The organism is Rufibacter immobilis, from assembly GCF_003721565.1.
GTDB classification, from domain to species: domain Bacteria; phylum Bacteroidota; class Bacteroidia; order Cytophagales; family Hymenobacteraceae; genus Nibribacter; species Nibribacter immobilis.
Map to the genome: position 1 here is coordinate 666307 of NZ_RJJE01000017.1, position 56786 is coordinate 723092.

The 56786-nt window shown below is 50.9% G+C and carries 56 protein-coding genes (2 of these 56 only partly in view); 33 read left to right on the forward strand and 23 right to left on the reverse strand.

Annotated features, from left to right (window positions below; all coding sequences use genetic code 11):
• The 3 genes from treY to EFA69_RS15535 all read left to right on the forward strand — a co-directional run.
• A protein-coding gene (gene treY, locus EFA69_RS15525) for a malto-oligosyltrehalose synthase (RefSeq protein ID WP_123134003.1) crosses the window boundary here: on the forward strand, positions 1-439 show its end. 3794 nt of this gene lie to the left of the window's left edge; the window shows 439 of its 4233 coding nt (coding positions 3795-4233); its start codon lies off the left edge, out of view; it ends in the stop codon at positions 437-439.
• A 133-nt stretch (positions 440-572) separates the two neighbouring features.
• Positions 573-1085, forward strand: a complete 513-nt coding sequence (locus tag EFA69_RS15530; protein ID WP_148041383.1) for a hypothetical protein — start codon at positions 573-575, stop codon at positions 1083-1085.
• A gap of 492 nt (positions 1086-1577) precedes the next feature.
• Entirely contained in the window at positions 1578-2003 is a 426-nt protein-coding gene (locus EFA69_RS15535; RefSeq protein WP_123134005.1) for a hypothetical protein, read from the forward strand.
• A 39-nt stretch (positions 2004-2042) separates the two neighbouring features.
• Here EFA69_RS15535 and EFA69_RS15540 read toward each other — a convergent pair whose 3' ends face one another.
• The 3 genes from EFA69_RS15540 to EFA69_RS15550 are packed head-to-tail and all read right to left on the reverse strand — an operon-like array spanning position 2043 to position 2880.
• Positions 2043-2255 carry a hypothetical protein gene (locus tag EFA69_RS15540; protein ID WP_123134006.1) on the reverse strand — a complete coding sequence of 71 codons (213 nt, stop codon included), beginning with the start codon at positions 2253-2255 and terminating at the stop codon, positions 2043-2045.
• 48 nt (positions 2256-2303) lie between these two features.
• Positions 2304-2657, reverse strand: coding sequence for a type II toxin-antitoxin system PemK/MazF family toxin (locus EFA69_RS15545; protein WP_123134007.1), 354 nt, complete (start codon positions 2655-2657; stop codon positions 2304-2306).
• On the reverse strand, positions 2647-2880 hold the full coding sequence (locus EFA69_RS15550) for a hypothetical protein (RefSeq protein ID WP_123134008.1): 234 nt from the start codon (positions 2878-2880) through the stop codon (positions 2647-2649). Before EFA69_RS15550 ends, EFA69_RS15545 begins: the two co-directional genes overlap by 11 nt.
• A gap of 531 nt (positions 2881-3411) precedes the next feature.
• Here EFA69_RS15550 and EFA69_RS15555 point away from each other — a divergent pair.
• Positions 3412-3951 carry a DUF2911 domain-containing protein gene (locus EFA69_RS15555; protein ID WP_123134009.1) on the forward strand — a complete coding sequence of 180 codons (540 nt, stop codon included), beginning with the start codon at positions 3412-3414 and terminating at the stop codon, positions 3949-3951.
• Positions 3952-4101: 150 nt separating this feature from the next.
• Here the strand turns inward: EFA69_RS15555 and EFA69_RS15560 are convergent, their stop codons facing one another.
• Positions 4102-4335 carry a hypothetical protein gene (locus EFA69_RS15560; protein WP_123134010.1) on the reverse strand — a complete coding sequence of 78 codons (234 nt, stop codon included), beginning with the start codon at positions 4333-4335 and terminating at the stop codon, positions 4102-4104.
• A 196-nt stretch (positions 4336-4531) separates the two neighbouring features.
• Here EFA69_RS15560 and thpR point away from each other — a divergent pair, with 196 nt between their 5' ends.
• The 5 genes from thpR (at position 4532) to EFA69_RS15585 (ending at position 10507) form a co-directional block, all read left to right on the forward strand.
• Positions 4532-5116: an RNA 2',3'-cyclic phosphodiesterase gene (gene thpR / locus EFA69_RS15565; protein ID WP_123134011.1), complete on the forward strand. Its 585-nt coding sequence runs from the start codon at positions 4532-4534 to the stop codon at positions 5114-5116.
• A gap of 827 nt (positions 5117-5943) precedes the next feature.
• A complete protein-coding gene (locus EFA69_RS15570) occupies positions 5944-7428 on the forward strand; it encodes a sensor histidine kinase (protein WP_123134012.1) in 1485 nt (494 codons plus the stop codon).
• Positions 7429-7476: 48 nt separating this feature from the next.
• On the forward strand, positions 7477-8148 hold the full coding sequence (locus EFA69_RS15575; protein ID WP_123134013.1) for a LytR/AlgR family response regulator transcription factor: 672 nt from the start codon (positions 7477-7479) through the stop codon (positions 8146-8148).
• A 581-nt stretch (positions 8149-8729) separates the two neighbouring features.
• The gene (locus tag EFA69_RS15580) at positions 8730-9341 is read left to right on the forward strand and encodes a pseudouridine synthase (RefSeq protein WP_123134014.1); all 612 of its coding nucleotides are present in this window, start codon (positions 8730-8732) and stop codon (positions 9339-9341) included.
• Positions 9342-9655: 314 nt separating this feature from the next.
• The gene (locus EFA69_RS15585; RefSeq protein ID WP_123134015.1) at positions 9656-10507 is read left to right on the forward strand and encodes an MBL fold metallo-hydrolase; all 852 of its coding nucleotides are present in this window, start codon (positions 9656-9658) and stop codon (positions 10505-10507) included.
• Between the two features lie 173 nt (positions 10508-10680).
• Here EFA69_RS15585 and EFA69_RS15590 read toward each other — a convergent pair whose 3' ends face one another.
• A complete protein-coding gene (locus EFA69_RS15590; protein ID WP_148041384.1) occupies positions 10681-11160 on the reverse strand; it encodes a DUF4126 family protein in 480 nt (159 codons plus the stop codon).
• Positions 11161-11436: 276 nt separating this feature from the next.
• Between EFA69_RS15590 and EFA69_RS15595 the strand changes: the two genes are divergently transcribed.
• Positions 11437-13269: a serine hydrolase domain-containing protein gene (locus EFA69_RS15595; RefSeq protein WP_183906814.1), complete on the forward strand. Its 1833-nt coding sequence runs from the start codon at positions 11437-11439 to the stop codon at positions 13267-13269.
• A 217-nt stretch (positions 13270-13486) separates the two neighbouring features.
• Complete coding sequence (gene msrA / locus EFA69_RS15600; protein WP_123134018.1) at positions 13487-14038, forward strand: peptide-methionine (S)-S-oxide reductase MsrA; 552 nt, start codon at positions 13487-13489, stop codon at positions 14036-14038.
• Positions 14039-14131: 93 nt separating this feature from the next.
• Here the strand turns inward: msrA and EFA69_RS15605 are convergent, their stop codons facing one another.
• Positions 14132-15013 (reverse strand): aldo/keto reductase, encoded by an 882-nt coding sequence (locus tag EFA69_RS15605; RefSeq protein WP_123134019.1) that lies wholly within the window; start codon positions 15011-15013, stop codon positions 14132-14134.
• Between the two features lie 364 nt (positions 15014-15377).
• Here EFA69_RS15605 and EFA69_RS15610 point away from each other — a divergent pair, with 364 nt between their 5' ends.
• Entirely contained in the window at positions 15378-16136 is a 759-nt protein-coding gene (locus EFA69_RS15610; protein ID WP_123134020.1) for a Mut7-C RNAse domain-containing protein, read from the forward strand.
• A 37-nt stretch (positions 16137-16173) separates the two neighbouring features.
• Here EFA69_RS15610 and EFA69_RS15615 read toward each other — a convergent pair whose 3' ends face one another.
• A complete protein-coding gene (locus EFA69_RS15615) occupies positions 16174-17190 on the reverse strand; it encodes an SDR family oxidoreductase (RefSeq protein ID WP_123134021.1) in 1017 nt (338 codons plus the stop codon).
• A 398-nt stretch (positions 17191-17588) separates the two neighbouring features.
• Between EFA69_RS15615 and EFA69_RS15620 the strand changes: the two genes are divergently transcribed.
• The 9 genes from EFA69_RS15620 (at position 17589) to EFA69_RS15660 (ending at position 26089) form a co-directional block, all read left to right on the forward strand.
• Positions 17589-18728, forward strand: a complete 1140-nt coding sequence (locus EFA69_RS15620) for a poly(R)-hydroxyalkanoic acid synthase subunit PhaE (protein ID WP_123134022.1) — start codon at positions 17589-17591, stop codon at positions 18726-18728.
• Between the two features lie 3 nt (positions 18729-18731).
• Positions 18732-19787, forward strand: coding sequence for a class III poly(R)-hydroxyalkanoic acid synthase subunit PhaC (gene phaC, locus EFA69_RS15625; RefSeq protein WP_123134023.1), 1056 nt, complete (start codon positions 18732-18734; stop codon positions 19785-19787).
• Between the two features lie 62 nt (positions 19788-19849).
• Positions 19850-20743, forward strand: a complete 894-nt coding sequence (locus tag EFA69_RS15630) for an alpha/beta fold hydrolase (protein ID WP_183906815.1) — start codon at positions 19850-19852, stop codon at positions 20741-20743.
• A 22-nt stretch (positions 20744-20765) separates the two neighbouring features.
• Entirely contained in the window at positions 20766-21512 is a 747-nt protein-coding gene (phbB, locus tag EFA69_RS15635; protein ID WP_123134025.1) for an acetoacetyl-CoA reductase, read from the forward strand.
• Positions 21513-21655: 143 nt separating this feature from the next.
• Complete coding sequence (locus EFA69_RS15640) at positions 21656-22429, forward strand: 3-hydroxybutyrate dehydrogenase (RefSeq protein WP_123134026.1); 774 nt, start codon at positions 21656-21658, stop codon at positions 22427-22429.
• Between the two features lie 126 nt (positions 22430-22555).
• On the forward strand, positions 22556-23218 hold the full coding sequence (locus EFA69_RS15645) for a transmembrane-type terpene cyclase (RefSeq protein WP_123134027.1): 663 nt from the start codon (positions 22556-22558) through the stop codon (positions 23216-23218).
• Positions 23219-23354: 136 nt separating this feature from the next.
• Complete coding sequence (locus EFA69_RS15650; protein ID WP_123134028.1) at positions 23355-24251, forward strand: aldo/keto reductase; 897 nt, start codon at positions 23355-23357, stop codon at positions 24249-24251.
• A 178-nt stretch (positions 24252-24429) separates the two neighbouring features.
• Positions 24430-25416 carry an aldo/keto reductase gene (locus tag EFA69_RS15655; protein ID WP_123134029.1) on the forward strand — a complete coding sequence of 329 codons (987 nt, stop codon included), beginning with the start codon at positions 24430-24432 and terminating at the stop codon, positions 25414-25416.
• A 211-nt stretch (positions 25417-25627) separates the two neighbouring features.
• Complete coding sequence (locus tag EFA69_RS15660; protein ID WP_123134030.1) at positions 25628-26089, forward strand: DUF4268 domain-containing protein; 462 nt, start codon at positions 25628-25630, stop codon at positions 26087-26089.
• Positions 26090-26183: 94 nt separating this feature from the next.
• Here the strand turns inward: EFA69_RS15660 and EFA69_RS15665 are convergent, their stop codons facing one another.
• The 12 genes from EFA69_RS15665 to EFA69_RS15720 all read right to left on the reverse strand — a co-directional run bounded on the left by EFA69_RS15665 (position 26184) and on the right by EFA69_RS15720 (position 35973).
• The gene (locus EFA69_RS15665) at positions 26184-26504 is read right to left on the reverse strand and encodes a hypothetical protein (protein ID WP_123134031.1); all 321 of its coding nucleotides are present in this window, start codon (positions 26502-26504) and stop codon (positions 26184-26186) included.
• A gap of 150 nt (positions 26505-26654) precedes the next feature.
• Positions 26655-27842 carry a molybdopterin molybdotransferase MoeA gene (locus EFA69_RS15670; RefSeq protein WP_123134032.1) on the reverse strand — a complete coding sequence of 396 codons (1188 nt, stop codon included), beginning with the start codon at positions 27840-27842 and terminating at the stop codon, positions 26655-26657.
• A 9-nt stretch (positions 27843-27851) separates the two neighbouring features.
• The gene (locus EFA69_RS15675) at positions 27852-28616 is read right to left on the reverse strand and encodes a sulfite exporter TauE/SafE family protein (protein WP_123134033.1); all 765 of its coding nucleotides are present in this window, start codon (positions 28614-28616) and stop codon (positions 27852-27854) included.
• Positions 28613-29701, reverse strand: a complete 1089-nt coding sequence (locus EFA69_RS15680) for a HesA/MoeB/ThiF family protein (RefSeq protein WP_123134034.1) — start codon at positions 29699-29701, stop codon at positions 28613-28615. Before EFA69_RS15680 ends, EFA69_RS15675 begins: the two co-directional genes overlap by 4 nt.
• Complete coding sequence (locus tag EFA69_RS15685; protein ID WP_123134035.1) at positions 29685-30287, reverse strand: NTP transferase domain-containing protein; 603 nt, start codon at positions 30285-30287, stop codon at positions 29685-29687. The genes EFA69_RS15680 and EFA69_RS15685 overlap by 17 nt, the downstream gene beginning before the upstream one ends.
• Complete coding sequence (gene moaC, locus EFA69_RS15690; protein ID WP_123134036.1) at positions 30274-30753, reverse strand: cyclic pyranopterin monophosphate synthase MoaC; 480 nt, start codon at positions 30751-30753, stop codon at positions 30274-30276. Before moaC ends, EFA69_RS15685 begins: the two co-directional genes overlap by 14 nt.
• A gap of 195 nt (positions 30754-30948) precedes the next feature.
• Positions 30949-31941, reverse strand: coding sequence for a GTP 3',8-cyclase MoaA (moaA, locus tag EFA69_RS15695; protein ID WP_245964600.1), 993 nt, complete (start codon positions 31939-31941; stop codon positions 30949-30951).
• Between the two features lie 6 nt (positions 31942-31947).
• Positions 31948-32358 (reverse strand): molybdenum cofactor biosynthesis protein MoaE, encoded by a 411-nt coding sequence (locus tag EFA69_RS15700; RefSeq protein WP_123134037.1) that lies wholly within the window; start codon positions 32356-32358, stop codon positions 31948-31950.
• 9 nt (positions 32359-32367) lie between these two features.
• Entirely contained in the window at positions 32368-32610 is a 243-nt protein-coding gene (locus tag EFA69_RS15705) for a MoaD/ThiS family protein (RefSeq protein WP_123134038.1), read from the reverse strand.
• A gap of 394 nt (positions 32611-33004) precedes the next feature.
• Positions 33005-33721, reverse strand: a complete 717-nt coding sequence (locus tag EFA69_RS15710) for a hypothetical protein (protein ID WP_123134039.1) — start codon at positions 33719-33721, stop codon at positions 33005-33007.
• 130 nt (positions 33722-33851) lie between these two features.
• Positions 33852-34778: an SDR family NAD(P)-dependent oxidoreductase gene (locus EFA69_RS15715; protein WP_221175757.1), complete on the reverse strand. Its 927-nt coding sequence runs from the start codon at positions 34776-34778 to the stop codon at positions 33852-33854.
• Positions 34779-35157: 379 nt separating this feature from the next.
• A complete protein-coding gene (locus EFA69_RS15720) occupies positions 35158-35973 on the reverse strand; it encodes a membrane or secreted protein (RefSeq protein ID WP_245964601.1) in 816 nt (271 codons plus the stop codon).
• 247 nt (positions 35974-36220) lie between these two features.
• Between EFA69_RS15720 and EFA69_RS15725 the strand changes: the two genes are divergently transcribed.
• The 4 genes from EFA69_RS15725 to EFA69_RS15740 all read left to right on the forward strand — a co-directional run bounded on the left by EFA69_RS15725 (position 36221) and on the right by EFA69_RS15740 (position 41032).
• The gene (locus tag EFA69_RS15725; protein WP_123134042.1) at positions 36221-37669 is read left to right on the forward strand and encodes an alanine/glycine:cation symporter family protein; all 1449 of its coding nucleotides are present in this window, start codon (positions 36221-36223) and stop codon (positions 37667-37669) included.
• Between the two features lie 91 nt (positions 37670-37760).
• Positions 37761-38441: a pseudouridine synthase gene (locus EFA69_RS15730; RefSeq protein WP_123134043.1), complete on the forward strand. Its 681-nt coding sequence runs from the start codon at positions 37761-37763 to the stop codon at positions 38439-38441.
• Between the two features lie 310 nt (positions 38442-38751).
• A complete protein-coding gene (locus EFA69_RS15735; protein WP_262696992.1) occupies positions 38752-40608 on the forward strand; it encodes a PAS domain-containing sensor histidine kinase in 1857 nt (618 codons plus the stop codon).
• A 4-nt stretch (positions 40609-40612) separates the two neighbouring features.
• Positions 40613-41032: a response regulator gene (locus EFA69_RS15740; protein ID WP_123134045.1), complete on the forward strand. Its 420-nt coding sequence runs from the start codon at positions 40613-40615 to the stop codon at positions 41030-41032.
• Between the two features lie 173 nt (positions 41033-41205).
• Here EFA69_RS15740 and EFA69_RS15745 read toward each other — a convergent pair whose 3' ends face one another.
• Positions 41206-42372, reverse strand: a complete 1167-nt coding sequence (locus tag EFA69_RS15745; protein WP_123134871.1) for a glycoside hydrolase family 43 protein — start codon at positions 42370-42372, stop codon at positions 41206-41208.
• A 405-nt stretch (positions 42373-42777) separates the two neighbouring features.
• Between EFA69_RS15745 and EFA69_RS15750 the strand changes: the two genes are divergently transcribed.
• The 4 genes from EFA69_RS15750 (at position 42778) to EFA69_RS15765 (ending at position 47035) form a co-directional block, all read left to right on the forward strand.
• A complete protein-coding gene (locus EFA69_RS15750; protein ID WP_123134046.1) occupies positions 42778-43854 on the forward strand; it encodes a PAS domain-containing sensor histidine kinase in 1077 nt (358 codons plus the stop codon).
• A gap of 197 nt (positions 43855-44051) precedes the next feature.
• Positions 44052-44594: a hypothetical protein gene (locus tag EFA69_RS15755; RefSeq protein WP_123134047.1), complete on the forward strand. Its 543-nt coding sequence runs from the start codon at positions 44052-44054 to the stop codon at positions 44592-44594.
• A gap of 351 nt (positions 44595-44945) precedes the next feature.
• The gene (locus EFA69_RS15760) at positions 44946-45893 is read left to right on the forward strand and encodes a hypothetical protein (RefSeq protein ID WP_123134048.1); all 948 of its coding nucleotides are present in this window, start codon (positions 44946-44948) and stop codon (positions 45891-45893) included.
• A gap of 113 nt (positions 45894-46006) precedes the next feature.
• Positions 46007-47035 (forward strand): alcohol dehydrogenase catalytic domain-containing protein, encoded by a 1029-nt coding sequence (locus tag EFA69_RS15765; protein ID WP_123134049.1) that lies wholly within the window; start codon positions 46007-46009, stop codon positions 47033-47035.
• A gap of 75 nt (positions 47036-47110) precedes the next feature.
• On the opposite strand, the gene EFA69_RS15770 is transcribed toward EFA69_RS15765, so the two are convergent.
• Positions 47111-47854 carry a pseudouridine synthase gene (locus tag EFA69_RS15770; protein ID WP_123134872.1) on the reverse strand — a complete coding sequence of 248 codons (744 nt, stop codon included), beginning with the start codon at positions 47852-47854 and terminating at the stop codon, positions 47111-47113.
• A gap of 391 nt (positions 47855-48245) precedes the next feature.
• Between EFA69_RS15770 and EFA69_RS20155 the strand changes: the two genes are divergently transcribed.
• The 4 genes from EFA69_RS20155 (at position 48246) to EFA69_RS15790 (ending at position 54714) form a co-directional block, all read left to right on the forward strand.
• On the forward strand, positions 48246-48641 hold the full coding sequence (locus EFA69_RS20155; RefSeq protein ID WP_148041385.1) for a hypothetical protein: 396 nt from the start codon (positions 48246-48248) through the stop codon (positions 48639-48641).
• Between the two features lie 120 nt (positions 48642-48761).
• Entirely contained in the window at positions 48762-49928 is a 1167-nt protein-coding gene (locus tag EFA69_RS15780) for an efflux RND transporter periplasmic adaptor subunit (RefSeq protein ID WP_245964603.1), read from the forward strand.
• 165 nt (positions 49929-50093) lie between these two features.
• Positions 50094-53234, forward strand: a complete 3141-nt coding sequence (locus tag EFA69_RS15785; protein ID WP_123134052.1) for an efflux RND transporter permease subunit — start codon at positions 50094-50096, stop codon at positions 53232-53234.
• Positions 53235-53265: 31 nt separating this feature from the next.
• Entirely contained in the window at positions 53266-54714 is a 1449-nt protein-coding gene (locus EFA69_RS15790) for an efflux transporter outer membrane subunit (protein ID WP_123134873.1), read from the forward strand.
• 94 nt (positions 54715-54808) lie between these two features.
• Here EFA69_RS15790 and mnmE read toward each other — a convergent pair whose 3' ends face one another.
• Positions 54809-56188, reverse strand: a complete 1380-nt coding sequence (gene mnmE / locus EFA69_RS15795; protein WP_123134053.1) for a tRNA uridine-5-carboxymethylaminomethyl(34) synthesis GTPase MnmE — start codon at positions 56186-56188, stop codon at positions 54809-54811.
• Between the two features lie 142 nt (positions 56189-56330).
• Positions 56331-56786 carry the 3' portion of a thioredoxin family protein gene (locus EFA69_RS15800; RefSeq protein WP_123134054.1) on the reverse strand. The gene runs 27 nt beyond the window's last position, so the window shows 456 of its 483 coding nt (coding positions 28-483); its start codon lies off the right edge, out of view; it ends in the stop codon at positions 56331-56333.

Consider the following 56786-nt stretch of genomic DNA (forward strand, 5'->3'; position numbering starts at 1 on the left):
CAAGCTGCGCGATGATTTCAACCTGCCGGGTATGAAGATTCTACAGTTTGCGTGGGGCGATGAAATGCCGCAGAACGATTACATGCCGCACAACTACGCCCGCAACTTCATTGCCTACACGGGCACCCACGACAACAACACCACGCTGGGCTGGTACCGCCAGGAAGGCAAACCGCACCACCAGCAAATAGAGCACTACGTGGGCCGCGAACTGAGCGAGCACGACATCTGGTGGGTGATGGCGCGCCTGGCCTACGCCTCGGTGGCCAAAACCGCCATTCTGCCCATGCAAGACGTGCTGGGCATTGACGAACAAGGCCGCATGAACACCCCCGGCCAAGGCCAAGGCAACTGGGGCTGGCGGTTAGTGCCGGGGCAGATTACCAAGGAAACCGAGAACCAGTTGAAGGAGTGGACTTGGTTGTATAATAGAGATTAGAAGCAATAGCAGAGAGGAAAAGAAAAGGCCATAGAATCCTCTATGGCCTTTTTTGTTTATAATTACATTAAATATCAATCTAAGTTTAGTAGAAGTGAAACACCAAATTTCATTTAATCATCTATTAGCCATAATGAATGGTCTTGATGATAATTATTTTGATGAGGATAGAAGGAATACAACCATAATTATAAAAGATAAAATAATAAGAGGTCCAGGTAATAATATATTTCATCAACAATCTTTTGAGAATAGAATTGAGTTTAAAGATTGTGTTTTTGAAGTTGGCTTTATGTTTGGGCCTTCAAAGTTCAAAGGAAGTATATACTTTAGTAATTGTGTTTTTAAAGATGGAATTTGGTGGCAAAATTGCGAGTTTGGTGAGTTTTTTGTATTTTCAAAATGTATGCTATATAAAAGTATTAATATTTCTGCATTTGATTGTTATAGATTTCATTTCGATGATTGTGTAATATATGACATGTTGGTTTTGGCTGAAGGAGTGATTAAACGTTCGGAAAATAGAACTTATGGAAGAATGGGAGGGAGTTTTTCTAATGTCAAAGCTGAACACATAAGATTATTAAATAATGATTTAGGAAGCCTTAGTATTACCTATCATTATATCGGAAAAATTGAGGTCTAATCAGGTGCATATGAAGATGGTTTTGGGATTTATGAGTCAATTGATAAGGATAGATTTCCTGATAATTTAAGTAAAGGGTATATTGGTAAATTTAAAATTGAAGTTGAAAGTAAAGATAATATAGGGAATTTAAGGTTTCAAAAAGGGGATATTAATGAACTTGAGATTTCTGGTATTTTAAATGAAGGAAACATTCTTTTTGAAAATATCAAAGTAGAGATTTTAAATATAAATAGATTCTCAAATAATGATACAGTGAGATTTTTTAATATTTCACCTCTTAATCATGATTCTAAAGTAGTGATTGAGGAATCTAATTTAGGTAAAATGCAGTTCTTTAATATTGATTTCAGTAAGTTTAATTCATTTTATATCAATAATTCTAACGTTACAGAAATTCAAACCGCATATGTAAGTTGGCCTAATAAAATTGTTGCAATCAATAATGATGCAGCTAGGCAAAAATAGAATTATCGTCAACTGAAAATGGCGATGAAAAAGCAAGAAGATACATTTCAGTCTCTCGTTTTTGAACAGGAAGAAATGGAGTCTTATTGGAAATATCTAAAAGAAGGGAGGGGAGATTGGAGCGAGCGATTTATATTATGGACAAGTAAAGTATCCAATTATTATGGAAAGGATTGGGTTCTTCCTGTTATATGGATGATAATTTTTAATTTTTTATTCTTTATTTTAATAGGTGCAGGGCTGGTAACTAATAGAGCTATTACAATTGATGATTATTTAAGTTTGTTTGGAAGAGTTACATATTTATTTAATCCCGCACATCAAGTAAACAATATTCATGATAAAATAAACTTAAGTAATTTCTCATTAGTTTTTGATTTTATTTCTAGAATTTTTACTTCATATTTTATATTTCAAACAATAAAAGCATTTAGAAAATACTCTAAGTAACTCCAGATTTATCTTATATTTTTTATTAGTGAAAAGTGCTTATTTTCTAGGGAGTTTGCTTCTTACCAATTTCACTTCTTTGGTAATATCTTCCAAGCTAGGAGCCGAGGCGGATTTACTTCTTAGGTTCTTCACCACATCGGTGAAAGTGTTTTGCTTTTTCTTCTCAATAGAAATAAGGTTTAGGTCTGCCAAGTTTTGAAGCAGTTGTAAGGCTTTGGGATTTAGTATTTCAACTCTAATAGGTTCCATATATCAAATATACGAATTAAATGAGTTTGAGTAAATTGACTTACTTAGTTAATCCAACACATCAATATCGAGCACAATCCGCACATTCTCCTTTATTTTCTTCCGTAACTCTTCCTCCAACTGCCCAATCTTGTGCAGGAGGCGGGAGTTGTCAATGGCTCTGATTTGGTCTATCATGATGTCGCAGGCTTCTTTCACGTTGGCGGTGCCTTTGGCTAGGTGAACGCGCAGAATCTCGGCTTCGGGTTGCACGTGGGTGGTGATGGGGCAGATGATGGTGGAGGGGTGGGTTTTGTTCAGCAGGTCGGTTTGGAGAATGACCACCGGCCGTACCTTTCCAGTTTCAGTGCCTATTCTAGGGTTGAGGTCGGCAATCCAGACCTCAAACTGCTTAGGCTTCATCGTTTTCCAGCGCCTCAAATTCCTTTAGCACCGAGAGCGAATCATCGGCCACCAACCTTGACTCTTTCGCCAACTGCTTGGCCAGGAGGCGGCGCTTTTGCAGTTTGTTGTAGAATTCCAGCGCCTCATTGATGTAGCGGTTGCGGTTGGTGTGGAGCTTGCCTAAAATGCTTTCGGTCTCCTGAAAGATATTGTCTTCCAATTTTAAAGATAAGTTCTTCATTTCCTTGCTGTTTCTACAAAGGTATATTCTTTTAGTATATACTGAAACAGTAAAGGACAAGTTTCTACTTGTTTCATTTAAGAGTATTGAAGCAAATAATAGGGGAAGAGGCATTAACGAGGAATCACATCAAGAATGACGGCATTGCTGGTCGTCCCCCTTTGAAGGGGGTAGGGGGATGACAAAGGCGTTTGAAGAGGCGTCTACTTTAGCAATAGGAGTGAAAGCTGTTTCTCGGGAATGCGTAAATCAGCACGAGTAATCATCCCCCTACCCCCTTCAAAGGGGGACGGAATGCGTGACTATTTCTACTGAGTGCGCAGGTAATCTGCGGTTAGTTCACAGATAAAAAAATAAACCTTTTAGTAGAAGTGCGTTTTTGGCCTCTTTTTCAGAAAACAGGCCAAAAACAAAAAGCACACCTACCTGTTTCTAGACAACACATCTGCTGCTTCGGCGTTTTGACAGAAACATTTCATTGAACCTGAAAATCCACTACATTTAATCTTACAACATAACTGAATCAAAACGATGACCACACCAAAGAAACACATCTTCCTCCTCACCGTCCTGTTCCTGTTCACCATGACCGCTTCAGTGTTTGCGCAAGACGCACCGAAGCCGAAGGCCAGCCCGGCGCAGACGGCTACCGGAAAAGTAGGGGCTGCCAACATCACCATCGCGTACAGCAGCCCGGCGGTGAAAGGCCGTACCATCTGGGGCGGCTTAGAGGCGTATGGAAAGCCCTGGAGAGCAGGGGCCAATGAAGCCACCACCTTCACCACCGACAAAGACATTAAAGTGGAAGGCAAAACCCTGAAGGCGGGCAAGTACAGCGTATTTATGGTACCCGGTGAAACCGAGTGGCAAGTGATCTTCAACACTGAAACTGGCCAATGGGGCACCAAACGCGGTGGCGGCGCTAATTTTGATCCCGCCAATAATGCACTTACCGTTACTGTAAAGCCAAAAAAATTAGACCAACTGAATGAGCGCCTGGTATATGACATCACCAACAAAGGCTTTTCGCTGAAGTGGGAGTACGTGGAAGTACCAGTGGCGATCAAGTAACCGCTAGAGGTAACACTGCATCTAAACAAGAACTCCGTTTTGGGCACGTTTTTCAGAAAACGTGCCCAAAACGGAGTTCTTGTTTATTGTCTATCGGTAAATGGTAGCAGAACGTACGGTACTCAGAACCTAACCACGCCCAAGCATAGATTAACGGTTCTCTGGCTCATTGGTGCGGCTCTTTAAATCATCCTCGTCCTGGCGCGACAGGAAACCTTCGTGCCCGGTGTTGCCAGATGAACCAGCGTCGTACACAGAGGTGGAGGCACTGTTTCTCAGCTCCTCAGAATCCTGGTCATAGCTCGCGTGTGCATCTGCTTCGCTCTGCTGGCCCTGTGCGGGGTTGGGGTCTTGCTGTGGGTTGTTTTTATGATTGTCTTCCATGGTTTTCTGCGTTTAAGGTTAAAAAATCCGTTCCCGGAGGTTTTATCATGTACGGGGTAGCGGGAGAGGAGTTGAGGGCGGGTGGCTACTCAGGCAGAAAGGCGAGGCGAAGGAGTATATACTCCGTCCTGTTCCTCCCGTATTGGAAGCATACGTACCTATAAAAGGAGCATCAACTTCTATTGCCAGCCGGAACATGAAAGATACCATCCGTTTATTTGTAGCCGCCCGGTTACCCCAGGACCTGACGAATTACCTGGTGCAGGCACGGGAAGCCTATGCGCAGCCGGCCATCAGGGAGGTGCCCGAGCAAAACCTGCACCTCACCCTGTTTTTCATAGGCAACGTGCCCGCTACGGAAGAGGCGAACATCCGGCAAAAGTTAGCCGAGGTGGCGCAGCGGCACCAGCCGTTTACGCTGGCGCTGGAGCAACTGGAACCGGGACCCAAACCAAGGTCGCCGCGCCTGATCTGGGCACGTTTTCGGCAACTGGAAGCCTTTGCGCAACTCAGTCTGGATTTAACGCAGGTCCTTGCGGAGGTGCCGCCCCGGCAGGAAAAGTTCATCCCGCACGTCACCCTCTGCCGCTTCAGAAAAGACCTACCTGCCCCCAAAGACCTACCCGTGGTCGCGCCCGCAGAAGAAATCCTGTACCCAGTACCGGCACTGGCTCTCTGGCAATCCCAACTAGCCTCACCGCACCCCATCTATACCGTGGTAGAGGAATTCCCCTTAGGTTACCGTTCATCTAAATCTACCAAAGCCACCCAACCCGTTTAGGGGCTGTTTTTCCAAAAACGGTCCCTAAACGCGAATTACATCCCCCATGCCCGGCTACCCCCCAAGTGGCTGGACTTCTGTTTTAAGCCAAATTTCAAAAAAGGAGCCGCTAAACGGAAGTCATGAATCCTGAGTCTAGAATCTAGAGTCTAGAAGTTGAATCTGGCTTAGCCTGGGAAGAAGTAGCCAAAGTGGGGAAAAGGCGCAGACGCTCGCAGGTCCTCCGGACGCTGCGAGGTCTCTTGAGTAGACGGTAACGCGGTAGCAGGCGAATTGTACCCACCCCAACCCCTCCGAGGAGGGGAGTATCTGCACGAGTAAGAAAGTAGCTTAGCAAAGTCGATTATTAAATTCGTGCGAACAGAAAGTCTTCGGTCGCCTCTACGCCCAAATAAACAGCAATGCTGTATTACTTCCGCTATGCAGCAAATTCCCCTCCTTGGAGGGGTAGGGGTGGGTTTACATCTGCTGAGCTTTATAATCACCAACACCACTAACGCCTCAACCCGCAACAGCCTTTACTAAACGCACCTATTCCAGTCTTTCCCTAGAGCGCCTCGCTTGTGGCCAGGTAAGAAAGAAACTAAGAGGAAACTGCATTCACCTGGCCGCAAGGGCAGTGCGAGAGGGGAAGACGGGGCCCCGCGGCCGTGAGCGCTTACCGCCAAAGATGAAACAACACAGCCCATAAAACTCTAGACAAACGCCACAACCAAGGCATCAGCCAAGTCACTCACCCCAGTTCCATCCCTTTTTCCAGCCCCTTCATCACATTTATTTACTCTTCATCGGCCTTTGCTGTATCATTGATCCATAATCCATAGCAGATGAAAGAATTAGTCAACAATCCTTCGTTACAGAACAAGGTGGAGTTTTGGGCGGCCACGGCCATTTTCGTGTTCTCGGTGCTCTTTCTGGTCACCGACCAGGACAGGACAGAGTATTTTGGGTATGGCAGCCATTACCGTAACTGGATTTTTCCGCAACTGGTGCAGGCGGTGGTGCTATATGCATCTTTCCTGTTCCTGAATTTTAAGGTAATTCCCCGGCTGGTGGACGGAGAGCAGGTTATCCTGAACGTGTTGCTGCTGCTCCTCACGTTCCTGGCGGTGTGGGTTGTCTTTGGTACCTCCAGCACCTACCTCAAGGTGGAAATGCTGTATTACATGTCTGAGCAGGACGCCTACAACCAGATCTTCCAGAGTAGTTTCCGGCACGTTTTCTGGCTTTTCTTAATGCTGGGGGTGTATTCGGCCATTAAGTACAGCAGTTTCTATCTGTTGAGTAATTCAGAGGCCATCCAGAGCCGGTACAAATTAGTGACCAGAGACGGCCTGCTGGCGTTTGTGCTCTGGATGGTGAGCATGTTCCTGCTACTGCTGGTAGATGCTGAGGGGGGGCTTCTGGTAGGGTGGGGAGTGGTGGCCCCCTGCGGCATTCTGCTGTACTGCTACTCGTTTTACCGGCTCATTCCCAAAGCTCTGGGCAAGAAAAGGCCCTTCCTGTCTTATGCGTTCCAGTGTTTGCTGTGGGTGGTGCTCATTAACTTTCCAGTGGCAATCTTGCTCATGCTGTTCCTGCACCACGAAGAACAGGCCATAGGACTTAGCTTTTTCAATCAGGCATTTCAGATGGTGATTACCGTACCCCTCTGCTGGCTTCTGTTCAAACGGCACCTGCAAGGCAATGAGGAGGTGCAGGTGCTGCAAAAGGAACTGGGCCGCTCCAACGCCAACCTGGATTTTCTGCGTTCCCAGATCAATCCGCACTTTTTGTTCAATGCCCTCAACACCCTGTACGGCACCGCCTTGCAGGAAAACAGCGAACGCACGGCGCAGGGAATCCAGATGCTGGGCGACATGATGCGCTTCATGCTGCACGAAAACCACCAGCAGAAAATACTGCTCTCCCGCGAAATCGAGTACATGCGCAACTACATAGACCTGCAACTGCTCAGAACATCGGCTTCGCCGAACATTACCATTCAGACTAAAATTGAAGACGTGCTGGATGAGAAATTCATTGCGCCCATGCTGCTCATTCCGTTTGTGGAGAATGCGTTTAAGCACGGCATCAGCCTGAAAAATCCGTCCTGGATCAAGATTTCACTCCACTGCGAGCAGAACAAACTGTATTTTGACGTCTACAACAGCAAGCAGCCTAAACAGGAGCGGGACACGGAGAAAGACGCTTCGGGCATAGGCTTGGCCAACGTGAAGCAGCGCCTGAGCCTCCTGTATGCGGGTAGGCATGACCTCATCATCAGAGATACCCCCGAAGAATATTTTGTGCACCTCACGCTCACGTTGTAACTTCAGAAATAAAAATAAAAACAGCTATTCCGGGAGAGATAAGACCCAATGAAAGCAATTGCGATAGACGATGAGCCCATGGCGCTGGAGGTAGTCCGGTCTTTGGCGGCCAAAGTGCCCTTCCTGGAACTGGAGCAATGCTTCACCGATGCCTTTAAGGCGCTGGAGTACCTGCAAACCCACCCCGTAGACCTGCTGTTCCTGGACATCAAGATGCCCGACATCACCGGCCTGGAGTTTGTGACCTGTCTCCAGAAAAAGCCGATGGTCATTTTCACCACCGCCTATTCTGAACACGCCGTCACCAGCTTTGAACTGGATGCTGTTGATTACCTGCTCAAGCCCTTCTCCCTGGCCCGCTTCACCAAAGCCTGCAACAAAGCACAGGACCTTTGGCAGCTACGCGGGAAGGGCGGCCAGGCCAAAGACTACATCTTTCTGAAGACCGGCTATGAACAGGTGAAGGTGCTCTTTGACGAGATTCTGTACCTGGAGGCCGCCGGAAACTACCTCACGTTTGTGCTGGAAGGAAAGAAGCTGCTGTCACGCATGACGCTGGGCGAAGTACTGGACGTACTGCCCCCCGATAGGTTTACCCGGGTGCACCGGTCCTATATTGTGGCCAAAGACAAGATCAGCAGAATAGAGCGGCACCAGGTCTGGGTTAAGGAACTGCCCGTGCCCATTGGCGCTTCTTACTTCCCGCAACTGCAGGTGTAGCGAGGACGACAGAGATTTCTTGCACTAAACGACGGTTTTACGTTTCAAGGCTGTTTTTCCAAAAACGTGCCCGAAACGCCGTTACCCCAAATGCGTGAGACCGGCAGTGTACACATCCCCCTTCGCCCCCTTCAAAGGGGGAGTATCGGCTAAGAAAGCAAAGGCAAGCGTTGACGAGCTTCAAATTCTTTACATCTTCTACAACAAAAACCTGAAGAACCGGTGGCCTCTACTCCCGCACTTATTCCAGTCTTTCGGCTGAGCGCCTAGAGTTCGACCGGCTGCTGAGCGGGAGCGAGGTGGGCGGGGAGAAATCACAGCGCGAGGGCGGAAGACGGGGCCCCGCGGCCGTGAGCGCTTACCAGATAAGATGAAACAATTCCGCCCATAAAGCCATAGAAAGCCGTCAAGCCAATGGCATCAGCCAACTGCGTGCACAAGAGAAAAGCAGCCAATACAAGGCATCAGCCAACCACGTGCACAAGCAATCGCACTTAGATCTTTCGAAAAACTCCAGTAAGACAGATGAATTTCCGTTTAAGGGGTCTTTTTCTGAAATTAGCCGCAAAACGCCATTTCCCTTGTCTGAACCACAATTACCCCACCGCCATTTCATCTTGCACAAACCCTACGGCTACCTGAGCCAGTTCATCGGGAATCCTAAAAACAAAAAGCTGCTGGGGCATCTGTATGATTTCCCGGCGGGCACCATGGCCATCGGGCGGTTAGACCAGGACAGCGAAGGACTCCTCCTGCTCACCACCAACGGCAAAATGAGCGAGTACGTGCGGGGCCGAAAGGTAGAAAAAGAATATTACGCGCAGGTAGACGGCATCATTACCCCAGAGGCCATTGCGCAACTGCAACGGGGCGGCATTGAGATTGCCCACGAGAAACAACTTTACCAGACGCTGCCCTGCCAGGCATACCGGCTAGATCCGGCCCCGCACTTCCCGGAGCGGAGCCGCCGCGTGCGCGATGACCGACACGGCCCCACCAGCTGGGTCTCCATCACCCTCGCCGAAGGCAAGAATCGCCAAGTACGTAAAATGACCGCCGCCGTGGGGTTCCCTACCTTGCGATTAATCCGGGTCCGGATTGGCAACATCCATCTGGGAACTATGCCCTCAGGAGAGGTACTGGAAGTGGCGCAGTTTGATCTGGGAACGCCAGATATTCACTTTGCTCAATGAAGTTAGGTGCAGGATGGGCGCGTGCAGAGGTATTGGTTTGGCCACGGGCCGCAGGAAAAGGCAACCCTTGATTTAGTCTTTGGTTTGCGTTTAGGGGCTGTTTTTCGAAAAACAGCCCCTAAACGCAAGAAATACAATAGATGGTGCCAGCTTGTCTCAAATTGCGGGTAGAGGAGTAGCGCACAACTTCCTGGGTGCAGCATACAGCTTTCTATTGCTTTATAACACCCTTTCTCCAGTACCGGGAGAAGAGCGTAACTCTACTAGGAGGCAGGCCGTTAAGCTTTTATCTAGTTACCAAAGCTTTCATCCTGATGGACTCAAACATGCGCCAGAGCAACGACAATAAATTCATACCCATGACCTCGGTGTCAACGGGCAACATTTGGCAGGTGCGCCCAGATGTGCATTACTACACCAACCAGATCGTGAATTTCGTGATGATCGGGACCTCCTCCCATTGGGTGCTGGTGGATGCGGGCATGCCCAAATCATCTGAAGAGATCATGGGCGTGGCTAAAAGCGTGTTTGGAACCATGGCCCGTCCGGCCGCCATTGTGCTCACGCACGGCCATTTTGACCACGTGGGCGGCCTGGTGGGCTTGCTGGAGGCCTGGCGAGTACCGGTGTATGCGCATCCGCTGGAGTTCCCCTTCCTGACGGGGCAGCAGGCCTACCCAGAACCAGATACCTCTGTGGAAGGCGGCATGCTGGCCAAGATCTCGTCTATCTATCCGCATGAGCCCATCAACATCAGCGGAGCCAACCTAAAGGCTCTGCCCGAAGACGGCACCATTCCTGAACTGCCCGACTGGCATTGGGTGTTCGTGCCGGGGCACTCACCGGGACAGGTAGCCCTCTTCCGCGAGAGCGACCGCACACTCATTTCCGCTGATGCCGTGATTACCGTAAAGCAGGATTCGTTCTACAAAGTGCTCATGCAGGTAGAGGAAGTGCAGGGACCGCCCCGCTACCTCACCACCGACTGGACAGCCGCCTGGGAATCTGTGCGGAAACTGGCGGCGCTGAACCCAAAACTCATCATTCCGGGGCACGGGAAGTTCATGGAGGGTGAGGCGCTCACCGCAGGCCTGCAGAAACTGGTGGACGAGTTTGATACCATTGCTATTCCGTCGCACGGGAAGTTTGTGGACGGCAAAAAGTAAACCGGCCTTTGGTGTCTCTCTTTTAGAAACAGGGTTGGTCCCTGCCTTTCTGTGGTGCCGTGGTCTTTGTGTCTTCAGATCAACCAGTAACTAAACAAAAAGAGCTTCCAGACCAGAAGCTCTTTTTGCATAAATAACTATGGAGTAATCTATTGGTATTGTTGGTGAGATAGTTACTTTAAGATGGCGCTGCCGGCTTTCAGGGCCAAGGCGTCTTCCATTAGGGCGAAGGTGGCGTCGGGCAGGCCGGTGATTTTAACCAGCCGCGTTCTCAGGAAAAAGAAAACGTACGAAGACGCCAACGCGCCCACAACTCCTAACAAGCCACCCGTAATTCGGCTTTCGCCGTTGGCTTCGGCCAGTGTGGCACCCACCAGACCACCAGAAACTACCCGCGGCAGTAACTCAATTGGCTTGATGCGGTCGGGCACGTTGGGTATTTTATCGCCCAGCATTTCCAGCACGGCCAGCAGTTTAGTGCCGGTGGCTACCCCAGATTTCTGCAGATAGCCAAGTTTAGTACCCTCCAGGAAAATGGTGGGCGAATGGTGGAAGTGGTTGGAGAGCAGCGCGGGTGCCGTCATGGCCCGTATGCCCGCAATGGCCCCTAGCGCCAGCGCCTTCTGGTTTGTAGAAGAAGAGAGAATGCTCATGTCTGTTCTGCGTTGGTTTCCCTTGTATACGGCAAGAAGGGCTGCCAAAGTCTTAAATCTCAAAAAGACTTTCCGTTTTAAGCATGTTTTTTGAAAATTGAGGCAGAAAGGGCAAAGGAGGGTAGAAATACCTATAAAACACCTATGAAGGGAATTATTACCGTCTGCCGCCGTTTCTAATTTAGAACCTGAGCACCTTGCCCGGTACTTGGGCCACACTCCGGCTTCTGACGGGCTCAATGTAGATACATGATATATTCCGAATTAAAGTCAAATATGACGCAGTTCTGCCTCCTGGTAGGACTAATGGGAAGTCTTTCTTGCAGCACCTACGGCCAAAAGCCCGCAGAAAAAAGCTCGGTGCAATGGCTGCAACAGCAAAAGGAAGTAAGCCAGACCACAGTATTGCTGAACAACGCCGCGCAGCAACTGCCTTTAAAAAACCTGGAACAGAAAATTGCGAGTGTGTCCATTGGCAGTGCGCCCGTGGCCGCTTTTGACAGCCTCGCCAGTTTTTATGCGGCCGTGGAAGTCTTTCCGGCGGTAAGCGCCAACCAGGCCAATACATTCCAGACCTTGCAGAACGCTTTGGCCCCTTACCAAACCGTATTGGTGCAGGTAGCGGCCACGGCCCTGAAAGACGCTCCCACCATAGCATTTCTGCTGGAGTTGCAGAAACGGAACCAGCTGGTGTTGTCGGTGTTCGGGAAACCTGATTTTCTGAAGCACGCCAACTTTATCTCGGCTCCCATGGTGTGGTCTGAGCAGGAAACCCCGGTGGCGGGGCAATACGCGGCGCAACTGGTATTTGGCGGAATGCCCGCCGTAGGAACGCTGGCTAATACCTACTCAGAGAAGTACACCAAAGGCGCAGGCTTCAAAACCACCGCCACGCGTTTAAGCTATACCGTGCCGGAAGCCGTCGGGATCAACAGCGAAGGTTTGCAGACCTCCATGGATGCCATTGTTCAGGAGGCCATCAGGGAGAAAGCCGCGCCGGGCGCGGTGGTGCTGGTGGCCAAAAGCGGGAAAGTAATCCTGAACAAAGCCTATGGTTCCCATACCTATGACACCACCCGCGCCACCAAAATCACCGATATCTTCGATCTGGCCTCGCTGACCAAAATCTCGGCTACCACCGTGGCGGCCATGCAGCTGTATGACCAGCAGAAGCTATCGCTGGAAGCGCCGCTGGGCACCTACGTTCCCTCGGCCCGGAACACCACCAAAGCTGATCTGACGCTGCGGAACGTTCTGCTGCACCAGGCCGGTTTGCCGGCCGGAGTCGTATTTCCGGTGCAGCCCCAGGACGCCAGCAAAACCAGCTCCCCCCATTTCACCGTCCGTACCGCCGACAGCCTGTTCCTCCGGAAAGACTATTACCGGGAAGTGATGTGGCCCCGCATTCTGAACGCCCGCATGGGGGTGCCCGGCAAATACGTGTACTCAGACCTGACCATGTTCCTGATGCAGGAAGTGGTGGAAGGCCAAACCGGCAAGCGCCTGGACACGCTGGTGCAGGAGCAGTTTTACCAGCCGCTGGGCATGCAGACCGCCGGTTTCCTGCCCCTGAACCGCTTTGAGAAAAGCCGCATTGTGCCCACTGAGTTTGACAGTCACTTCCGGAAGGAATTGTTGCAAGGGTATGTGCATGACGGTGGCGCGGCCCGGGCGGGTGGTGTGGCCGGTCATGCCGGGTTGTTCTCTACCGCCAATGACCTGGCCATTCTGTACCAGATGCTCCTGAACGGCGGCGCCTACGGGGGCAAACGCTATATCCAGCCGGAGACCGTGCAGCTGTTTACCCGCAAGCACTCTGACCTGAGCAGGAGAGGCCTGGGGTTTGACCGCTGGGACCCTGACAGCACCCAGGGGTATCCGGCCAAACTGGCCTCGCCGGAAACCTACGGCCATACCGGCTATACGGGTACCTGCGTGTGGGTTGATCCTAAGAATGAGCTGGTGTTTGTGTTTCTGTCTAACCGGGTGCACCCCAAAGTGAGCAATAAGCTGCTTTCCCTCAGAACCCGCCAACGGGCGCTTGATGCCGTATACCAGGCCATCCAGACCAGCGACAAGACAAAGGTGGCAGCGGTAGCGCAGCCTTAATCCTCAGCTTGCGTTTAGGGGCTCTTTTTCTTAAAATAGCTCCTAAACGCAAGGAGCTATTTTAAGGAGCTTTACGAGGGGGCAACGCGCCAAATGAAAAGATTAATTATCTTGGAAGAGGTGGCCTGAAGGAAACCGCAGCCGAAAGACAGGCTGCAACAAAAGCGTACAGAAATAGGTTACAGTTACATCTATCCCATCAAACAACCCTAAAACCATGGAAGAGACAACCCAACCAGAAAAGAAGACCGAAATCGCCACGTTTGCGGGGGGCTGTTTTTGGTGCATGGTGAAGCCGTTCCACAAGTACGAGGGCGTGCTGGAGGTGGTCTCTGGCTATACCGGCGGCCACGTGCCCAACCCTACCTATGAGCAGGTCTGCTCTGAAACCACCGGCCACTACGAAGCCGTGCAGGTTACCTTTGACCCCGATGTGATTTCGTACCCCGAGATCCTGAACATCTTCTGGCAGTCCATTGACCCCACTGATGCGGGCGGGCAGTTCGGGGACCGGGGTTCCTCGTATAAAACGGCCATATTCTATCACTCAGAGCAGCAGAAAGAACAGGCCCAGCGCTCTAAAGAGGAAATACAGCACAACGGTCCGTTTGAGACACCTATTGTGACGCCCATTCTCCCGGCGGCCACGTTTTATCCCGCCGAAGCTTACCACCAGGACTACTACAAGAAAAACGCCAACCATTATAACCGCTACTTTGTGGGCTCCGGCAGGGCCGGTTTCCTGGAGCGGCATTGGCGCAAAGGCTGAGAAGCAAAGTATAACTTCACAAAAAATGCGTTTAGGGGCTGTTTTTCCAAAAACAGCCCCTAAACGCATGTTAGACCCAGGCGAACGGAAAGACTATTCTTTTGCCGTAAAGGTGTCGGCGCCCAGTTGATTGAGGGTTTCGTAGTCATCTTCAGACAGTTGGATGGCCGCGGCCTGGTAATTGTCTTCCAGGTGCTTCACCTTAGACGTACCCGGTATGAGCAGAATGTTGGGCGAGCGGTGCAGGAGCCAGCTGAGGGCCAGCTGATGGCTGGTAGCCTCGTACTTTTGGGCAATCTGCTCCAGGGTTTCCATCGCTTTCATGTTGCCGCCGCCCAAAGGGTACCAGGGAATAAAGGCCATGGCGTTGTCTTCGCAGTACATGAGCTCGGCTTCCCATTTGCGGTTGTCAAAGCTGTACATGTTCTGCACAGATACAATCTCCACGTACTTCTGCGCCTGCTGAATCTGCTCCACCGTCACCTCAGACAGCCCTATGTGTTTGATGAGCCCCTGTTCCTGGGCATCCTGCAAGAATTCCAGCGTCTGCTCAAACGGAACCTCGGGGTCTACCCGGTGCAGCTGGTACAGGGCAATCTGGTCTAGTTTGAGTCGCTCCAGACTTCCTTGCAGCGCTTCTTTCAGATGATCTGGTTTGGCGTTGATGGGCCACTGGTTGGGGCCGGTGCGCAACAGGCCGCCCTTGGTCCCGATGACCAAATCTTTGGGGTAAGGGTAGAGGGCTTCCGCGATGAGTTCCTCAGAGACGTGAGGTCCGTAAGAATCGGCGGTGTCAATGAAGTTGATGCCCAGTTCAACGGTTCTTTTAAGTACCCTGATGGCCTCCTCCCGGTCCTGGGGCGGACCCCAGATGCCGTCGCCGGTGATGCGCATGGCGCCGTAGCCCATTCGGTTCACGGTTAAATCGGCCCCGATGCTGAAGGTAGGGTGAAAGGTTTTAGGAGTATTTGCCATGGTTTCTATAGGAAATGTTCTACCTTTTTTACCGGTTTGGCGGTAAGAAGTTTAGCCAAGCGCCTTTCATGGGAGAAACCACCCCAAGAAATCAATCATCTTACTTGCCGTTTAGCGCCCGTTTTTCCAGAATGAGGGGCAAAACAGCTATGTGGCTTCCTTTGTCTGTACCGTCCCTGTTTCTGGTTTTACCTCAATTTCAGAAAAAGAGCCGCTAAACGTCTTTGGCAAACGGCGTGGTCAGAGGGAAACTGAAGCCGAAGATTGAGTTGAGACAGCAGCAAGTTAGACCGCCCACTTGCAGAAAACCAAAGGTTCGCGTAGAAGGAGGAACCTTGCGCGTTAACAGCAGTAGGAGAAAGAGATGGAGCATTGGGCTAATTTTCTATTTCATGGGGAGTTAAACGACTTCCTCCCCAAACGGTACCGGCAAGTAGGGCAGCAATACCATTTTAGCGGCTCGCCGGCGCTCAAAGATGCTATAGAAGCACTGGGGGTGCCGCACCCCGAGGTAGGCCATGTGCAACAGAATGGGCAGGAAGTACTGCTGAAAGCACGGCTGGAGCCTTTTGCCGAGGTACAGGTTTTTCCGGTAGTGCCCGAAGCGTCCGCCGTTGAGTTGCCGCCTTTGCAGGTTCCCGTGCCCAAGCCCGCCCGTTTTGTATTGGATGTGCACCTGGGGAAACTGGCGCGCTACCTTCGGCTGCTGGGGTTTGACACGCTGTACCAGAACCATTACTCAGATGCAGACATTGCCGCTTTGGCCGCGCAGGAGCAACGCATAGTGCTTACCCGTGATGTAGGCCTCCTGAAGCAAAAGCAGGTGGTGTGGGGCTATTGGTTGCGGTCGCAGCACTGGGAGGAACAACTGCGGGAAGTAATCAACCAGTTTAACCTCCTGCCGCAAGTACAGCCCTTTTGCCGCTGCCTGGCCTGCAACGGAGAGATTGCGCGAGTTTCCAAAGAAGCAGTACTGCCGCTGTTGCCCCCCAAAACCAGACTGTTTTTCCAGGAGTTTTACCAATGCCCCCATTGCCGAAGGGTGTACTGGAAAGGCTCCCACTATGAGAAAATGGAACGCTTCCTCAGCCATTTACGCAGCTCGGCCAACCTACTACCATAGGGCACAGCTGTACCAGGGCAGGAAAGTAACATCTGTTCTATCTGTTGTTGGTTTTGCCCATACCGCTCAAAAGGGTGATGGCTACAACTCCCAACGCAGCCCATGCCGTTGCCTTGGCTACCGGACTTAATGAAGCCCGGGTGTAAAGACTGTTTTTCATGACATAGCCGGGCCAGTCGCCGCGCACATTGCCTTCATTGCTTCCTTCGTACAGGGTGCCCAGCGGGTCCCGCGGCGGTTCATCCCGGAGCTGTACTTTAGTCATGGCCATGCTATTGAACCATTCCACGGCCGCCGGGAAGTGCTTGTACAGACTGCTCATCATCTTGGCGCCGCCGCCCACGTAAATTTCCCTGTGTGGGTGTGTGGCGGCCTGCAGAATAGCATGAGCCGCTTCTTTGGGTTCATAGACCGGAGGCGGAATCTGGGGTTCGTTTTCGGTGTAGTTTCTTCCATGGTGGTCAAAAGGGGTATTGATGCCCGCCGGGTTGATGAGCGTCACTGACACAGGGGCACCTTGGGCAGCCAGTTCCACGCGCAGTGAATTGGTGAAGCCATTTACCGCATGCTTACTGGCTACGTACATTCCCTGCAGCGGAAACGCCACCTCTGCCGCCAGACTGCCAATGTTAATCAACGCGCCGCCGGTTTGCTTCAGGTATTTCACCGCCACCAGTGACCCATGCACCACCCCCCAGAAATTGATATTGAATAACTGCCGGTGGTCTTCCAGTTCAATTTCTTCCAGATAGCCAAACAGCCCCAGGCCGGCATTGTTCACCCACGTGTCTATACGCCCATGGCGTGCAAGAGCGGCATCGGCTATCCGTTGCACCTCTTCCTGTTTGGCAACATCGGCCACAACATGTATGGCCTGTCCGCCCGCTGCGATAATTTCCTCTTCAATTTGCCGTAGCGCCTCGCCGCTTCGGGCAGCCAATACTACCTGGGCTCCTGCGGCGGCGGCGGCTTTGGCAGTGGCCAGGCCAATCCCACTGGACGCACCCGTGATTACCATTACCTGCTGGTGAAGAGGCTTCAATGAAATAGCCATTAGTTACTGGTTTTAAGGAAGATTTATTTCAGAATGTCACGCCCTATGCTCAATGAGTATCCCTGAGAGTGAATAGCGTAAATACTAACTGTTCATGAACTGATCAAAACATAGCTCTTTGCCCCAAAGGGTACTAGGGTGTGTATCGGTTTTTGCAGGCGAAGGTTGTAGGGAGTTGTGAATTAAGTATTTACAGTGATTAAAAGCCGTATAAACACATGAAATACAGTATAAACAATAGAATCTTACGCCGTAAAACTAGGCGTTGCAGATGGCTGCCACAGACTAGATTATTAGGTCTTCATTAGAAACTGCCAGCTGTAGAAGATGGGCTTACAAGCTCAGGGAATAGACAGTAATTCTGCTTTAGGCACCAATACTTATATATAAATACCTTCATGGAACAGACTACCACCATTTTTGACACATGGGTCAATACTACCTCTAAGCTGGTGAATGATTGGCGTGAAATGACCGAGAAGCTCAACAGCGAGCAGAAGAACATCTGGGAGGAAGCAGGTAAAATGCAGCAAACCTGGATGCACTCGTTCCAGAACATGATGCAGAACATGCAAATGCCTTTTATGAGCGGGGCAAATGCCGGGGTAGGGGCCTCCATGCAGGATGCTTTCTTCAATATGCTCAGAAGCACAGATATTTATACCCAGTTGTTTCAGCTGTGGCAACCGGTTTTCAGGGCCATGCAGAACAACTCGTTCCAAAACCAGGACTTCTGGAAACTGATTGATCCGCAGGGGTTCAAATCTATTGTAGATAAACTGTTTGGCTTTGATGCGGTTGGTCCCATGAAAACCTTCATGGACCAGTCTACCCAGGTCATGAACATGTGGATGAATTCTTTTTCAGACGCAGGCAAGAATATGGGGCAAATGTTTGGCAATGGCATGCCGTTCTTCAATGCCATGTCCCAAATGAATCCCCAGTCAATGATGAATTGGTACATAGACATGGCCCGCAGTGCCCAGAGAAGCATGGCCCCGTTTCTGGGGAGCACCAGCAATGGCACCATGCCTTCCATGCAACACACGGTTGAGCTGATGGAACAATGGGGCAATTACATGGCTAAACTCAATCAGTTGCAGACCATGTTGTATAAAACCAGTGTCTCTGCCTGGGAAAAGGTGATGCAGACGGTAACTGACCGCGCCAAAGACGGAACCATGGTCACAGATTTCAATCAGTTCTACAATGAGTGGTCTACCATTAATGAGCGGGAGTATGTGGCCTTGTTCAATACAGATGAGTATGCGGCCTTGCAAGCCGAGCTCATCAAACTCAACTCTGACCTGAATAAGATGTATGAGCGGCAGATGGAGGCTTTTCTGCAGCCTTATCCGGTGGTGTTCAGATCACAGCTGGAGGAAGTATACAAAGTGAACCATGAGCTGCGTAGCAGAATCAACACGCTGGAGCGAATGGTGACGGAGCTTCAAAACACCGCCAAGGCTACACCGGCCCCAACCTCAACTACGCCTCCCGAAGGTCAGGAAACCAAACCGGGCAAAAAGGATAAGTAGCAGATGTATTCGCTTTCGCCACAGAACATCATAGAAGAGTTTGCGGCTGCTTCCACCAAATTGGCCAGGGGCGTAGAGGCCCTCAGGCAGATTGATGAGCTACCGGTGGGTACCACTCCCAAGCAGAAGGTCTGGGAAAAAGACAAGGTGTCGCTTTTTCACTTTGAACGTGGCCCCGGCACCAACATCAAGACTCCCGTGCTCATTGTGTACGCCCTGGTGAACCGCCACCACATGATGGATATTCAGGCAGACCGCAGCTTTATCCGCAATTTACAGTCGGCCGGCCTGGACTTGTATCTCATTGACTGGGGCTACCCCACGCCGGAGGACAAGTATTTCACCATGGAGGAATACATCAATGGCTATTTAGATGATGCGGTAGAAGTAATAAGGGAGAAAACGGGGCAAAAGATTTCGCTTATGGGTATTTGCCAGGGCGGTACGTTCAGTGTCATCTACGCGGCGCTGCACCCGCAGAAAGTAAAGAATCTGGTAACCTTAGTTACGCCCATTGACTTTGCCACGCCCCGCGACATGCTCTCCAAATGGGCAAAACACCTGGACGTTGACACGCTGGTAAACAACCAGGGAAATGTGCCGGGTGAACTGCTCAACGCGGGGTTTGCCCTGCTCAAACCAATGCTTAGAACCAATAAATATGTGTCTATTCTCAACTCAATAGACAAAGAGGGGCAGCTGCACAATTTCCTGCGCATGGAGCACTGGATAGCTGATAGCCCAGACCAGGCAGGGGAGTATTTCAGGAAGTTCATTAAAGATTTATACCAGGGGAATAAGCTGGTGCAGGGAACCTTTGAAATGGGAGGCAGCAGGGTTGATTTAAAGAACATCACCATGCCCCTGCTTAATATCTATGCCGAAGAAGACCATCTGGTGCCCCCGGAAGCTTCCATTGCCCTTAATGATTTGGTGGGGAGCACAGATAAGAGCCTCACCAAATTCGCTGGCGGACACATAGGAGTCTTTGTGGGCTCACGTTCGCAAAGGGAGCTTGCTCCCGGTATTGCTACATGGTTAAATGAAAGAGATAGTTGATGTTTGATTTTATAAATGCCTGGAAAAGTATATGGCACCAAAGTGATGGACCAAAGGAGAGGATGCCGCTCACCGAAAAAGAACCTGGGGAAAAGGTGCTTTATCCTTACCCGGTTAAAAAGGTAAGGGTGCAGGAAAACATTGAACTGGCCTACATAGAGGAAGGAGACCCCTCTGCCGAAGTCTTGTTGTTTTTACATGGCATGGGCAGCGGGATTCCGGCCTGGGAAAAAAACATCACGGTGCTGAAAAAGCATTTCAGGTGCATCGCGGTGGATTTACCGGGCCACGGATTGTCTTCCAAAGGAGATTATCCTTTCACAATGGCTTTCTATGTAGAGGTGGTGTTCGCTTTTCTGAAGGAGGCGGGACTTACTCAGGTAACCTTGGTGGGTCACTCCATGGGCGGACAGATCTCTATTTTGGCGGCTCTGAGAGAACCAGCGCTCATCACCAGACTAATTCTGGTGTCACCCGCCGGAATTGAGCCTTACACCTCCGTTGAAAAACAGACCCTGATCACGATGTCGGCCGGGGTAGTGGCCAGTGGGAATGCCTTCACCAAAAACCGCTTCAACTACCTGCTGGGTTTCTGCAATGATCAGGAGCTGGCCGGGGAGCTGATCAGGAAACTGGCTTTTTTCAAAGAAGACGCCGCCAACTTCGGGAAGATGATGCTCCGTTCCATAGAAGGTATGCTGTTAGAAGCTGTGAACCATGAATTGACGAATCTAACGCAATCCTGCCTCATGCTGGTAGGCAAAGAAGACAAAGTAAGCCCCTACCAGTATTTGCGTGGGCAGGAGTTTTACCAGATAGTGGAACGTGAAGCCTCCAAAATTCCACGGGCCAAATTAGTGGTCATTCCGCAGGGCGGCCATTTTGTGCAGTACCAAAAGCCAAAAGCTTTCAACAGAGAAGTACTGGAGTTTCTACATGTTAAGGTAACAGTGTGACAGAATTTTTTTAAGAAAACTCATGAAAACAGCGAAGGAAAGGGTAGCCTTGATTACGGGAAGTACGGGAGGCATAGGGATGGCTCTCTGTAAGAAATTGCACGAAGAAGGTTACAGGGTAGTGGGAAACTTCAGGTGCAAGGAAAAAGCAGAATCCATCCAGAATTCTTTACGGGAGGCTGGTTGCGTCATAGAAATGGTGCAGGGCGATGTAGCTGATTTTGACTCTGTAGGCCGTATGGTGCAGCAAATAGAAACCCAGATTGGCCCTATTGACATTCTCATCAACAATGCGGGCATCGCCAAAGACGTGCGCTTTGCCAAGATGCAGAAGTCTGACTGGGATGATGTCATTAACACCAACCTGAACGGGGTATTCAACTGCACCCGCCACGTAATCAATGGCATGATGGAACGGAAGTACGGGCGCATCATCAATATCTCCTCCATTAACGGGCAGAAGGGGCAGTTTGGGCAGACAAATTATTCGGCGGCCAAAGCGGGTATCCATGGGTTCACCAAGTCTCTGGCGCTGGAGGTAGCCAAATACGGCATCACCGTGAACACCATCTCCCCCGGGTACATTGAAACCGAGATGGTAATGGCGGTGCCGCAGAACATAAGGGAGCAGATTGTGGCCCAGATACCGGTGGGTAGGTTAGGCTATATTGAAGAAGTGGCCGAGGCCGTCACTTACCTTATTTCGGAGAAATCTGGTTTTATCACCGGCTCTAACCTGAGTATCAACGGTGGGCAGCATATGTATTAATCTGTTATTTATCTTTAATTGCTAGTGGTGTTTTTGGTTGTTTTCGCGTTTAGGGGCCGTTTTTCTAAAAACGGCCCCTAAACGTAATGACTCAGATTCCCACAGGTGGGGCAGACAGCCTCTTACTTCAGATACCATTGCCCATGGAAAAAAAGACGGCGCTGATCACCGGGAGTACCAGCGGTATAGGCTTGGCCATTGCCGAAGCCTTCGCCCAGAAAGGCTTTCGTATTGTCTTTAATGGGCTGGAGGAAAACGGTGCGGATATTGCGGCCCAGCTAGCGCAAAAACACCAAATAGAGTTCCTGTTCTCCGGGGCGAACATGCTGTCGCCTGCGGCGCTCCGCCAGATGGTGCAGGAGGCCACAGACCGGTTTGGCGGCGTAGATGTGCTCATCAACAACGCCGGTATCCAGCATGTGGCCCCGGTGGAAGCCTTTCCGGAAGAGAAGTGGGACGCCATACTGGGCATTAACCTCACCGCCGCTTTTCATCTTGTCAAAGCGGTGTGGCCGCAGATGAAGACCCGCCGGTTTGGGAGAATCATCAACATCGCCTCGGCGCACGGTCTATTTGCCTCAGAATTCAAAAGCGCGTATGTAGCGGCCAAACATGGTTTGGTAGGGTTCACCAAAACCATAGCCCTGGAAGGCGCTCCCTATGGTATTACGGCAAACGCCATTTGCCCCGGCTACGTTAGAACCCCTTTGGTAGAGAAACAGGTCTTTGACCAGGCGCAGGCGCACCATCTGCCCGAAGAGGAGGTAATCAGAAAAGTAATCCTGGCTAAACAGGCCATCAAAGAATTTGTACCGGTAGCTGCTATAGCTGAACTGGCTTTGTTCCTGGCTTCAGAACATGCCGCCACCCTCACCGGTGCCGCCCTTCCCATAGACGGCGGTTGGTCGGCCCAATAGGCAGGATTGGGTTTAGAGGAGGAAGCTTACGTCTCACCAACCTATTCTCATTTTTTTAGTTTTGACCTGAATGCCATAGGTATTCCTGTCCTATAACCAAATCCCTCTGATTCTGGTTAGAAGTGTATGCTGAAAAATCCGGTTCACATTGACCCTACGCTAAGCTCGTTCCTGATGGTGAGCAGTGGCCTCTTCTGGACTATCACGTATTTGCTGATTTTACGGAGGGGCTACGAAGACAAGACGTATGGCATGCCCATGGTGGCTCTCTGCGCCAACGTTTCCTGGGAGTTTATCTTTTCGTTCGTTTATCCGCACCCGCAGCCGCAACTGGCTATTGACTACCTGTGGCTCCTGTTTGATCTGGGTATTGTAGGACAGTACCTGTGGTACGGCCGAAAGGAGTTTCCGGAGCAGTTGCCGCCCCGGCTCTTCTACGGTACTTTTCTGTTCACGCTGGTGTATTGTGCTTTGACCATCGCGTTTATGGCACAGGAGTTTGAGGACTACATCGGGATTTATGCGGCCTTCGCGCAGAACCTGCTCATGTCAGTGCTCTTCATCCGGATGCTGCTGAAACGGAGCAGTTCCAAAGGGCAATCGCTCTACATTGGGCTGAGCAAACTGGTGGGCACGGTGTTTCCGTCCATCCTTTTTTACCTGTACTTTCCCCATTCCAACCTGCTGTTGCTCCTGTTCATCGGTATTTTTTTGCTGGACCTCACTTATGTAGGCTTGCTGTATAGGAAGCTGAAAGCGGAGAATCTTTCGCCCTGGCGAAAGCTGTAGGGGGTAGGAGGAGTGCCTCAGTTCCTCTGCGCCAACAGATTTGCGTTTAGCGGTTACTTTTTGGAAATCACGCGTAAAACAGGTTTTGAGGTATCTTTGGCCAAGTGCAGGGGCTTCATCCAGAAAATCAATTTTTATGAAGTATAGAAAACTAGGGTCATCAGATCTTGAGGTGAGTGAAGTCAGTTTCGGCTGCATGTCCCTCAGCGGGACCGAGGAGGAGAACGTGCGGCTCCTGCACCAGGCGCTGAACCAAGGAATCAATTTCTTTGACACCGCCGATCTCTACGATAAGGGGAAGAATGAGGAAACCGTGGGCAAGGCTTTGAGGCAACAGCGGGACAAAGTGATTCTAGCCACCAATGTAGGCAACCAATGGCGGCCCGATGGTAGCGGCTGGGACTGGAACCCCACCAAAGCGTACATACTGGAAGCCGTGGACCAGAGCCTGAAACGCCTCCAAACCGATTACATTGATCTCTACCAACTGCACGGCGGCACCATAGAAGACCCCATAGAAGAAACCATAGAGGCCTTTGAGCTGTTGAAACAACAGGGCAAGATCCGGTACTACGGCATTTCCTCCATAAGACCAAACGTGATACGGGAGTACGTGCAGAAATCAAACATCGTGAGCGTCATGATGCAGTACAGCCTTCTGGACCGCCGACCTGAAGAACAGATGCTGGACTTCCTGCACCAGCACCAGATCAGTGTTTTGGCCCGCGGGAGTCTGGCGCAGGGCTTACTGGCCGGGAAATCTCCCAAACCTTACTTGGGCCATTCAGCGGAAACCGTAGCCAAAGCCTCTGAGGCTTTGCAGCAGCAAACCCCATCGGGTGCCAAGGCAATGGAAACGGCGGTACAGTACGTGCTCCAGCACAAAGCAGTAGCCACGGCTGTACTGGGCATCAGGACGCAGGAACAATTCACCCAGGCTTTGGCCGCCGCAAACGGCAAACCTCTTCCAGAAGAAGTAGCCCAAGCGCTGCGGAATCAGGTTCCGGCGCTCACCTATGAGCTGCACCGGTAGCGGACACAGGCAGCTAGGTTAAAAACCTGACCACTAAGTTGCAGATTTTAGAAAATGAGTTTCCGTTTAGGGGCTGTTTTTCCTAAAACTGCCGTAAAACAGATAGCCCTGCCCAGATGCCGCAACGGCTGTTCTGGAAAGGGGTAATGATAAGGAATTAGATAAAAGAAGCACCAACATGAACTACAGAACACTAGGGAAAACCGGATTCAAGGTTTCAGAAATATCTTTGGGCACCTGGCAAGTGGGCGGACGCTGGGGCGAGCCGTTCAAAGAAGAAAATGCCGAAACCATCATTAACGCCGCCATTGACGCAGGCGTGAACTTCATTGACACCGCTGATGTGTACAGCGACGGCTTAAGTGAGGCCGCCGTGGCCAAAGTAGTGAAGAAGCGCTCAGAAGAGGTCTTCATAGCCACTAAATGCGGACGGCAGATTCAACCGCATACCCCAGAGGGTTACACGCCCGAGAAACTAGTGGGCTATGTGGAGCAAAGCCTGCGCAACATGAAGCTAGACACCATAGACCTCATTCAGCTGCACTGTCCGCCCACTGAGGTCTACACGCGGCCTGAAATCTTTGAAGCCTTTGACCGTCTCAAAGAGCAAGGCAAAATCAGGAACCTGGGCGTGAGCGTGGAGTTAGTGGAGGAGGCGCTCATGGCCATGAAATACCCTAACGTGGCAACGGTGCAGGTCATCTTCAATATGTTCCGGCTGAAGCCCAGCGAGCAACTTTTTCCGGTGGCTAAAGAGAACAACGTGGGGCTTATTGTGCGGGTACCGCTGGCCAGTGGCCTGCTAACCGGCAAAATGTCGCACCAAACCACGTTCAATTCAGAAGATCACCGGGCGTTCAACCGCAACGGCGAGGCTTTTGACAAAGGCGAGACTTTCTCCGGGGTAGATTTTGACCTTGGGTTGGAAGCAGTGGAGGAGCTGAAAAGACTTTTCCCGGGGCAGGAGCCTTTGGCGGCCTGGGCGCTGCGTTGGGTACTTATGTTCCCAGAGGTAAGCACCGTCATCCCGGGAGCCTCCCGGCCCGACCAGGTTGCCTCTAACCTGCAGGCGGCGGCTTTGCCTGCCTTAACTTCTGAGCAGATGGAGGGCGTACGGGCGGTGTATGACCGTTACCTTAAGCCTGCCGTGCACCAGCAGTGGTAATAAAATAAAAAGGGGGCGTCCCCCGATGCCCCCTTTTTGAAACAAAAATAAAAAACCCTGTGATGAAAGCTGTCAGACAGCTTCATCTCCTACAAAGTACAGTGGTTATCTTTACATGGTAAATACCGAATATTAGGTATTTTTAAGTAGTCATAGGTAGGTACTTCCCCTGGTTGTATCCTGCCTGGCGCCCGCTATTTCTTTTAATTGCATGTATACCAGAGAACAAGCCTCCCAATTAAGACAAGCCTTCTGGACCGCGTTTGGCCAGTACATTGCGCCGCACCCCTCGGCCGAAGGCCTGAGAATCAATTGGTCTAACTACAAGACGGGGATCAAGCATGTGTATTTCAGGATGCGGGCCGAAAAGAAAACGGCTTCCATAGGTATTGAGATCACCCATCCAGACCCCGAGATTCAGGAGCTTTTCTACCAGCAGTTTCTGGAACTGAAACTTTACCTGCACGAAACCCTAAGCGAGGAATGGGAGTGGGAACTACATGGCACCAACGAGTACGGCGAAACCATTACCCGCATCTACAAGGAGATTAGCCCCGTGAACATCTTCAACCGCGACGATTGGCCTACCCTGATCTCGTTCTTCAAACCCCGCATCATTGCCCTTGATGAATTCTGGAGCGATGCCCAGTACAGCTTTGATGCTTTGAAGTAATGAGGGGATAAATGTTTCTATATGAGGCAAGAAGCAAGCGTAGGGTGAAAAAGGTTTGGCCTTTTCTTCATCCATCATCTACTGTCTGTACGCTTTACCACAAGGAAGTATCCTCTTCACCTTCTTCCCGTTGGTTGCGGTAGAAGCCCGACTGATCATGCAGGGGAGAGCCTTTGCCCTCTAAATGGTTTTGCAGATCTTGGTGCATTTTCTGCTGGTCCAGGGCCAGAAACTCCTTCCAGAGAAGCTGGTCGTTTAAGGTCATGCTCTCTACCAGTTCCTCCAGCTGTATGCTCTTACCCTCAGCTACCTGTTTCTGCAAATGCGGATCTGCGCCGAGCAACTGCTGGATTCTCTCCCTGAAATAAGCATTCAGTTCGCGGTAACGGGCCTCATTCCATGCTGTATTTTCCATAGCGTAGTGATTTGTCTTCTGCTTGTGTACGCAAGATAAGCGGTGGAATCCTAACTGCGGCGGCTGTTTTTGGCCTGATTTTGAAAAAAGAGCCCCTAAACGGTAAGGGAATTTTGTTACTGCCAGCAGTGGTGTCAATCAACGGAATTTTTAAAGCAGCGTCAGCGGGAACGATTCTCCTGCCTTGAATTCATCCTGATCTGCCGGAAGACTCAGCAACGCGTCTGCTTTATATAAACTGGTTAAATCTCCGGAGCCGGATGTTTTCACGGGTAATGCCTGTAAAACACCGTTTTCATTGGTGAGCGTAACAGGAACGTGGTAGCCCAGGGCGGGTGGAAAGGAGATAGGCTGCGCCAGTTGCGCTTTCTGTGGCTGAGTTTTCAGGCCCAGCGAAGCCTTAAGCCATGGCCAGAAATACAGCTGGAAACACACGTACGTAGACACCGGGTTGCCCGGAAACCCGAAGACCACTTTCCCCTCCGGCAGCTTCCCGAACAGCATGGGCTTGCCCGGTTTTTGGGCTATTTTATGAAAAACGGTCGCTAAACCCAGCTTCTCCAATCCCTGCGGCAGAAAATCAAACTTGCCCTTAGACACCGCTCCAGACAGCAGCAGCACCTCATGCTGCGGAAGAATGGCGGCTAATTCCTGTTGCATTGTTTCAGGCGCATCGGGGAGGTGGCAGAGGGAAACGGGAACCTTTGCCTCTTGGAGCGCCGCCGCCAGCACATAGGCGTTAGACCGTCTGATCTGGTGCGGAAGCGGGGTTTGCTCAACGTCTACCAGTTCATCTCCGGTAGAGCAAATGGCCACGCGGGGCATACGGTAAACTTTCGCCTGGTGCATGCCCACCGAGGCCAAAGTGCCAATGATGGCGGGCGTAACCGTCACTCCCCCTGAAACCAGAATGGAGCCCGCGGTACTATCTGAGCCCTGGCGGTGGATGTTCTGGCCGGAGGTTACCTTCGCTGCCAGCACGGTGGCCACTTGGTTCTGGATTTCGCAAACCTCATAAGGCACCACCGCATCTGTGTTGGCGGGAAGCATGGCTCCGGTCATCACTTCAATGCAATTTTCAGCAGTTGCCAAAGCCGTTTGGGGTGATCCGGCCGCCTGAATTTTTTCAATATGGAAGCTTCGGGTACCGGAGGCAAAACTTTGTGCCTTAATGGCGATGCCGTCCATGGTGACCCGGTCAAAGGGAGGCAAATCACGGTCGGCGGTTACTTCCTGGGCCAATACCCGCCCCACGGCCTGTAGCAAGGGTACTTCTTCTGTACCCAAATTCATCTTGTGTTGCAGCACCAACTGCAAGGCTTCGTCTACTGAGATCATGGGGTAGGATTAACTATAGCTGAACACCAGCTTGAGGCCAATGTACAAGACAAAGATACCGGTAAGTCCTTTCACGGCCTGCGGATGGAGCTTGTGCAGGCTTATGCGGGTGCCCAACTGTCCGCCCAGAAAAACGGCCAGCAGCAAAGGCAGCAGAACGTTTTCATTCACCTGAAAATGGCCGCCCGCCACCTGCCCCAGTAAACCCGCCACTGAGTTGACCAGGATGAAAAAGGAGGCCAGGGCGGCAATGGTGCGGGCGTCTGCCCAGCGCAACAAGTGCAGCACCGGCGACAGCAGAATACCACCGCCTATGCCCACTAACCCGGAGACAAATCCCGCGCCCGCGCCCAGCAGTAGATTAAAGAAACGGGAATGCTGCGCATACGTGAACTTTTGGGTTACCGGCTGTATAAAGTACTGAACCACCAGGAGACCTCCAGAAAGCGCCAGCACACTACCCAGACAGACAAAGAAGACTCCTTGGGAGAGCGCGAGGGTGGCGCTGAGAAAAGCCATGGGAACGCTGCACAGGGCCAGCGGCAGAAATTTCCTCAGATCAAAATGCCCTTCCTTGACGAATAAATAGGTACTTCCGCTTACCACCACCAGATTGCAGAGCAAGGCCGTTGACTTAATCTCCAGAAAATTGGGCAGGAACAGCGCCAATAATGCCAGATAACTGGAGCCCCCGCCAAACCCCACCGAGGAATACAGCGTGGCCACTACAAAAAAGCTCAGCACCAGTAGCAGCAGGTTCAGGTCAACGTTCATGCCGAGGCTAGTCTTTGGGTTCCGTTCGTTTGCAGCCACTCATCCATGCCGCCACTCAGGCTGAACACTTCCAACGCTGAACTATGGGCAAGTAACAGCTCCGCGGCTTTGCGGCTGCGGCTTCCTTTCTGGCACATGGTCACAATGGGTAATTCTGCGGTGAGCGTAGGCGCCTGCCGCTCAAATTCAGGGAGTGGCTTCAGGAGCGCTTTCTGCAAATGCGCTAGTTCAAACTCCTGCGGTTGCCGCACATCCAATAGCAAAAAGTCTTTCTTCTGGTCAAACCAGGAGAGCAATTCTTCGGCGCTGATTTCTGCCACTGTCTGGCAAGAGGCCACTGCGTAAGAAGATTGGAGGGAAGTAATCTGCTGGTTCAGCGGGTTGGGTTTCAGTTTGATTTTGTATTGGGTCTGGTTCAGGAAGTCCAGCATAAGCAGCTGTCCTGAAAGGGTTTGTCCTATTCCAGTTAAAACTTTTACTGCTTCCAGGGCTTGTTGGCCACCCACCAGGCCCGGTACCACGCCTAATACTCCCGCCGTGTTGCAGTCCGGGATTTCCTGGGCCGAGGGCGGCGTAGGATACAGGCAGCGGTAAGTTGGACCGTTTTGGTGGTTGAACACGCTTACCTGTCCTTCAAACTGGTGCAGGGCGCCGTATACAAACGGTTTCTTCAGCAGCACACAGGCATCATTGATGAGGTACCGGGCCTCAAAGGTATCGGTGGCGTCAATGACCAGATCATAGTTTGAGATCAGCTCCAGCGCATTCTGGGGGGTGAGGTGCGTGGGGTAGGGTTGCAGTTGTACTGTAGGGTTGAGCAACGCGAGTTTCTGGGCGGCTACTTCCACTTTCAGCTGGCCTACTTCCTGGGTGCTGTACAACACTTGCCGGTGCAGGTTGCTCAGGCTGATGCGGTCACCGTCTACCATCCCAATCTTACCCACGCCCATTCCGGTGAGGTATTGGAGCACCGGCACGCCCAATCCACCGGCTCCTACCACCAGAACGCGGGCATCCAGCAGTTTCTGTTGCGCCTCCGGCCCGAAGCCCGGCAGTTGCAGTTGGCGGCTATAGCGGTTGTCCATGGTGCAGCTTTTGGGTGATGTAGGCAAAGTCTTCGGGGTTGTTGGCGTTGTAGAGTTCCTCGTCCTGGGCCGGATGAATCAGTTTGATGTCTGACTGGAGCAGGAATTTTCTGGGGCAGGTTTTGCCGGTTTGGCTAAAGGCCAGAGCCGGGGCATAGGCGGCGGGTTCCCAGATGGCCAGCAGCGGTTCTGGTAAGTCTGAGCCGGTGAGGGCGTAGGCCGTGGCTATTTTCTGCGGGTCGCGTTCTTGTAGCAGTTTTTGCAGGGTCAGTTCCTGTACCAGGGGCAGATCACAGGCCACCACTAGCCAGGCAGCCTGCGGGTGCTGGAGCAGTGCACTCAAAATGCCGTTTAAAGGTCCGCGCAGTTCGTGGCTGTCCAGGAGGTAGTTTAGGTGCGGGGGTACTTCGGCTTCCTGCCCCGGGCGCAAGCTCATGAAAACCCGCGAGCACGTGCCTTGCAGCAATTGGTACAGGTACTCGCGCTGGCTTTGGCCGTGGTAGCGCAGCAGCCCTTTGTCCTGGCCCATGCGGGAGCTTTGCCCGCCGCTCAGCACTAGTCCGTACATGGGTTTATCTGTTTGCATGGAGATCAGATTTGCCGCCTGTTTTCTCTACCAGCCTGATGTCTGAAATAGTGATGTCATGGGTGAGGGCCTTGCACATGTCATAGATGCAGAGCGCCGCCCCAGATACTCCCGTGAGCGCTTCCATCTCCACGCCGGTTTTTCCTTCGCACCGCACTAAGCAGGTAACTTTAAGTTGATTATCCTCTATAGGTTCAATCTCTACTTTGCAAGTGGACAAAGCCAGCGGGTGGCACAGCGGAATGAGGTCAGCGGTTTTCTTGGCCGCCATTACGCCCGCAATGATAGCCGTCTGGAACACCGCGCCTTTCTTGGTAAGGAAATCCTGCTCCGTCAGTTGCGTAAAAACCGACGCGGGGAAGCGGACCAAACCTTCGGCGATGGCCGTTCTTACCGTCACCGCTTTGGGCGAGACATCTACCATGCCGGGCAGCCCATTTTCATCTACGTGAGAGAGAGTACTCATCTAAATTTATTTTCCGTTTAGCGCCTGTTTTTGAAAAATCGGCCCCTAAACGCAAGTGGAGGATTATGTTTCACTGAGAGCGTTGCAGACTCATGGCTTCGGTTTACCAGAAATCAATGGTACGTCTGGTGCGGTTTTCAAATTTGCGTTTAGGGGCCGATTTTCCAAAAAGAGCCGCTAAACGCCGGGAACAGCTTACCCGCCCAGCACCGACATGGACGTGTGGATGCTCTGCGCCTGGCTGGCCTCCGCGGCAAATCCGTCTTTCGCCCTCATGCTTACCGCCTCCAGTATTTCCTGGGTGAGTTGCTCAGTGGAGAAGCCCAGCCGAAGCAGGTCCCGCAAGTTAGTGGCCGGTGGACCGTACAGGCAGGTGCGCAGCTCGCCGGTGGCTCCCAGCCGAATGCGGTTACAGGTGCCACAGAAGGTTCTGCTGAACGAAGGAATAATCCCGAAGGACCCCACATACCCCGGCACCCGGTAATTGACCGAGGTGGACGAGGGTTCACTCTGTAGTTTCTCCAGCGCGGGGTAATGGTCCTGCAAGTGTTGCAGAATCTCCCGGTGGCTCCACTGGGGCAGGGCAAAGGAATCGCTGCCGTTGAAGGGCATTTCCTCCAGAAAGCGCACCGCCAGCCTGTGGTTTTTGGTCAGTTCCACAAACGGCACCAGATCCTGGATGTTCTTGCCCTCGGCCACCACGCAGTTCAGTTTCACGTCAAAACCTGCTTCCAGCAGCTGAAAAATACAGGCATAGACGGCGTCAAACGTGTCGCGGCGCGTAATACGGTGAAAACGCTCGCGGTCCAGCGAATCCAGGCTGATGTTGATTTTCCGGATGCCGATTTCCTGCAAGGCGTTGATGTGTTTCTGGGTGAGCGTGCCGTTGCTGGTCACCGTGATTTCCTCCAGCCCGGGCAGTTGGCTCAGGCGCCGAAGAAACGGGATGATACCGGCCCGCACAAAGGGCTCGCCGCCCGTAATCCTGATCTTGGTCACCCCCAGCGCACAGAAAAGCGCCGAGAGTTGGTACAGTTCCTCAAAGGAGAGCAGTTCCTGGCGCGCGGCAAAGTCCATCCCTTCCTGCGGCATGCAGTAGTAACACCTGAAATTGCAGCGGTCCGTGACCGAAAGCCGCAGGTAGGTGAGTTGTCGGCCGTATTTATCTAGTAACAAGGGTTTGCTCATGGGCGGTTATGGATGGGCGTTAACCCATACGCTGTTGTCTTGGTAGTACTCTTTTTTCCAGATGGGCACGGTCTTCTTGAGTTCGTCAATGAGAAAGCGGCAGGCGGTGAACGCGGCATCTCGGTGCGCAGAGGCCACGCCAATAATCACCACCGGCTCGCCAACGCGTTTCTCGCCCACGGCGTGCAGCATCACCAGCCGCTCCAGGGGCCATTGGGCTTGCGCGCGATCGGCTATTTTCCTCATTTCCTTCAGGGCCATGGGCGCGTAGGCCTCAAAGACTAGTTTTACTACATTTTTGCCTTTCGCGTTGTCGCGCACGGTGCCTATGAAGAGGTCTATCCCGCCCGCCGTGGGCGCTTGCAGATATTGATAGGCTTCCTGCAGGTCTACCTGGTCTACTATTCTGATCAGCATGGGTAAGGTTTAACCTCCGCTCACGGGAGGAATGAGGGCGATTTCATTTTGGGGGGACAGGGGCTGGTCGTCCATGGCGTATTCACTGTCTACGGCCACGGCCAGGGAACTGAGTTTCTTCAGTTCGGGGTAGCGGCTGGCCAGCCAGTTTTTCAGGTCCCCCACGGTGTGCAGCGTTTCTTCCCCCGGCGGAACGCGCAGGGCAGAATGGCCCACTATTTCTCTGGTAATGCCAAACAGCAAAATTTCCATGGTTTCTGTCTTGTGTGGTGCTGCCCGTACAGGCAAGATTCTATAAAGCTACTTTACTTTTGCCGCACCCCCAACTTTGCCCTGCCGGATGTGCGTTTAGCGGCTCTTTTTCCTAAATCAGGCTTAAAACAGCCTTGTGTACTCCGTTGGCCGGTGTCATGTTTTAAAATTTAGGGCGAAAGCACCAGATGTGCTAGTTTCTACCGCTAAACCAGAGGAAGATTTTTTCCCCAAGTGTTGATTGGCACGCGTTCAGGATCTCAAAAGCCCCAGATAACTTGTCAACGAAGTGGTGAAAGTGATAGTTTATTTATTGGTAATAAGATGTTTGATATTAGGTACTTGACGATGTGCGTTTAGCGGCTATTTTTTTAGAATTTGGCCAAAACCAGGCTTAGAACTCAAACATCTCTTCTTCGTCTTCACCTTCCAGAAACACATCTGGGTCTGGGAGCAGCGTATGGATCAGCTCCTGGTGCCGGGGCTCGTAGATGAGTTCGCCGCGGAGCAGGAAACGGTTTACCTCCATTATCACCTCGTAGATGGGGGTGTGCACGTGCTTTGGAATCTTGAAGAGGCGCGGGTCGCGTTTGTCAAAGGGGGTGGGCACTTTGGAAGCATAGAGGTAAGGGATCAGGGTTTTGGAGCAGCTCAGGGCAATGCGGTCAATCTGGTGCGCCTCAAAGTAGTCCTGTAACCTACCGTTGATGTTCTCAAAGAATTCGGCAGTCTCGCCCAGCCGCACGCGGGAACCGGCCCTTGACTTACCTTTGGTTTTCAGGTACTTGATCTGGCTCTTGCCCTGTTTCTTGCGCACCATGTAAGACCGGTATACTTTGTGGTTCAGGTTTTTACCGTCCTCAAAATACCCCATGGCGCAGTTTCCCGCCTGGATCAAGAGCACCACGTAGTTTACCGGTTTGGTGGTAACCTCGGCCTGCGGCTGTACGGGAGGGAGGGTGAGCGGCAACCGGAAATACCATTCCTCATTGCCCTGCTCATCTAAGAAAACAAGCCGATGCTTTTCATAGTCATAGGTGGCGGGCAAGGCCAGCTCCTGAATTTTACAGAGTAGGTCGGCGGCAATCTCCCGGGGGATGAATCGATTCATAAAACTTTGAACGGAAAAGAAGGGCGCGGGCTTCGCTGATGTAGCTTAGGCGCCCCAAAGCAAAGGTAACAGCTCCTGCCAAAACCACCCCGGTTGTTTCATCCGCTACCTCACCGGAATTTTCTCAACCTTACGGTTGCTTTTTCTTCTGCTTCCGCATTTTTCTTTCTTCCTTCATGCGCTGCCTAACGCCATCGTCCACTCCACGTCCGCTGGACATAGGCTCAAATGCCGACCCAGAGGTAGCCGGGGCTGGTGGGGCCGTCTTTATCTGGTACCGGTGAATGATGTTCGCGGAGTACCTCTCTGTGAAGTGAGGGAGGATCTTGTGGGAAAATTTGGCGCTCTTCGCTTTCCAGCCCACGGCCAGTTCTTGTCTGGGCCTGATGGCTGCTCTAATGGTGGCGTTCACTACTTTGCTGGGCGGGTCCATAAAGGCCATGCGGGGCGTGCCGCCGCTGTAGTTAGCCGAGTGCCCCCAGAAAGGCGTGTCCACGGCCCAGGGCTCTACCGTCACCACCTTGATGTCTTTGCTACCGCTGAGGCGCAGTTCCTGGTTAATAGCCTGGCCCAGGTGACGCACCCCCGCTTTGGTGGCTGCGTAGGAAGCATGGTAGGCCAATGGGTTTTCGCTCTCAATGGAGCCCATGTTGATGAGCGTGCCGTAGCCCTGCGTCTTGAACTGTTTGATGGCCGCGTGGCTGCCGTAAATAAAACCTTTCAGGTTGATGTCTACTATCCGTGACTGGTCTTCAATAGGAATTTCCCAAAACCGCCCAATAGCACCTACGCCCGCCATATTGATCCAGACATCAATTTTGCCGTACTGCTGCAAAGCCGCCTGCAGGAGGCGCTGAATGTCCTCGGGCTTACTGATGTCCATGGGCACCACCAGCGCCGTTCCGCCCGCCGCCCGCACCTGGTTGGCTACTTCCTCCAGCAATTCCCCTCGCCGGGCGGCCAGTACCACATTGGCTTTATAGGCACCCAACTGTTCGGCTACTCCGCGCCCGAACCCACTGGAGGCACCCACAATCACAAAAGTTTTACCCGCCACTTTTTTCTGCCCGGCAGTACCTAACTTAGAAGTTGAGCAGCTGCTTAATAATACAGTGAACCACAGGTATAAAAACAAGAGCGTCCTCAGTCTTACCCATGAAACAAGAGCCTTGTTTTTGCTGCTCTGGCTGTAATGATTTTGTAGCGGAAATTTCCCTTTAGGAGCAGCGGCAAGGGCAGACGTGGGGCTTGGATTCAGTAATATTCTGGTCATAGTAAACAAAACGGGGATGGAGGAAATGACTCTTTAATTACAGCTGTACCTTGGTTTTGGGAAATAGTTATACTGATTTTTCAGTCTTAATTAAGAAATACCAGAAGGCTAGCATTCGCAAGAAGAATAACTAAGTGAAAAGAGTTGAAAGTGACATTAGCCATTACTTTGAAAGTCGTTGCCACACCTCATTCACCTTTCCACCCGTGCTGCTTAGGCCGCTGTGGTGCCATCTTCCGTCTTGCATGGCAAAGTTGAAGGACAAGGACATACCCACCCGGTTGTTGTCGCGGGAGAAAAACTCCAGTTGTTCTGTGTATTTCCCATTCTGGGCGGTGTAGGTGCCGCCGCCGGTTCCAAAAAAGCCGCCGGTTTGGGAGTTGAAGGCAATCCACTGGAACCGATCGGCCGTTAAGACTTTGATGGTTTTTCTGGGGCCCGGCACCATCTGGTTCATCTGTCCATCCTGGCCCTCCCTCTGGCTTATGCGCCAAGCTCCCGCCAAGGGAGAACTGGTGTTTTTTACGGGCATTTTTTCCCACGTAAGTGTTGACCCATTGTTGCCGCTTCTCATCTGGAGTTGCCACTTCCCGTTCTTCTGGGCATAGCTGCCGGTTACAGCGGTGCCTACTTTGGTGCTGTCAAAGGTATTGAACTCGTATCTGGCCGTGAACTTTCCCCCATCTAATTGGTATGTGCCGCCGTACGTGCCCAAGAATTTCTTCCCGGCTAGGTCAAACTGAGCCACGGTGAAAAAGCCATCGGCCAGAAGCAGGGCGTTCGTTGCCTGCTGTCCGTTTCGTGAGTTGCTCACCAGTTGCCAGGCTCCTTCCAGGTCAGTAGACTTGGGAGCTTGGGCAGAGGATTTTGATGGGGACAGGTGGTGGGGGCTATGCTTAGGGGCGGGAACAAACCAACCGGTTACAAGCATTGACAGGCTCAATATTATCTGCAACAGGAAAAGTGAAAGTGTGTTCATCGGCTGACGTTTTTAAGGTTGTTGATGCGCTTGGTGCATTTCATTTCTACTACGGAATCTGATGGCGTGCAGGTGTTGCAAGTTGTTGGTAGAGTACGGTTTGTAACAGGAGCAAGACAGACAGAAAAACAAGTAAAACCTTCTAGTAGAAAAATTTTCCTTACTTTAGCATAGAATGGGAAGCGCGAGCCTCCAAAGAAATGGCTTCCTCCAAGGCTTTTAAGCGATTACTGGTAACTCAATATTCATGGAAAAAATCATTACGGGCATCAATGACGTTGTCTGGAGCAACGCTTTAATTGTGCTATGTCTGGCCACGGGCGTTTATTTCTCCGTTAGAACCAAATTTTTGCAGGTGCGCTATCTGCGCGAAATGATTCGGCTACTGTTTGACAACAAGGCTTCAGAAACGGGGGTGAGTTCATTTCAGGCTTTTTCCATTGCCATTGCCGGACGCGTGGGAACCGGTAACATTGCCGGAGTAGCCACCGCCATTGCCATGGGCGGACCAGGAGCTATTTTTTGGATGTGGACCATTGCGTTTCTGGGCAGCGCCTCGGCGTTCATAGAAGCTACCCTGGGCCAGATGTACAAAGAAGTAAAAGATGGTCAGTACCGGGGCGGTCCGGCTTACTACATAGAGAAAGGATTGGGCATGAAGTGGTACGCCGTGGTGTTTGCCATTGCTACCATCCTGAGCATGACCTTACTCTTGCCAGGGGTGCAGAGCAACAGCATTGCCATGGGGATCAAGAACGCTTTTCCAGTAGATCCGGCCATCACCGGAGGGGGAATTACGCTGGTACTGGGCCTCATTATATTTGGAGGAGTAAAACGGATAGGGAAAGTAGCCGAAATTCTGGTACCCTTTATGGCCGGAGCCTATATTCTAATGGCGCTCATCATCATTGGGATGAACATCACTCAGGTACCTTCCGTGATCAGTTTAATTGTACGCTCGGCGTTTGACCTGGAGCCTGCCTTTGCCGGTGTTTTTGGTATGGCGGTAAGCTGGGGGGTGAAACGCGGTATTTATTCCAACGAGGCAGGTCAGGGTACGGCACCCCACGCGGCAGCGGCCGCTGAGGTAAGTCATCCGGTAAAGCAGGGACTGGTGCAGGCGTTCAGTGTGTACGTAGATACGCTGTTTGTGTGTACCGCTACGGCCTTTATGATCTTGTTTACGGGGCAATACAATGTAGTGAATCCTGAGGGTGGCTTTCTGGTGGAGAATCTGCCGGGTATCCCCGTAGGTTCTGAATTTACGCAGATGGCGGTCAATACCCATTTCCCAGGCTTGGGCGGAAAGTTTGTCGCTATTGCCCTCATGCTGTTCGCGTTCACCACCATCATGGCCTACTACTACATAGCGGAGACCAATTTGAGTTACCTTTTCCGGAAAGGCACCAATAAATGGCTGTTGGTTTTGCTGCGGGTGTGCATCATGGGCGCCACGTTTTTAGGTGCGGTGAAGACCGCCGAAATGGCTTGGGCCCTTGGTGACATTGGAGTGGGCGTGATGGCCTGGCTTAACATTATTGCCATTCTACTCTTGCAGAAGCCCGCTTTGAAAGCTCTCAAAGACTATAATGCCCAACGTAAAGCTGGAAAAGACCCCGTGTTCGATGCCCGTAAAATAGGGGTAGCCAATCTGGAAGAATGGGAAGAGGAGCCAAAGCCCCTGGTGTCTGCCTGAGCATGTTGCGGGAATAAGTAAATTAACATTCTAAAAGAGCCAGTGCAGAAGGAGGTTATCCTCTTTTGTGCTGGCTCTTTTTCTTTAAAGTATGAAAGCAATTACGTCTTTATTACGGCATTTTGTGGTGCAGAAAGCCAGATTCTCTAATAAAGAGGCGGCACACTGTATAGCCGCAGGAAGAGTGCTCGTGAATGGACAGAAAGGGTACCTCAATCAGGTGCTGCTACCAGAAGATACCGTAACCCTTGACGGAGCGGTCATCAAAGCCCCGCAGGCCTTTATCTATTTAGCCTACTACAAACCCCGTGGAGTGGAATCTACCCTTAACCCAAACATTGAGAATAACCTGGCTCAGGCGCTTGGGTTAAAGGAGCGGGTATTTCCGGTAGGCAGGTTAGACAAAGAATCAGAAGGATTGATGCTGCTCACCAATGACGGAGTCTTCTATAACCGCATCAGCCACTCAGACAACCATCAGGAAAAAGAGTACGTGGTGACGGTAAATAAAGCGCTTACTTCTGAAGTTATTGCGCAGTTGGCGGCGGGTGTGGAGATCATGGGTCAGAAAACACGTCCGGCACAGGTAGCACAGGTTGGGGAGAAGGCTTTCAGGATAGTGCTCACCCAAGGACTCAACCGGCAGATCAGGCGCATGTGCTATAAGCTGGGGTATGAAGTAGAACGGTTGGTGCGGGTGCGGGTGGTGAGTATTGAGGTGGGAGAGTTGCAGCCAGGGGAGTGGCGGGAGTTTCATTTGGAAGAGGTCTAAAGTTCCTGTACCGGCTGAAACTCCTATCTAAAGCTACTCTTTGATAGTATTGACTTATTCCATGTAATTATTATCCTTGAGGCAAAGTTTTATTATCAGTTATAACCTCAGCTCTCTTTAGTAGTGATAAACATTATTGTTTAAGTCAAAGCCATACATAGTTAACTTTTCTCTTTAGGCAATAAATGACGTAATTCTGACGTTAAAAAAGTTTTATCAATCTAATTAATAATAAAAATAATAATAATCTAGTAGGTGTTGTTAGGTTTTAAATAATAATTTGTATAATTGCGGGAGGATTTCTCCAACTGTGAATACATATAGCGAATTAGTATCCCCTGAACTACGGCAGGAAAAGTTTTTCAGGCTTTTGTTTATGAATAGCCCTTTACCAATGTGGGTATTCTGTACCACGAGCCTCAGATTCTCTTTGGTGAACGACGCAGCAGTGAAGTTGTATGGTTACACCAGGGAAGAGTTTCTTCAGATGACGGTCCAAGAAGTGGCCCCCCCTTCAAAATTGTTTACCCTGTTTGGGGCACACAAAGAGCTGAAAGGTAAAACTGGGGCCGCTGGGGAGAAGGTGCATGTGAAGAAAGATGGTACGCTTCTTTTTGTGCTGGAGTCTTCCAAGCCACTTCCTCCCGAAAAGGAAGTAACGGAACGCATGGTCATTATCCAAGAGATGTCGGCGCTCAGGAAACTTGCCTTACCGGCTTGTGAAGCTGAGAAACCCGTTCTGGATATTCTCCACAAAGTGGAAGAGGTGGTGTTCTCCTTCAATGGGCACATGGAGATGACCTACATCAGTCCGCAGTGCTTTGCCCTTACAGGTTACGTTTCTGAACACTTCTACCAAGGGCCGCTCTTATGGTTTAATCTGGTGCACCCGCAGGATAGGCACCTTTTTGAGGAAGCCATCCAGAAAAATAAAAAAGGGAGGAAACGCTTTCAGTTTGAGCACCGCATCAGAACCGCCAGCGGCGAAGAGAAGTGGGTGCTCACCAAATGTTTCGCTACCTTAGACCAGAAAGAGGAATTGATTCGGTTGGATGGGAGTATTCATGACATTACGGAACGGAAGCAGGAAGAAGAGCGCCTCAAGTTTGTAGAACTCTCTTTTGAAAATTCCGCGGAGCCTTTTCTCTGGATTAGGCAAGACGGCCAGATAAGCCGGAGCAATAAAGCGGCGAGCACGTTTTTGGGGTACCAGGAGGAAGAGTTCCAACTGCTCAAGTTCTATGACATTTCCCCCTCCTTAGACATGCAGGTATGGCAGTCGCATTGGCAGGCGTTTGAACAGCTGAAGAGCCTTAGCATTGAAACCATGATTCAGGCCAAAAACGGACAGCTGCATCCGGTTGAAATCCACTGGAGCTATTTTCCCTATAAAGAAGAGACCTACAGCTTTACCATCATCAGGGAAATAGCCGAACGGAAAAAATCTGAATCTGAAAAAGCGCATCTGACGGAGAAAACCCTAAAGCAGGTAGAGCATTTGCAGCAGTTCGCCAATATTGTGTCGCATAACCTGAGCCGCCCGGTGGCTAATTTGGTTGGTCTCACCAATTTATACAACCGACAGAATCTGGCGGACCCCAATAACCTGGTGATTATTGATAAATTGGAACGGACTACCCATTATCTGGACTCCGCTATCCATGATCTGAACGAGATCCTGACCATTAGGAGCCAGACCGACCAGCTGCTTGAGGTGGTAGATTTGCAGCAGGGCTTTTTGGAGGCGCGGGAATGGCTTGCGCTGCAATTGGTGAGCAGCAAAGCCAGCCTTACCGCAGATTTTTCCAAGGGAGCCACTGTTTTGGGCGTGAAAAGCTACATCAGCAGTATATTTTTCAATCTTATCTCTAATTCCGTCAAGTACCGGAGCCCCCACCGGCCTTTAGAGATTTACATCAGTACCCTTCAAACCCATCAACATCTCTGCCTGCTGGTGCGGGACAATGGCCTGGGGATTGATTTGGAGAAGCAGGGGAAGAAGATTTTTGGGCTGTACCGCCGGTTTCACCCAAACATTGATGGCAAAGGGCTAGGGCTGCACATGAGCAAAACCCAGGTAGAGAGCATGGGGGGCTACATTGACGTGGAAAGCACGGTAGATGTAGGCACCGTTTTTAAAGTTTATTTTCAAGTTCCGGTTAATTAGAGCAATGCGTAGTTTTAATAAGGTTTTTTTAATAGATGATGATGAGCTGCACAATTTCCTTTGTGAAAGCATCATCAGAAACCACGGCTTTGCCTCTTCCGTTTCTAGTTTCCAGTGGGCCGAAGAGGCGCTTGAGACCCTGCAAAAGATAGCCCTACAGGAGCCAGCCAGCCTTCCGGAGATTATCTTCCTGGACATTAATATCCCCGGCATGAACGGCTGGGACTTTATTGAGGAATTTCAGAAGCTGCCGGTTACCATTACCCAGAGCTGCCAACTCTTTGTGCTTTCCTCAGTGGTAGATGATAAATACGGCAATTATTTTCCCCACTCAACGGTGGTGCGCGACTACTTCTCCAAACCGTTCACCACTGATATTCTGGATATCATCTACGATTTACATTCTGAGCAGCAAGTAGGCTAGGGTCATAGAAATTTAGCAGGGCATCCTTATTCTGTAAGCAATAAGCTCAAACGTCTCCCCCGCGTTTAGGGGCTCTTTTTCCAAAAAGAGCCCCTAAACGCGGGGGAGACGTTCTAATGCCTAGCGGTTCATCTAGTAGATGTACCGCAGAACTTTGTTTTACAGATTATAAACTACTGGTTTGTTTGCAGGGGCATGGGTTTAAAGGTGGTGCTGGGGCCGTCCACCACCAGTCGGCCGTCCTGCTCAATGCGCATGGGATCAATGAAGACCACGCGCTCCTCGCCGGTGGCGGTGGTGCGGCCATGGTACACGCAGAACATCTGCTTGCCGTCTGGCGAGTACGCAATACTGTTGTGGCCCGTGCCGGTGACCTGGCCGCCCTGCTCTGAGTTCTTTTGCAATACCGGATTGTTCGCAGCTTTGGTGTACGGTCCCAGTGGGTGCTTGGCAGTGGCGTAACCCACGGCATAGTTCTTGCCCCCGAAGTAATTAGCCGAGTACATCATGTAATAAGTGTCCTGGTGCTTAAAAGTGTAGGAACCCTCGGTCCAGCGGCGGTTTACTTCCTTTGATGTAACGGAGCGGCTTTCCCACTCAGCCTGGGCATCGTTCATCTTGAGCGGGGGGCGGAGCAGCAGCACCGGTTCGCCTATCACGCCGCTGAAGTCAGGTTTCATCTCCACGCCGTACACCCAGCTTTCCTCAATCTCCTGGAACAGGTTTTGCTTTTTCGCCCAATCGGCCACCTCGCTCTGTACCGGGTGTTTGTAGGCGCAACGCGAGTAATACAGGTACATCTTGCCGTTGGGCTCACAGTACACGTTGGCATCTATGATGGGATAACCGGGATCAAAAATGGGCTTGTCTGATATGTTCTGGAAAGGCCCCGTGGGTTTGTCTGCGACGGCCACGCCAATCCGGAAGTTCTCTTCCTCGTTTCCGGGGTTGTGGCGCCAGTCGGCGGAGTAGAACATGTAGTACTTGCCTTTGACGTGGTACACCTCCGGAGCCCAAAAGTTCTTCACGTCCCAGGAGTCGGGTTTATTCCCCTGGAATACCTGCCCCTCGTTTTTCCAGTTCACCAGATCTTTAGAAGAATAGGTGGCGAAGCCCTCCTTAGCCCCGCCGCCCGTACCGTACATATAGTAGGTTTTGCTGGGCGCGTCATACAACACATAGGGATCGCCAAACTGTACGTCCAACGGATTTTTATACGTGGCGGTGGCGGTACTGGCAACAGCCTCAGGGCGTGCAGGTGCCTGGGGTGGGCTAGACTGGTTACAACCTGTCAGCAACAGGCCGAAGGAGAGGAAGAGATAACTTCTTTTTATTAGCATAAGCAGCGCGTGGTTCTGTCTATTTAAATGTAAGAAATTAAAAAAGGAAGCAAAGCCAGTAGAGAGTAACATTTCTGTTTCTCAGCAAAAGCCTGTAACTGATAAAGTAGAAGATTACAGCCTCAATTATTGCTCCTTTCCGTTTAGAGGCTCTTTTTCTAAAAACAGCCCCTAAACGCTTAATTAAGAACGAGGAATAAAACTGAATATTGGACGTTGGACTGGGACGAGGCTCCGTGATTGGTTGAAAAGGTAATAAACAGTACCGTATCAGAAAAGGTTTGTCTTCAGCTGGTTTAGGCACACAGGCAAAGACAGATGGGAAAAACCTTTTTAACCGTATATAGGTAAAATTAAATAAGTATATTTTACAGGAACGAGCCAAGGCTCAACGCGCCAACCACTATGCAACTTCCCCCCAGTGTATACCAGAGCTTTGCGGAAAAAACCGGACAAGCCTTCTTTGCCTATGACCTAGGTGCCCAGCAGTTCGTTTACCAGAATCAGCCATTCAAAGATTGGTTTAGATTGCCGGAGCAGGAGATTAATCCTGATGTTTTGTTGGCTGCGGTGCATCCAGATGACCAAGGGTATGTGCAGAACAGGCTTAAGGCCCTGTTAAACCGGGGAGTTTGCCAAGAGGTGGAGTTCAGGGTTCAGTTTGAACAACAGCCTGTGCAATGGGTATGTCTGTCGGCCTCCATTGTGGAGGAGGGCCAAGGGGAACTGGTGGTTGGGCACGCCGAAGACATCACCGCCAACCGGCAATACAATGATCACCTCAAGAAGTTCTCCAACAAGAAAGACTCCATCCTCAATATTCTCTCCCATGATTTGGCCGCGCCGCTGGGCATGATCCAGAACCTGACCGGTTTGCTCACCGAGGAACTAAAGGGCAACATGAGCGAAGACGCCGCAAGAATCATTGGTCTGATAGAGCAGAGCAGTAGGCAGGGAGCCAACCTGATCCGGGAGTTTATGGAGCAGGAATTCATGGAGTCAACTCAAAATGAGCTGATAACCAGACGGGTAAATATGGCGCAAAAGCTGAAAGAGGCCCTAGGCGAGTATAAGGGAGCCAGTGGAAAGTTTCTGACCAAGCATTTCCAGTTTCTCTGTAGCCAAACAGAGATTTACGCCCAGCTAGACGACCTTAAATTTCTGCAGGCCATTACCAACCTCATCTCAAATGCGCTCAAGTTCACGCCAGACGGCGGTACCATTACGGTCAGTCTAGAAGACGAAGCAGACACGGTGCTGGTGAAAGTGGCCGACAACGGCGTAGGAATTCCGCAGCGTTACCACGCCCATCTCTTTGATAAATTCACGCAGGCTCGTAGGCCCGGCTTAAAAGGAGAGCATACCGTAGGTTTGGGCATGTCTATTGTGAAAACCATTATAGAGTGGCACAGGGGGCAAATATGGTTTGAAAGCGAAGAGCACAAAGGCACCGTGTTTTACATCAGAATCCCCAAAGAATAAGGGGCTTTAACCTCAGGATTTAATTATCCCATTTAAACAAAAATGTATTCGTGTAAGCGTATTTCGTCTACACATCGCTAATAATTATGCTTACTAATGAATAGAGGCAAAGGCTGAATAATTAAAGTTTTGCATATATCATTACTATTTTAAGTTTTTTTTGTTATTTAGAGGGTAAACGTAACAAACCCTCTATTATGAAAAAGTTCTTACTCATTGTGGCTCTGGGCGCTATGTCGGCTTTGAACGGCTACGCCCAGGATAAAACCCTATCCCAAAGCAAAGCAGATGCTTTTTCAGCTAAGGCCGGAACTCTGATTGAGAAAGAGTACATCAACGTAGGCAAATTCAAAACCGTGGAAGTACAGGTGATGGTGCTGAAAGACCTCACCGCTTCTACCAAAACCAGCGCCATCAGGTTCCTAACTACGGTGGGTACGGGCAACAACTCTTCCATCAAAGGAGGTGCCGTGGACGCCGATGAACTGGATGTACTCATCAAATCTCTGAAACAGATCCAAAGCAGCATCTTAAACAGCAGCCGCACCAACTATACGGAGGTTTCCTTCAAGAGCCGGAGCGGCTTTGAGACCGGCTGTTACTACCGCACCGATAAAAAGGCCTGGGCCGCGTTCATTAAGCTGTCCAAAATTGATCCTAACTCTATGGTGCTCATGACTTCAGATGAATTAGGCCAAATGTTAACTGTGCTGGAACAAGCCAAGACCAAATTGGTATAGCCGTTTAGCGGCTCTTTTTCCAAAACTAGGCCTAAAACAATAGTACGGCTTAGGGACTCTAAATCATTTAATCTTTTACCCCTCATATCAACAGAGACGCATGGACCACAGCTTTGGAATGCTACTGTCTTGATATGAGGGGTTTTTGTTTCTTCCTGTCCGGATTGAATTGACCTTCTTTTTTAAGGTGTTGCGGTGAGCACACATTTTTTCATTTTTAGTTATGATAACTGTGCCGCATACGGAGTTGCTTTTGATTGGAAAGCGGAACAAGAAGATAGGCAGTAATGATGCGAAGCTTACCCTTGGTGCTGTCCTTAAAGCCACATTGTCATAGTAGAACCAGAGGATATGCAGAAAATCATCTTAAAAAGCTTATTTGTAGTGGCTTCCTTAAAGTACCCCCACATCAGGAAGAGCTATAGATATTACATCAGGGATAATTACTTCTGCAGAATTAATCAGGTAAAGTATTGCCTCAAAGATTACTTCAGGAAGGAGAAATATAAAGTCACTGATTTTCAGGGCGAGTTTGATCAGGAGCTGCGGTATGTGATTCCGTTCGCGTACTGGCATTTCCTTAACGGGACGCTTCTAAAGACAATTTCCTGCAAAAACACCAGGGAGCTCTACTTCTTCAGCCATAATCATGAAGAGAGGTACCAAGTGCGGGATTGGCGTGTTCCCACCAGGTATGAGTTCCCCAATATGGAGCACAGCGCTTCCTTCAGCTACAGCAAATGGAGGCGGGTGCCGTATAAGCAACATTTCAGCAATTCTATCTTTGTCTTTGAGAAACCCATTCTGATCATTGCCAACAAGTACAACATGGAATGGGACAACCCGCCGCTGAATTTTCTGAGCATTATAGACTTAGATAACATCATTAGCACCTATGGGCAAAAATACCAGATCATCTACAACCGGCCACTGCCCAGCCACATTGTCACAGACAACAGTGAAATCCTGGACTTACAGGAGCACGCCTGGCTGAAGCAAACCCATTCGGAGGTCATTCTGGTGGATGATCTATATGAAACCTACCGGGCAAAAGTGAACAATTTCAATCATTTGCAGTTATTGCTCTACGCCAACTGTGACCGTTTCATCTCCATGCACGGCGGCACGGCGGCATTGGCCAGTTGCTTTGAAGGGATTAACGTTATCCTTTCCAAAGGACACTCCAAAGAAAAAGAACTAGGCGAATTTGCCACCATCTTTCCCGCCTTGTCTGGCGCCAAAATTCTCCATGCCCAAACCACGGCAGCGTTATTTGAGCATCTTCAGAAGCATTTCTAACCATTAAAGAAGGTATATTGTCTCTTCAGGCTGAGATTCACTTGGAGCTTCTACTTCATGTTATTTGACTGTGGTGAATAGTATTGCCGCTTTTACCTTAAACAAACGCTTCTATGCCCGATCGCCTCGTGTACCGTATGCCCAAAGCCGGTTCCATTAAGGCTCTAAAACTCCAGACTGAGCACCTGGATCTGCCTAAACCACATGAAGTCTGTGTGGAGGTAAAAGCCATAGGTCTGAATTTCGCCGATGTCTTTGCTATGCAAGGTTTGTACAGCGCCACCCCAACCGGTTCCTTTATTCCCGGCTTAGAGTATTCTGGCGTGATTTCCGCCGTGGGCGAGGAGGTACGGGAATGGAAAGTGGGCGACAAGGTGATGGGTGCCACCAAATTCGGCGGGTATGTCTCACACATCAACAGCCACCATAGGTATGTCATTCCTTTGCCAGATGGCTGGAGCTTTGAAGAAGGGGCCGGTTTTCTGGTTCAGGGACTTACCGCTTATTACGCTTTAGTAGAGTTAGGGAATTTGCAGCAAGGAATGACGGTGCTCATTCATAGCGCCGCAGGCGGAGTGGGCATTTTAGCCAACCGCATCTGTAAAAAGTTGGGTGCTTTTACCATTGGTACCGTAGGAAAACCCCAAAAAGTAGACTTTCTGCGGGAACAGGAAGCGTATGATGCCATTCTGATGAGGGATAAGAACTTTGCCGCTAATCTAAAGGGAGCCTTACAAGACCGCCCGTTGCAACTGATCATGGAATGCATAGGAGGTAAAATACTGGCGCAAGGATGGCAGGCTTTAGCCCCCATGGGCCGAATGGTGGTGTACGGGAATGCCAGTTTCTCCAGCCATAGCGCCAGACCCAATTACCCCAGTCTTATCTGGCGTTTTTTGCAACGGCCTAAGATTGATCCGCTGCGCCTCCCCACAGAGAACAAGTCACTCATGGGGTTCAACCTCATTTACCTCTATGAACAGACTGAGTTAATGCACCAGTTATTGCATGAGTTGCAAACCCTTCAGCTACCGCCCCAGCACGTAGGTCATGTCTTTGGTTTCTGTGAAATGCACGAAGCTATTTACCAGTTCCAGAGAGGAAGAACCGTTGGGAAAGTAGTGGTGAAGGTAGGGGAGTAGTGTGAAGCAATTTGTACAGTTCATGCAGGAGAGAAGCAGCACTTCTGTCTACATCTTCCCAAGAGGCGCAAACCTTTAATTTAGTTGAGGCAGCGGCTGCGGTAAATCTGTTTGGTTTTTCAGTTCCTCTCTCCAACCAAACCGTTCACATAAGCGCTGCATATTCTCTGGCAGTTGAGCTTGAATGACGGTTCTCACACCGGTATAAGGGTGCTTGAAGGAAAGGGAAGCAGCGTGCAGGAGAAGGAAAGGGCTTCCCAGTTCCTCCAAAAACATGAGGTTGTGCCGCCAGTCGCCGTGTTTTTTATCTCCCACAATGTAGTGGCGCAGATGGGCAAAGTGTTTCCTGATCTGGTGCATCCGGCCAGTTTCGGGTTTGATCTTTACCAGGCTATACCGGGCCGTTTGGTAGCGGCCAACTGGAATGGGCAGTTCTACAGTGGCTAGGCGGGTAAAATGCGTTACAGCTTCCTGCGCCTCCTTCAATCCGTTGTCTCTGTCTGGCCTGATGGGGCTGTCAATGGTACCTTCTTCGGGCGCGTAGCCCCGCACCACCGCGTAATACGTCTTATCTGGCTGTCGCTCGGCAAAGGCCTGTACCAAGGGGGCAGCGGCTTCAGCGGTTTTCGCGAAAAGAAGCACGCCAGAGGTGCCTCTATCCAGCCGGTGCAAGGGAAAAAGCCGGTACCCCAGCTGGTCGCGCAGCATCTGCAGGGCAAACTCCTTTTTCTCCTCGGCAATGCGGGTGCGGTGCACTAACAGTCCGTTAGGTTTATTGATGGCCACATAGTGCGCATCTTCATAAATAATCTTCAGCATGAATTCTGTCAATAACTCCATCACTGCAAGTGCAGACAGGATAAACCTTCAATAAGAACAAGCCCTGCTACATAGTTGGGGAGATGGCTCATCTCTTACTTAATATGATTCAAAATTACTGAATTAAAATATACAAGTCTGCTCTTGCGCTTAAAGCAAAGGCATAGTTCTACCCATAATTTAAAGTGTATTTCTTCAGCTATTGAAGTTTGCGTTTAGGGGCTCTTTTTCCAAAAAGAGCCCCTAAACGCAACTACTCCTGGGAGGTTAACAAGGAATGTATGCTGGTAAAAAGTAAGAACTGCTTGTATTTATTGATGAATGTATAGAATAAGGTGTAACCACAAATTTCCTTTGGATATATTTGGAGTCATCTACTTGATAAAAATACTTGAAGAACACCTGGATGATACAGCGTTGGTTTTGCTGGCTGTTGCTCGCTTGCTTCAGCATTCATGTAGGTTTTAGTATAAAATCTGCAGAAGATGTCGGACACGGGTTAGGCTTTGTCTGCTCCACCCAAAAGAGTACTCCGGACGCCGATAAGGGCACTGCGCCTCTGTCGCTGATGCTGGAAGGGTACTTTGATCTGCTGGAAGATGTTCCGCGGGTTGAATACAATCTTCGCTCCATTATCAAGGTTGCTTGTAAAGCTGCCGTCATAAAACCATTGCAAGCGCTGGAGGTCATGCTGCCGCACTTGCTGCATAACTCGCTGGGCTACCTTCCGCAGCGGTTTGTGCTTTCTGAGTATCATGCCTTTATTTTCCGGCTCACTCCCTTCTGATTTTCCCCCTTCTTTTTTTCCGACTGAGGAAAAGTCTCTTTCCTTTCTCCCTGTTTGGTTTCTGCCGGTGCAACGCACTGTCTTAGAATCCAATAATTTCTGTTTGCCTTTTCACAAGCAATGGACACAAACTTATCCATCATGACTATCCCTTTCCGTAATATAACTTTCCTTTCCCTTATTACCTTGAGCGCGGGCCTGGCCGGGTGTGACGCCTCCAGTAACCCTAAAGAAAACAAAGTCACCGTGGCCAATCTGCCGGTAACCCAACTTATCACCAAAGACACCACCCTGCATCAGGATTATGTTTCTGACATACAGGCGGTGCGCCATGTGGAGATAAGAGCCAAAGTAGGTGGTTTCTTAGAGCAAATACTGGTGGACGAAGGCCAGGAGGTAAAAAAAGGCCAGCCTCTGTTCAAGATCAATGCCCAGGAATACCAGTCTGAGTTTGCCAAAGCCAAAGCAAACTTCAACAGTGCTACCGCGGAGGCCATGACTGCCGAAGTGGAGGTAAAACGCGTGCAGATCTTGGTAGAGAAAAAGGTAATTTCTCCTTCTGAGTTACAGATGGCCAAAGCAAAATTGAAAGCGGCCCAGGCCAAAGTGGCCGAGGCCCGCTCGGCGCAGGAGAATGCCGCCGCCCGGGTAGCCTACACCTACATCAAAGCACCCTACAACGGCATCATTGACCGCATTCCTCTCAAGGTGGGCAGCCTGATTGAAGAAGGAACCTTGTTAACTTCCATTTCTGACATCAATACCGTGTACGCCTATTTTGAAGTCTCTGAGAAAGAGTACCTGCAATACGCCAAAGCAGAGCTTTCAGGGGAAGACAATAGACATGGGCAAATCCAACTCATTCTGGCCGACGGCAGCACCTATCCCCATGCCGGCAAGATCGAGACCATGGAAGGAGTGTTTGAGCCCAACACAGGCTCCATCGCATTCCGGGCCAAGTTCCCCAACCCCAATAAACTCTTGAAACACCATTCTTCCGGCAAGGTGAGACTCTTTAATGAAGTAGACAGTGCTTTGCTCTTGCCGCAGAAAGCAACCTTTGAGATTCAGGACAAAAACTTTGTGTATGTGGTAGGCAAAGACAACAAAGTGAAGACTAAAAGCTTTGAGCCTAAAGCCCGTTTCTCTCACTTTTACATAGTGGAATCTGGCCTGGAGCCGGGAGAAAAGGTGGTTTATGAAGGTGTGCAGACTTTGCGGGAGGGGGTAACCATAGACCCTGAACTTATCCAGATGGACAGCTTGCTCACCGCCAGCGCCAAATAATCTATTTCTTTTAATCAACCTGTTTCAAAGGAACAGCAGGGACCGGCACGGCCTATTGGCAGGGGCGGTGTCCTGCCATGCCTATGTAAGTATACCGGCAGCCAATTGCCCTTTAGGGAACGTGCAGCCAAGGTTTCCTTTGGGCGGTGACAAGAAAATACATCCATGTTAAAAATATTTATTGAACGACCAGTGCTCTCACTGGTGATCTCCCTGTTTTTCGTCTTGCTGGGAGTGATGTCCATTATGAATCTGCCGGTCACGCAGTTCCCGGAGATTGTACCGCCTTCGGTCACGGTAACGGCCAAATATACCGGGGCCAATGCCGAGGTTTCCACCAAAGCGGTGGCTACGCCGCTGGAAAGAGCTATTAACGGGGTGCCGGGCATGACTTACATGTCTTCGGTTTCCAGCAACAACGGGGTCACCCTCATTCAGGTGTTCTTCGAGGTGGGCACCGACCCAGATCTGGCCGCGGTGAACGTGCAGAACCGCGTGACCACCGTGTTGGATGAGTTGCCCGAAGAGGTGATCAAAGCCGGGGTAACCACGGAGAAGGAAGTGAACAGCATGCTGCTCTACCTCAACCTCATGAGCGATGATCCCGCCTCAGATGAGAAGTTCGTGTACAACTTCGCCGACATAAACGTGCTGCAGGAACTCAAGCGGATTGATGGGGTGGGCTTCTGTGAAATCATGGGCTCCAGAGACTATTCCATGCGGGTGTGGCTTAAACCCGACCGGCTCCTGGCCTACCAGATTTCGCCTGATGATGTGATTGAGGCCATTAGAGCCCAAAACGTAGAAGCCGCGCCGGGGAAAGTTGGGGAAAGTTCGGGCAGATCTGAACAGTCGCTGCAATACGTGCTGCGGTACACCGGTAAATTATTTGAGCCGGCCCAGTATGAGAACATTGTGATCAAGGCAGATGAGCAGGGCAACGGCTCCGTGTTGCGTCTGAAAGATGTAGCCGATGTGGAGTTCGGTTCCATGGATTACGGCATGGTTTCCAAAACCGACGGGCGCTTCTCGGCCTCCATCATGATTAAGCAGCGCCCCGGCTCCAACGCCAAAGAGGTGATTGAGAATGTGAAGCTGAAGATGGCAGAACTACAGGAAACCTCCTTCCCGCCGCGCATGAGCTACAACATTGCCTATGATGTTTCCCGCTTTCTGGATGCCTCTATGGAAAAGGTGTTGGTGACTCTGTTAGAGGCCTTTATTCTGGTTTCTATTGTGGTGTTCATCTTTCTGCAGGACTTCCGCTCCACGCTTATTCCTATTCTGGCGGTACCGGTGTCTCTGGTTGGTACCTTCTTTTTCATGGAGATGTTTGGCTTCTCCATTAACCTGCTTACCCTGTTTGCCTTGGTATTGGCCATTGGTATTGTGGTAGACAATGCCATTGTGGTGGTTGAGGCGGTGCACACCAAGATGCACGAAAAGCATCTCTCGGCCAGAAAAGCCACGCTGGAGGCGATGGGGGAGATCAGTGGCGCCATTGTAGCCATCACGCTGGTGATGTCGGCGGTGTTTGTGCCGGTGGCCATGATGACGGGCCCGGTGGGCATTTTCTACCGGCAGTTCTCTATAACCCTGGCCATTTCCATTGTGATCTCCGGGGTGAACGCCCTGACGCTAACTCCCGCCCTCTGCGCATTGCTCCTGAAAAACATCCATGGGCAGAGCGAGAAAAAAAGCTTGCTGCAACGGTTCTTCCAGAGCTTCAACAAAGGCTATGGTAAAGTGGAAGGGGGCTACAAAAATACGGTACTGCGCATAGCGGGCAGGTACGCCGTCACGTTGGGGCTATTGCTGTTCTTCCTTTTCAGCACCTGGGGCATTACCAAAGTCCTCCCCACCGGTTTTATTCCCACCGAAGACCAGGGCATGATCTACGTGAACGTGACCACTCCGCAGGGAGCCACGGTGGAGCGTACTTCTTATGTCCTGGACAGGATTCAGCAGGCGGCGCAGAAAATGGACGCGGTGGAGAACGTGTCTACCCTGGCTGGTTTTAGTTTGTTGACTGATGCGGCCGGAGCTTCTTACGGCATGGGTATGATTAACCTCAAGTCATGGGAAAACCGCACGGCCTCGGTAGAAGAGATCATTGCCGCCCTTGAAAAGGAGACGAGTGACCTCAAAGACGCCAGTATAGAATATTTCCCGCCGCCCACGGTCCCGGGCTTCGGGAACTCCAGCGGATTTGAGTTGCGCGTACTGGCCCGAGATAAAACCGCGACCCTAGCGGAGACCGATGAAGTCACGAAGAAATTCATCTCAGCCCTGCAAGAGGCGCCGGAGGTGAGCAGTGCCTTCACCAACTTTGACCCCAATTTCCCGCAGTACCTGATTCACCTGGACCAGGACATGGCCGCCAAAAAAGGAGTCACCGTGGACAATGCCATGAGCACGCTCCAGACTTTGATGGGCAGTTATTATGCCTCCAACTTTATCCGGTTCGGGCAGATGTACAAGGTCATGGTGCAGGCCTCGCCAGATTACAGGGCCAAGCCAGATGATGTGCTCAAAATGTATGTCAAAAACCAATGGGGCGAGATGGTGGCGCTTTCTTCATTTGTGAAGTTGGAGCGCGTGTACGGGCCGGAGCAGTTGACCCGCTACAACATGTACACCTCGGCCATGATCAACGGAAGCGCCGCCCCTGGGTACAGCAGCGGTGATGCCATCAAAGCCATTGAACGGGTGGCCCAGGAGACCTTGCCCCGCGGCTTTACTTTTGAGTGGTCGGGCATGACGCGCGAGGAGATTCTATCGGGTGACCAGACCGTGTACATCTTTATTGTCTGCCTCATTTTTGTGTACCTCTTGCTGGCGGCCCAGTATGAGAGTTTCCTGCTGCCGTTACCGGTCATCCTTTCATTACCTACCGGTATTTTCGGGGCATTTCTGGCTTTGCAACTCATGGGCTTGCAGAACAACATCTATGCACAGGTGGCCCTGGTGATGCTCATTGGACTATTAGGAAAGAATGCCATCCTGATTGTGGAGTTCGCGATCCAGCGGCAGAAAGAGGGTCGTACGGTGTTGCAGGCGGCCATTGATGGTGCCGTGTCCCGTTTCAGACCTATCCTGATGACCTCGCTGGCCTTTGTAGCCGGGCTTATTCCACTGTGTATCGCCACGGGAGCGGGAGCCATGGGCAACCGTTCCATCGGGACAGCCGCGGCGGGGGGCATGCTCATCGGGACCATCTTTGGGGTACTCCTGATCCCGGGTTTGTATGTGCTATTTGCCTCCATCGGGAAGAAGAAAACCAAAAAAGCACTCCAAACGGCCTAACCTTTTGTATCCATCCATGACTTTAAGCAAAATGCCTTTTAATAAAAAAATATCGTCTTACTTCAGTTGTCTTTTCCTGCTGGGGCTGTTAGCGGGGTGCAAAGCGTCTGAACCTACGCCTCTGCCAGCTTTGCAGAGCGTACTTACCACTTTCCAGGCCTCTTCAGATTCCACCAGTCTGGCGGATCTTTCCTGGAAAGAGTTTTTCAGAGATCCATTTCTGGTGGGCTTGATTGATTCAGCGCTACAGCATAACCCAGATGTGCTTAGTGCGGTGCAGCAGGTGGAAATAGCCCGCGCCAATACATTACTCAGCCGCGGGGCTCTTCTGCCGCAAGTGACGGCCATGGGGGCGGCAGGAGTAGAGAAGTTCGGGGATTACACCATGACCGGTGTAGGTAACTTTGACACGAACCTGTCACCTAATATAAATGAAAACCAAAAAGTGTCGCAGCCGCTGGTGCCTGATTATTTCCTAGGTTTGCGCAGTGCCTGGGAGGTAGATCTCTGGGGGAAATTACGCAAAGCTAAGAAAGCAGCCTTTACACGTTTGATGGCCTCTGAGAAAGGAAAACAATTGGTGACCACAGCGCTTATCTCTGAGGTAGCGCACCAGTACTATTACCTGCTGGCGCTGGACCGAGAGAAAACGATTCTGGACAACAACATAAAGCTCCAGCAAACGGCCCTGGAGATGGTGAAGGTGCAGAAAGAGGCTGGCAGAGCTACCCAATTGGCCGTGCAGCAGTTTGAGGCGCAACTCCTGAACACTCAAGGATTAAAAGCCGAGAAAGAGCAGGAAATTCAGACAGTGGAGGGGCAGTTGAACCAGTTGCTGGGCCGGTACCCGCAACCCATTGTGCGTAGCCAGACATTGGATGCACAGGAATTGCCTGCCCAGATGAAGGCAGGGGTACCCACTGATCTGCTCCGCCGCCGCCCCGACATCCAGCAGGCGGAACTGGAACTGCAGGCGGCCCAAGCCGATGTGGCCGCCGCCCGAGCCGCATTTCTGCCGTCTTTGGTGCTCTCTCCGTACGTAGGTTTTAATTCTTTCAATGCGTCATTGCTCTTCAAACCGGCTTCGGTTGCGTATGGTATTTTAGGTGGTTTATCCGCGCCTTTGCTGAACCGTTCGGGCATAAAAGCTGATTTTAGAAGAGCCGATGCCGCCAAGATTCAGGCCTATCATGCCTACCAGAAAAGCATCCTGACGGGGGTGCGGGAAGTAGTGACCACCCTCCGGGAAATTGAGAACTATCAGCAGGCTTCCGCTTTGAAGGAGCAGGAGGTGAAGGTGCTTCAAAACGCCGTCAGCACGTCTAATGATCTGTTCTTCTCTGGGTATGCCAGTTACTTAGAGGTAATTACTGCCCAGCGAGGAGTATTGGAAGCAGAACTTAAGCTGGCGGCCACTAAAAGAATTGTATTACAATCTACTGTGAATCTGTACAGAGCCTTGGGTGGAGGCTGGGAATAAGCCTCTTTTATAGAAGAAAGCTTAAAAGTAAAAGCCCCGGCTATAGAAACTAGCCGGGGACTTTTGTATGAGCGAAAGCTGTTGTTAAACAGTTTTACTTTCCGATGCAGAACTTTGTAAAAATATTATCCAGCAGATCATCGGTATTGATCTCGCCGGTAATCTCTCCCAAATGAAACAAGCATCTTCTGATGTCAGCCGCCAGCCAATCTCCGGTGAGGCCAGTGTCCAGGCCTTGGAGGACTTCTTGCAGGGCATCGGCAGTTTTCTGGAGGCTCTGGAAGTGGCGCAGGTTGGTGACAATGGTGCGGTCGCCGGTCATGGCCTCATTGGCATGCACCAGTTCCAGCAGGTTATCTTCCAGTTCTGATAAACCGTCCTTATTGCCCGCCGAGAGGAATACCAAATTTTCAAAACCTTCAAAGCTCTCCAGCTGGGCGGGCGTGGCCAGGTCTTTCTTATTGCCAATGAGCAGATAGGGTACCTGCGGAAGCTCCAACTGCGCCACCTCAGCATTCAGCTGCTCCGGCGTGGTAGAGGTAACGTCAAACAGGTACAGCACCAGAGACGCTTTTTTGAGCTGCTCCTTGGTACGGGAAACGCCAATGGCTTCCACGGTATCCTGGGTTTCCCGCAGACCGGCGGTGTCAATGAACCGGAACCGAATGCCACCGATGTTGGCCTCGTCCTCAATCACATCACGGGTGGTGCCGGGTATGTCTGAGACAATGGCTTTTTCCTCGTTGAGCAGCGCGTTGAGCAGGGTTGATTTACCGGCGTTCGGCTTGCCAGCAATAACGGTGGGCACCCCGTTCTTAAGCACGTTGCCCATCTCAAACGACTTGAGCAAATCAAAGATGAGTTGCTGGAGGGTGGTGATCAATCGTCTTAACGCGCTGCGGTCGGCAAACTCCACGTCTTCCTCGCTGAAGTCCAGTTCCAGTTCCACCATGGAGGCGAAATGGATGAGCTGCGCCCTCAGGGCCTTAATTTCCTGGGAGAAGCCGCCCCGCATCTGCTTCATGGCCACCTGGTGCGTGAGCGCGGAATCTGAAGCGATTAAATCGGCTACGGCCTCGGCCTGGGCCAGATCAAACTGCCCGTTCAAGTAAGCGCGTTTGGTGAACTCTCCAGGCTCGGCCAGGCGGGCGCCTTTGCGCAGGAAAAGCTTGATCAACTGCTCCGTGATGTACGGCGAGCCGTGGCAGGACACTTCCACCACGTCTTCTTTGGTGTAAGAGGCCGGGGCTTTGAAGAGGGAGACCACCACTTCGTCCAGAATCTTTTCCCCGTCCCGGATGGTGCCGAAGTGCAGGGTATGCGAGGGCTGGTTCGCCAGTTTTTTGCCTTTGAACACTTCGTCTACTATGGAAATTGCCTCGGGGCCCGAGAGCCTGATGATGGCAATAGCGCCGTGTCCGGCCGCCGTGGCCAGGGCAATGATGGTATCTTTGGATAAAGTAGTGGGTAGCAAAGCAGAAAGTTCTAATGAGGCAAAAGCCGTTTAGCGGCCCTTTTTACAAAAATAGGCGAAAAACAGCAGAACTAGAGCATGGCTGTCTGAGCGGGGCTACTCTCAGGTCATTGCTGACTGGAGGGAGGTTTGCGTTTAGCGGCTATTTTTTGGAAATAAAGGCTAAAACGCGCGCAAATTCTTTGGCAGGTAGAAAGCCCGGTACCCGCTGCATGACCTGTAGTTTTTCGTTGAGGAAGACCGTGTTGGGGTAGCTCATCTCGCCGTTCAGCAGGGAAAGAGCTAGTTCGTGCGCCCGGTATTTCTCCATGTAGCGGTAAGTTTTGCCGTCTATGGTCACGTTCTGCCGCTGCTCGGCGTTCAGTTTCACCACGTAAAAGTCCTCATTGAGTTGCTCTACAATCTGGGGGTTCTGGTACACCTGTTTGTCCATTTTCTTACACCAGCCGCACCAGTCGGTGTAAACGTCTATGAGAATCTTTTTGGGTTTGGTTTTATTTTTCTCAATGGCCTGGTTCAGGGTGAGCCACTGCAATTTAGCCGGTGGTACCTTTTCCTTCGCTTCAGGAGTAGGAGCGAAGAAGGAGAGGAACAGGAC

Coding starts and splice junctions, on each gene's coding strand:
- phaC (WP_123134023.1), top strand. CDS start 18,732: ATGTATTCGCTTTCGCCACAGAACATCATAGAAGAGTTTGCGGCTGCT.
- EFA69_RS15670 (WP_123134032.1), bottom strand. CDS start 27,842: ATGATCTCAGTAGACGAAGCCTTGCAGTTGGTGCTGCAACACAAGATG.
- EFA69_RS15685 (WP_123134035.1), bottom strand. CDS start 30,287: ATGCAAACAGATAAACCCATGTACGGACTAGTGCTGAGCGGCGGGCAA.
- EFA69_RS15560 (WP_123134010.1), bottom strand. CDS start 4,335: ATGGAAGACAATCATAAAAACAACCCACAGCAAGACCCCAACCCCGCA.
- EFA69_RS15790 (WP_123134873.1), top strand. CDS start 53,266: ATGCCTTTTAATAAAAAAATATCGTCTTACTTCAGTTGTCTTTTCCTG.
- EFA69_RS15535 (WP_123134005.1), top strand. CDS start 1,578: ATGAAAAAGCAAGAAGATACATTTCAGTCTCTCGTTTTTGAACAGGAA.
- EFA69_RS15615 (WP_123134021.1), bottom strand. CDS start 17,190: ATGGCTATTTCATTGAAGCCTCTTCACCAGCAGGTAATGGTAATCACG.
- EFA69_RS15640 (WP_123134026.1), top strand. CDS start 21,656: ATGGAAAAAAAGACGGCGCTGATCACCGGGAGTACCAGCGGTATAGGC.
- EFA69_RS15700 (WP_123134037.1), bottom strand. CDS start 32,358: ATGCTGATCAGAATAGTAGACCAGGTAGACCTGCAGGAAGCCTATCAA.
- EFA69_RS15605 (WP_123134019.1), bottom strand. CDS start 15,013: ATGGCAAATACTCCTAAAACCTTTCACCCTACCTTCAGCATCGGGGCC.
- EFA69_RS15780 (WP_245964603.1), top strand. CDS start 48,762: ATGGACACAAACTTATCCATCATGACTATCCCTTTCCGTAATATAACT.
- EFA69_RS15555 (WP_123134009.1), top strand. CDS start 3,412: ATGACCACACCAAAGAAACACATCTTCCTCCTCACCGTCCTGTTCCTG.
- EFA69_RS15760 (WP_123134048.1), top strand. CDS start 44,946: ATGCAGAAAATCATCTTAAAAAGCTTATTTGTAGTGGCTTCCTTAAAG.
- phbB (WP_123134025.1), top strand. CDS start 20,766: ATGAAAACAGCGAAGGAAAGGGTAGCCTTGATTACGGGAAGTACGGGA.
- EFA69_RS15545 (WP_123134007.1), bottom strand. CDS start 2,657: ATGAAGCCTAAGCAGTTTGAGGTCTGGATTGCCGACCTCAACCCTAGA.
- EFA69_RS15585 (WP_123134015.1), top strand. CDS start 9,656: ATGGACTCAAACATGCGCCAGAGCAACGACAATAAATTCATACCCATG.
- msrA (WP_123134018.1), top strand. CDS start 13,487: ATGGAAGAGACAACCCAACCAGAAAAGAAGACCGAAATCGCCACGTTT.
- EFA69_RS15530 (WP_148041383.1), top strand. CDS start 573: ATGAATGGTCTTGATGATAATTATTTTGATGAGGATAGAAGGAATACA.
- EFA69_RS15730 (WP_123134043.1), top strand. CDS start 37,761: ATGAAAGCAATTACGTCTTTATTACGGCATTTTGTGGTGCAGAAAGCC.
- EFA69_RS15620 (WP_123134022.1), top strand. CDS start 17,589: ATGGAACAGACTACCACCATTTTTGACACATGGGTCAATACTACCTCT.
- EFA69_RS15540 (WP_123134006.1), bottom strand. CDS start 2,255: ATGGAACCTATTAGAGTTGAAATACTAAATCCCAAAGCCTTACAACTG.
- EFA69_RS15590 (WP_148041384.1), bottom strand. CDS start 11,160: ATGAGCATTCTCTCTTCTTCTACAAACCAGAAGGCGCTGGCGCTAGGG.
- EFA69_RS15765 (WP_123134049.1), top strand. CDS start 46,007: ATGCCCGATCGCCTCGTGTACCGTATGCCCAAAGCCGGTTCCATTAAG.
- moaC (WP_123134036.1), bottom strand. CDS start 30,753: ATGAGTACTCTCTCTCACGTAGATGAAAATGGGCTGCCCGGCATGGTA.
- EFA69_RS15650 (WP_123134028.1), top strand. CDS start 23,355: ATGAAGTATAGAAAACTAGGGTCATCAGATCTTGAGGTGAGTGAAGTC.
- EFA69_RS15595 (WP_183906814.1), top strand. CDS start 11,437: ATGACGCAGTTCTGCCTCCTGGTAGGACTAATGGGAAGTCTTTCTTGC.
- EFA69_RS15645 (WP_123134027.1), top strand. CDS start 22,556: ATGCTGAAAAATCCGGTTCACATTGACCCTACGCTAAGCTCGTTCCTG.
- EFA69_RS15720 (WP_245964601.1), bottom strand. CDS start 35,973: ATGAACACACTTTCACTTTTCCTGTTGCAGATAATATTGAGCCTGTCA.
- EFA69_RS15740 (WP_123134045.1), top strand. CDS start 40,613: ATGCGTAGTTTTAATAAGGTTTTTTTAATAGATGATGATGAGCTGCAC.
- thpR (WP_123134011.1), top strand. CDS start 4,532: ATGAAAGATACCATCCGTTTATTTGTAGCCGCCCGGTTACCCCAGGAC.
- EFA69_RS15770 (WP_123134872.1), bottom strand. CDS start 47,854: ATGCTGAAGATTATTTATGAAGATGCGCACTATGTGGCCATCAATAAA.
- EFA69_RS15710 (WP_123134039.1), bottom strand. CDS start 33,721: ATGAATCGATTCATCCCCCGGGAGATTGCCGCCGACCTACTCTGTAAA.
- EFA69_RS15750 (WP_123134046.1), top strand. CDS start 42,778: ATGCAACTTCCCCCCAGTGTATACCAGAGCTTTGCGGAAAAAACCGGA.
- EFA69_RS15755 (WP_123134047.1), top strand. CDS start 44,052: ATGAAAAAGTTCTTACTCATTGTGGCTCTGGGCGCTATGTCGGCTTTG.
- moaA (WP_245964600.1), bottom strand. CDS start 31,941: ATGAGCAAACCCTTGTTACTAGATAAATACGGCCGACAACTCACCTAC.
- EFA69_RS15655 (WP_123134029.1), top strand. CDS start 24,430: ATGAACTACAGAACACTAGGGAAAACCGGATTCAAGGTTTCAGAAATA.
- EFA69_RS15550 (WP_123134008.1), bottom strand. CDS start 2,880: ATGAAGAACTTATCTTTAAAATTGGAAGACAATATCTTTCAGGAGACC.
- EFA69_RS15725 (WP_123134042.1), top strand. CDS start 36,221: ATGGAAAAAATCATTACGGGCATCAATGACGTTGTCTGGAGCAACGCT.
- EFA69_RS15570 (WP_123134012.1), top strand. CDS start 5,944: ATGAAAGAATTAGTCAACAATCCTTCGTTACAGAACAAGGTGGAGTTT.
- EFA69_RS15675 (WP_123134033.1), bottom strand. CDS start 28,616: ATGAACGTTGACCTGAACCTGCTGCTACTGGTGCTGAGCTTTTTTGTA.
- EFA69_RS15610 (WP_123134020.1), top strand. CDS start 15,378: ATGGAGCATTGGGCTAATTTTCTATTTCATGGGGAGTTAAACGACTTC.
- EFA69_RS15630 (WP_183906815.1), top strand. CDS start 19,850: ATGCCGCTCACCGAAAAAGAACCTGGGGAAAAGGTGCTTTATCCTTAC.
- EFA69_RS15785 (WP_123134052.1), top strand. CDS start 50,094: ATGTTAAAAATATTTATTGAACGACCAGTGCTCTCACTGGTGATCTCC.
- EFA69_RS15665 (WP_123134031.1), bottom strand. CDS start 26,504: ATGGAAAATACAGCATGGAATGAGGCCCGTTACCGCGAACTGAATGCT.
- EFA69_RS15680 (WP_123134034.1), bottom strand. CDS start 29,701: ATGGACAACCGCTATAGCCGCCAACTGCAACTGCCGGGCTTCGGGCCG.
- EFA69_RS15705 (WP_123134038.1), bottom strand. CDS start 32,610: ATGGAAATTTTGCTGTTTGGCATTACCAGAGAAATAGTGGGCCATTCT.
- EFA69_RS15660 (WP_123134030.1), top strand. CDS start 25,628: ATGTATACCAGAGAACAAGCCTCCCAATTAAGACAAGCCTTCTGGACC.
- EFA69_RS15745 (WP_123134871.1), bottom strand. CDS start 42,372: ATGCTAATAAAAAGAAGTTATCTCTTCCTCTCCTTCGGCCTGTTGCTG.
- EFA69_RS15575 (WP_123134013.1), top strand. CDS start 7,477: ATGAAAGCAATTGCGATAGACGATGAGCCCATGGCGCTGGAGGTAGTC.